Source organism: Gluconacetobacter tumulicola (genome assembly GCF_014174215.1).
Lineage (GTDB): Bacteria > Pseudomonadota > Alphaproteobacteria > Acetobacterales > Acetobacteraceae > Gluconacetobacter > Gluconacetobacter tumulicola.
Window position 1 is genome coordinate 1 of record NZ_JABEQL010000009.1, and the last position, 57671, is coordinate 57671.

Here is a 57671-nt window from a genome sequence, read left to right on the forward strand (position 1 = left end):
CATGGCAAAGGCCCAGTTCGCCATTCTCTTCGGTGAACGCTTCGCACGCGCCACCGTCTGATCAACAACGTGAACAACGCCTCGCACACGAAATTCCTGACAGTCCCCCGTCGCCCCGTCCACCCCAACCTCCGACAGAACCCGCATCTTCTGTTCATCGGACCAGCGTCGCCGACGCTCCACGCCAATCAGGATCTCCTGCCGCATCCTCACCTCCCAAACAACGTCAATAACGACGTCGTTAACGACGTGAACTTACCAATCACCCAATCCGATCATAAGGCGGCCATGAGCGGCCGGTTACGATCATCAGCCACGCGCAGGATAACGAGTTTGTTGCCTCGACATCCTTCGTAAGGCGGCGGCAGCGTCCGAGCCATGCAAAGCTGCGCTCCACGATCCAGCGTTTCGGCAGGACGACGAAGCCTTCAGCCCGATCGCAGCACCTGCGATCTCGATCGTCCATCGGCCGAGTTCAGCCAGTGCACCCCACAACTTCTCGCCAGCATATCCCCCGTCACCGATCAGATGGCGAAGCCAGGGGAACAGTGAGCGTATCTTGGTCGCTACCAGCGACGCGCCGTCTCGATCCTGAACGTCGGCGGGATGCACGACAGCCGCTACGACATGACTCGGCGTGTCGGTCGTGCTTTTGTTTTCAGCGGTTTTAACCGACTGGCTGTCGATAATGCCCACCGAGGGCGTGGCGTTTCGCCCGTCCTGTTCACGCGACAGGATCACGAGAATATGGTTCATGGCCTCCCATTGGCCCTCGCGGATCCAACGGTAGAAATAGCCCTGCACTGTCGTGAAGGCGGGAAAGTGACGCGGCAATTGCCGCCACTGGCAGCCCCCGTGTCGGAGGATCGCCTCCATGACCCGGCGCAAATCCGTACGTCGTGGCCTCCCCAGTCGTTTCCTCGCGGGCATCAGCAGCGCAATCAGCGCCCACTCCGCATCGCGAAGGTCACTTGCATACTCAAGGTCGTTCCGCGGGTGATTTCAGTCCAGGCCATCTTGATCTCATCAGGGTCTCGCAAAACCCATGAATCATAACCCGCTGAAATCACTCAACTCATTTTCGGTCCGACACTCACATAATCATGCTAAAAACCCAATCCGTATGACGGGTTTTGAAAATCTCCTACTACGCATCTCCGCAACCACTACTGGCGGGCAGAAGCCAAAACGGCCTCATCACAGATGACGATACTTTCACCGTATTTGATTTCTGCTCCAAAAATATGTTCATTTTCAGTCTGACCGCCTTCAATGTAATTCTTAAGAAAGCAACGCATTGCGTGGGAAACACCAATTGAATTTATCTCTCGAAAATCTTCTTCATAGTAATTTCCTGCACTATACCCGCCAGTAATAATTTCATATGACGGAAAATAGTCGACCCAATCAAATTTATGAGTCATCATTTCTGCCACTACACGCAAGACAGACTTACTGTATGTCGTTGACGTTAATACGTGTTTGTCCTCATAGGTGGCAATCAACGGGACAGGAGAGACTGTCAGAATACATTTAACGTTTGGATTGACACTCTTCAATTTACTTAGAAAGCTTTCCATGTCGAATGCCGTCTGCTCGACATTGAAATTGATAAATTTGAATTTTTCCGGGTCAAACGTACCGCCAACAACTCCAGGAGCCAAGGGGAAGACGGCATTATCCACAAGCGAAATCCACGCTTCCGTTAAGCCCAAGGTAAAGACAAAGACGTCACAATTTTCAAAAGCATCTTTGACGTAACGCAAATGTTCGACTCGTGAGGACACGACATCTTCTGCGGTCTCAAAAGCATCGGGTTCAATTTGCTGCCGATAGGGATCAATGAAGCGTCGATCAGGACGCATCCAGGCAGTATTAATATTTTTTCTTTCCGAATAAATTTCGTCAAAAAGCTGATTCAACTGCGCCGGCGTATAGATATTTCCATACCTCGCTGAAAAAACACCAAAATTTCGCCTTTTGCGTTCACTTTCCGGCAAATCAAGACCACTCTCCGGCACATAATAATTAAAACCTATTTCGGAAATTCTGCGTGAAATGTGTTGTGCAAAACAACTTCCGGAAGTTACAATCTTCATGTCGCGCGAGATTGTAAATCGCGTATTAATAACTGGATCAATCAGGTGCGCTGGCATCCGAGAAATCGAACGCCGCCAAAATTGATAATCTTTCAGATTGGCGTATGGATTACTCATGTCAGATCATCCTTTCGTCATCAAACTTGAGACCGCATTGTAACGAGGCAGAAATTCTTCAGTGACATTGATCAAACGATGATGGATCTTCTGTTCATCATAGGACGCATAAGAAGCCCGAACATAACTTTCCAAATTCATAAGTTCGTATTTGTTGAATATTTTGAATGTATAATCACCCTTTACGCCGTATCTTTCAGCAATTTCTGTATAAACCGGAAAAATAGCGCCTGTCGCAAGGTTGTCACTGGGCAAACATTGCGTTGAATACGCAGCAACGCATATCTTTTGAAGAAATTCACGCGCAATATCAAATAGACAGTTTATTTTTGGATGATTAATACTATACATAAATGCTGATGTTCTACTCCAATTTATGATTTGTCGGCCTATGTTAAATCCATATGCTTCGAATTCCTGGGCAATCCCACGCACACTTGGTCCCCACATATCAAAATATCCAGCCTTTTGATATGTATTTGCATTATAGAACCGAAGAGCATCCTGAACGCTGAGACCATTATTGTAAGCTGCAATGGCTATGATGGAATTATATGCATCAAGCGGTGAATTAAGTATGGTATTTTCCGCGCGAGCATAACAAAGATCAGGATGATATGCACCGAATACGATGCTTGGTATAATTTCCAGCCTTCGTGCGCAGTCCAGTTTGTTGTCTGGTATGGATATTATTTCTTGCGAAACGATGACGACGTCATATTTTTCTATGATATTAGCAGCATCGTGGATATTATTCCTGAATTCCCATATATCCATGGGAAAGACTTGGGCGTCGACACACAAAAGGCTTAAGCAATGAGCAAGCCCGTAGGTTTGACAATTTGAAATAACCAACCAACGCTGCTGCATCGATAAAATCCCTCAACTTCTCAGGATTTTTACCAATTTTCCTTATATTGTTCAAGATAATATAGGAAGCCGGCCGCCCGGCACCGGTTGATCTGCCCTGGGACTTTTATCCATTTCAAAATAGGACCTTGGGGGACGTGGCCCTCCCCCACGCGTTTCCTGCCCCCTGGGATGGCGTTCGAAGTCATCTTGTCGCTGACGATCTTCGATGGCCAGCCGCGATGCCCCGTAATCCGGTCGAGTTCCCGATCACGCCATGCACCTGACAACGAGGGGTTACAACCAGCGCCAGACATTCAGACGTGTTGTCATCCATCACCGTCAGCACGTGGAAACGCCGTCCACTGGCGCGCAGCAAGTCCCCTCAGGTCAGAAGCCGAATAGTCATCCCGTAGCTTCACCGCCCTCGTCATCACCCAGATCCTCCCCAAATCAAGAGAATCAGAACCAACGCCTTTCGTCACTTCACACACAAGTCAGTGGCTAGGTCCTTTGGTATAAGTCCAACACGAAATCGAGGCTACACCACTGATTGGCTCGCCGGGCAGCATGATCGGTGCGCGCCATCGCCCGTTTCCGGCCGTCACATTTGCGGACCGACAGACCTTCCTCGCGATGCCGTCACGTCAACCAAAAGGGAACTCATCAACGCAGACAGGACCTGATCATCTTTAACATGACGCGATCAGGCTCATGATTGACCTCATATCGATTATTGATGAGGCGTTTGTGCAGCCCACAGTAGCAATCCGACAGCGATAGATGGCATGTATGTCGATGGCGGTGACGCCATGATCCGTTCGGGAGGCATTGCCAAGGATATGGTATTCATGGCGGCAACGGGTGATGGCGTGCAGGCCGCCATATCGGCGACATAGCCCCGCACGCCCGCCGCGGCGACAGCTTCATCAAGCACCAAGCTGCCTACGCTGACGGAACTGCATTTGCGACCAAACAGATGAATGACCGCTTCCCCCATGGCCTGTGCGTAAAGGCTACCCACCTGTACCGTGCCATATCCCGCCATTTCAATCGCGCTGCCTTCCCGAAAGGCCGTAAAACTCGCTCGTGTACTATCCTGCCCCTGCTCGTCGAGAATCGAAACTTTAACCGTCGCTCCTGGTGCATTGTTCAGGATGCAATGCACTGAGCCATCACAGATCAAAATGCCGACGTTCACCTTCGTCGGGACGCCTCCGGCTAATGGTCCGGAGGCAGAATCCTGTTCGAGGTCGATGGTCGAGAAGGTGTTGATCGCAAAAATATCATCCAGTATCGGAGTGTCGGCACGATAGAGACGGATCAGATTTTCATTGTGCGTCTTGTAATGGAGCTTATCCAATTCACTGCCGTTGAAACCCCATTCGTGTATCCCGATGAAGCGATCCACGTCATAATCATGATGGACTTCAAAGCCGGTTGTATAGAAATCCGTCATCGCATTGCGCACCTGAAGGCGGCCAGCGTTATCCGAATAGACTCCTTTCGTAATACCACGCCACAATGTGTTGGTGATGAACACCTCTCCTTTCACATCTTGGATGCCAATTACGAACGGATAGGCCGCAGGCTTCCAAGAAGCGGTTACGCTACCGGCCGCAGGCTTACGCGATGCCGGCTGGATCTCGAAAAACGCGCACCCATCTATGGTCGCGCCGATAGCCGTTCCGCTTGAAATCGTGATCGGGCGGCTCGAGGAACCAATGAACCGCGCACCAATCTGAAACCACGTACCCCCATAACGCTGCGCTGGGTCGGCAGCCAGGCCACCGGTGGACATATGCCCCTGTACACATCGCCAGACTCCCTGATTGGTCTGCACGATCGGCGAGTTCAGTTTATATATTCTGGGAAGAAACACGATCTCGCCGCCCAATTGGCCATCGGAAGAGAGGATGTTCAGAACGCGCTGAATGGACGGCGCGTCGTCGTCGCCATCAGCGGCCACCTTCAGAGTGTCAGGAACGATGTGCCGATAGAGTGCCGTTAGCGCCGAGGCAGGATTTGCACCTCTGTACGGCACGGGCAGCGCCTCCATCCTACGAGTTTCCAGCGGCATCGTAGCCTGCCCAGAGTTCTTCAGGCCGCCTGTTTTGTCGTCTACCTGCGAAGTGAGCGTGCCGCCGGACATCGCATTTACGGCCGGCTTTCCTATTGTTCCGGATGCACCCAGTGCGCACCGTTGGCCAGCGTAAAACACGACCAATACAAATGCATACCTGAAAGCCTTTGTTTTCATTCTTTCACTCCGCAACCATATTGAACTGGCGTCGATCACCGGGCGTCCCCCCCCGTCAAAGACGAGAGATGCCCGGTAACTATATCGGAGATTAGGCCTGTACAGCCGGATACACCCGCGCCAGGGGTGTGCATGAACACATGTGATTACGGGCCTGATGCATGAGGCAGATACCTGCTGGGTCGGAGGGCGAGCAGTGTATTTCGTGAAAGGAGGACTTGATGGCAGCATCCAAGTCCCTCGCGATGAGCGTTGATAAACGTCGTCATCCTCTCTTGCCGGCCCCCTTCATCTCCCTACGTCACGCTTCCGGATCTCGGCTGAGACCTTCTTGACTGTGTCTCGCGGAAGATTCCTCAGCTCAGATAAAAAGCCTTCCCCAAATTGGCCACCTCACAACCCAAAGGATCCAGTATCAAACCCAGTGCTGTGTGTAGCTCTTCGCAAAGGCACCGACGTTCTCCAGCGTATTGTTTGCCGCAGCCTCAAGGAAATCCAGCCTGTCACGATGATCGTCTCTGTCAGAGGCACAGAAACCCAAGACAGAGATCCCGGCAGCATAGTGCTTCGGGCTGCCACCATGATCCATTACAATAGTTTCGTAGTCGGCGGAACGAATCTCGAAACATGCGCAGCCTTCCCTGTCGACCTCCACATCGAACACTGCCCACATACCCTGCCCCCCATTCATCGTGCTGGAGAAAACAAGACCCGATTGGGTATGGATCGAAAAAGTCGATGACTTTGAATCCAGTCCGCGCACATGCAGAAAGATACGCGCAATGGGGAATCCAAGATTCGGAATACAAAGCTGTGCCGAACCGGGCTTGATGCGACAGCCGCTCGGATCGGGCCAGAGCCACGCCTCGCCCACACGATACATCTCACCGCTGGCAATGCCGCGCCAGATACTGCGGTCACGATGCAATTTGAGTGGGACATAACGCCCACCAAGAGTCTTGGGGAAGCCCTCGTAAAGCGACCCTTTACTGGTCTTTACGCTATCCGAAAAAGCGACGATCTCATGCGTCATCGTCCGCCAGGTCGTCAGATGATAATGCTCGGTGATCTGCCGTTCCCGCTCTGCCCGGAATTTCGTATCGAAGAGCAACTTCTCTGCCTTCTCAACGAAATCGGTGACATTGCCGCTCTCAAATACCACGCCATACCCGGCGGCAGCCTCCACGAGGGAAGAGTTATCCGCGACCAGCGGCACGCGCCCATAAGAGAGAGATTCCGTAATCGGCAACCCCCACCCCTCGTAATGACTTGGATAGACGGTAAAAAGACTCAATCTATAAAGGCTTTTAAGCTCGAGATCGCTCGCCCGTTGAATAAAGACGATCTTGCTGCTGAGCGAAGGGTCAGCCGCAATGACGGACATAGCTCGGTCATTTAGCCAGCCGAACTTGCCGACACACACGAGCGGAGGAACCGCGTCCGCACCATTCTTTTGCAGAAGCGCCTGCCAGGCCAGGAATGCAGCTTCGTGGTTCTTACGCGCCTCGATCGTCGAGACGAATAGAACATAACCCTCAGCCTGCAGGCCCCACCTTCTGATAAGCGCCTCACTCGGAAGCACGCGCCCCTCATCATCCCCGGAAAAACTCGCGCTAAGAGGGATCGTCGCGACATTCCGCTCGTTCAATGGATGGCCCATGACACGCGCGGCATAAGTCAGATCGCGTGTCGTCGACGTTGAATTGGTAATAAAAGCGTCAGCATGAAAAAATACACCGACGAGCCACGTATTATAATCAATTGTGACGCCTTCTACGCAATATTGAGGTTTGATCGCGGGAATAAGATCATGAACATAGGGAACGAAAGTAATATCGCGCTCGCGCTTGAGATTGCGGATCGCAAGAAAATAATTGTACATCCACCACGATGTACCAAGATTCACTACTATTGCGCCATGTGGGGGCAAATAAGGCTGTGAAAATGGAATACGCGCAAAAAATCCGTCTCGTGCCGCCGTCCAAGCCTCCTGATCATCATTTTTGCATAGCGTTGCCAGCAAGGTGAATGTTGGGTGATCGAGATCAATGAAATGCTCGACGCCATCGACGAAGAAAAAAATCTCAACGCGATCGGTACAAGTCGCCACGGCTTCTGCCACGACCTCGATTTGAACACGCTGAATGCCGGTCGGAAACTTGTTATGTCGAAAATGCGCAATCAGATCACTGACGTCAAAACAGAGTGTCGCCTCCTCCGAGACAATTTTGTCTCGCCCTTCCACCGTGCTGGGACGAATATCAGCTGCGATCGCCTTTACTGTCTCTTTCTGCCGCAGGAATGCGGCAAAAGATGGACGTAGAGCGGTGATTTCCTGTTCTGCGGAAGCCGACACATCTTCAAACGGAAGGGCCGATTTATAGGCCTCTATCGCATTCTCGAAATCCCCATCCTCCGCCAGTCGGCGTCCAATGTGCAGGTAACATTCGCCCTTTGAAGGATCGAGCAAGAGGGCTGTTTGGTAAGCCTCAAGCCCCTGCTCATGATCGCCGAGTTCGCTCAACGCATGCCCGAGCTGAATCCAGATATGCGGGATCGTTCCATCGATCGCCACAGCTTCCCTGAAATGCCGAGCCGCAGCGTCCCAGTCCGCCTTATCCCGCGCAGCATTTCCCCCCTTCATTTTCCGAGATAGAGCCTTGGATACCCAGACACCGCCCGATTTGTAGAATTTCCCTGCCCGAAATCGCAACAAAGTACTTACGATCTCTTCGCGCCTAATCTCTTTCATGTCTCGCCAACCTTGTATCGATCCCACATTTACGTCCCTTCTATTTTTTTTCGTGAGACTTATTGGGTGCAAAGCAATTTTTTCATCTTTTTGTATTTCAGAAGATCGAAAAGCTTTGCCTCGATAAAATCGGTCCGTGCGTTGGCATTGGTCTTGTCAAAAAGGTACACACCACACACGCCTACCGAAATGACACGAGAATGACCTGTCTCTGGATTGGTAGTCGTTTCCACTTCACGAGAATAAACGTCTATGTTTAGCTTCTTCCCTGCAATATCCCCGTCAAAGTCGAGGAAACACCATGCTTCTTCATCTGGATTGAGGCGAAGCTTCGTGGAGGATCCAGCCAGATTGGCTGAAACCGTTACTTCGCAGTGAGACGATGGAATTCCCTTGAGTTGGATCGCAATCCGGTTGCATGGCTGCGCCACGGTGAAGGTCAGCCGCGCCCCTGTGCCCCGCGTCCAGCTGCCGAAATCCTCAAGACGATGCCAGCCCGAACCATCACGCAGCACTTCTGCGGAGGTGAGATCGCTTGAAATCTTTAACTGCCTGTTGCGATTGAGCGGATAATAGGCAGACTCAAGCACGGGCTCGATCTTCTTGGTCTGCTCCGCCCCTTCCTGGACGGCGTGGGCGAATGCCAAGACTTCCTGAGCGATCGTTTCCCAGTGACGAGCCTGGAAATTCTCCGCAATGTGTTGTTCCAACGCGGATAGATGGCCCCTGTCCTTGATCAAAGAAAGAAGCTTTTCTTCGAAATCGTGATTTGATCCGGTGCGATAAGTGACAGTCAATCCTTGCCCCGCTTCCGGTAGCGAGGAGTTGTCCGCAGTAACACAAACCTTCCCATAACCGAGCGATTCCGTGATTGGCAGCCCCCAACCCTCATAATAGCTCGGGTAGATCGTAAAGAGGCAGGATGAATAGAGCGCTGCAAGCTCCTCGTCACTGACACTCTCAATATAGACGATATGTTTTTCAGCCTCGATAAATGTGGCGAGTTTTTCCAGGAAAAAATGGCTCTCGAAACCGCGTTTGCCAACGATGACCAGTTTGGGAATAGGCAGCTTCGGGTTGTTACGAATCAGGTTTTGCCAGGCATCCAGTGCTCCGGCCTGATTCTTGCGCGATTCAACGGTCGAAATAAAGAAAACGAATTTCCCAGGTTCAATTCCCTCTCGCCTGAAAAGGCTCGTCGCCGCAGCGGTTGGCACGGAAACAGTTTTCTTTTCGGCGGCAAGATGCACGACGCGCACATCAGCGGAGGGAATGCCCGCATTCAATTCCGTTGCAAGCGCCAGAAAATCCTTTTTGCTTGCTTCCGAGACGGCGAAATATCGGTCCGAATGCTGTACGACGCCCATGAACCAATCAATGAATTCATGCACAAGTTCATGCGCACAAAAACGTGGCACAACAGCGGGAATTACGTCATGAATGAAAGGAATATAATAAATGTCGCTCTTCTTTTTTGCCTCACGGATATGCATGAAATAATTGGGAAGCCACCACGATGTACCGATATTGATCAGAACAGACCTCAGCGGAAAAGCGTCGATCCTTTCTGCCATCGCTTCCTGCCGTAGCGTCGATACCTCCCGGCGCCACACCAGATCCCGCGCATCTGAGCCCATCAAACTGAGCGTAGATACCTTCACAAAGCGGTCGGGATCGACCAAAAACCACCCATTCTCGTCCTCGAGAAATTGACAAAGCGCTATTTCCTCGCTTTCGCTTCCTGAAAGAATCGACTGGATAATGCTGATCTGAACCCGCTGGATCCCTGTAGGAGTCCGATTATCAGGAAAATAACCAAGAAGATCAGAGACATCGAACCAAATTTTTCTTTGAAATTTCTTCACGTCACTACCCACGATATCGTTTTCCACTCAATTCAATCTGCAGGAAAGATGATGGAGATGTCAGCGCCGAGGTAAACCTGGATCATAGCTTTCTCTCGTCCCTGCCACCGCCGATCCTGATCTCGATACCTGCCTCTCTGCTTTCCCCATTATCACGAATAAAAGATGGCACGTCCATGTCACTCCTGATTTTTTCACGTCACCGAAGCCCGCCATTGCAGACTACGATCTTGAAAAATGGAACAGACTGATAAGCTGCCCGGCTCGAAAGAGGCACGAATTTATCAGGAAGATTAAGAGGAAAGCGATGCGACGCGCATTTCCTGCGCCTCGGTAGCAATGGCCATCAGGGCCGCTGGGCTTCGGCATGCACACGACGGACGCGGCTCTCGCTGGTCGCCCTCGTTCACCACCCGACATTTCCAAACGGGCTCTGATGATCTTTAGGTCTCATGTTCGGACATGACCCTTGACCCGTCTCACGCTTCAAGCCCAAATATGGCAGGACTTCTCTGCACCTGACGGTCGACCGGATAGATAGCTATTTGCGAATATAAGGCCGCATAGTTACAACACTCAAGCAAGATAGACCTTTGAAAATCGGCATTCACACGATTTTATGCCTGTTCAAGGCAATCTCTTTTGATTAGGAGATCAAACAATTATGTCTAATCGGAGCACGTGCCCGCAAATGAAACCGTCTGATTATACACCTAATGCGGCAATAAACACTCGAACAGTCGTCCCGGTTATCCTGTCCGGCGGGTCTGGCAGCCGCCTTTGGCCGGTATCGCGTGGAAGTTTTCCGAAACAGTTTTGGCCGTTACTTTCAGATAAAACGCTATTGCAGGAAACGGCCCTTCGCGGCGAGCAGCCTGGATTTGGCCGCCCCGTCGTCGTCTGCAACGCCGATCATCGTTTTCTCATCGCGGAGCAGCTACGCGAAGTAGGCATCACCAATGCCCGCATCGTGCTGGAGCCGATGGGTCGAAATTCCGCCCCCGCGATCGCCGCTGCTGCGCTGCTGATCGCCGAGGAAAACCCCGATGCGGTCATGTGGGTCATGGCGGCCGATGCCGCGATCAAGGACCCGTCGGCCTTGAATGCGGCGCTCGCCGTGGCTGTCGACGCCGCCCGTCAGGATTATATCGTTACTTTCGGCATGAAGCCCACCAAACCGGAAACCGGTTACGGCTATATCGAGCGCGGTAGTGAATTCGCCGACGTGCCTGGCGCTTACCGTGTCGCGAAGTTCCTGGAAAAGCCGGATAGAGAACAGGCGGCGGAATTTATCCGTGACGAACGTTATCTGTGGAATTCCGGCATGTTCGTGGCCCGCGCCAGCACGCTGCTCAGCGAAATCGAGGCCTTCGAGCCCCTGGTTTATTCCTCGGTCAGGAATGCGGTCCAGGACCGTACATGCGATTCGGACTTCGAACGTCTTTCCGTGGAGCATTTTGCCCAATCTCCCGACATTTCAATTGACTATGCCGTCGCCGAACGCACCAAAAAGGCTGCGGTCGTGCCTGGGGATTTCGGCTGGTCGGATATTGGCAGCTGGGATGCGCTGTGGGAACTGACCCCGAAAGACGCTGACGGCAATGCGACTTCGGGAGATGTTTTTCTCGATGGCGCGAAGAATTGCTATGTCCGGTCCGACGGCATCGTCGCCACGGTCACGGGGGTCGAAGATCTGATCGTCGTGGTGACGAAGGACGCCGTCATGGTATCGCATCGCGACCGGGCCCAGGACGTCAAGAAAATGGTCGCCCGCCTGACGGCAGAAGGACGCCCCGAGGCACTCAGCCATAATCGGGTTTATCGGCCCTGGGGTTTCTATGAAAGCCTGATCCAGGGCGATCGTTTCCAGGTCAAACGCATCTCGGTCGATCCCGGCCAGAAGCTGTCGCTCCAAAAGCATTTCCACCGGGCCGAGCATTGGGTTGTGGTCGCCGGCACCGCCGTGGTTACACGTGACGCCGACCAGATTATGGTGCGCGAGAATGAAAGCGTCTATCTGCCGCTCGGTGCCGTCCATCGCCTGGAAAACCCGGGCCGGATTCCGTTGACACTGATCGAGGTTCAGTCCGGCCCCTATCTGGGTGAAGACGATATCGTGCGCATCGAAGATGTTTATGCCAGGGCATAACACCGTCTGACTGGATACGGGCCTATCGGCCGGGCCGCATCAACGATGCGGCATACGGCCGATTAGGTCCATTCCATGCACATAACGCCTGTTTCCAGAGAACAGACCGTAAAGATAGCCAAAGAGATGTATACAGTCGGTGCTTTGACACCGGTCGCATTCCATCGCCAGGCAATGCCAGAGCTGTCCACTCTATAGGCCGATCCGGCATGGATCACGGCCCCCGCCGGGCACAGGCGTCAGCGCCGGCTCTTTTTAAGAGAGAGGACAGATTGGTACATTTCCCGTAACCGGTCTTCGTATTTTCTCATATCAAAGCATGCGGCCTGTCTTGGCCCCAGTTCTCTCAGGCTGGCACAAAGCGCATCATTGCTGTCCAGTTCCTCGATCCCCGCGCTCATAGAGGACGGATCATACGCATCGACAAACAGGGCCGCCTCTCCGGCGACTTCCGGCAACGCGCCTTCACGCGAGGTCATCACCGGCGTACCCCAGGACAATGCTTCCAGCACGGGTAGCCCAAAGCCTTCAGAGAGCGACGGAAAAAGAACCGCGCGTGCCCCACGAATCAACGCAGCCAGAAGCGGGGCAGGCAGATATTCCAGCTTCTGAATGCGTCCGGCTGCAATGCCACGCTCCAAAAAGCGAAGCTCGTCATCCGTTTTCCAACTCATGGCTCCTACAATGACCAGCGTGCGGTCCGTCCGTGCCATGAGGAACGCTTCGATCAGGCGACCAATATTCTTTTTCGGTTCCAGCGAGCCAAAAAACAGAAAAAATCCCCCGGGCTGCAGACCGAACAATTCCCTGATTTCCTGATTGATGCCCTCTTCCCGCGAGACATCAATCGACGTATTCGGCTCGAATGACTGGTATGTATTGTGCAGTCGTTCCTCCACCTCTGGAAAAAACGATAGAATTTCCTTTCTGGAGGCTTCAGACACAGTGCAGATCGCGTCTGCACTCTGCACCACCTTGCTAATTAATTTGAAATGGAATTTTTTGTTGTCGAGTGTCGTCTGAGGCAGTCTCAGCGGCACAAGATCATGAATGGTATAGATATTTCGTGCGCCTTTGACCCTGATGGGCAAAGGATAGGTCCAATGCATGATTGCCGGTGGATCAGGGATGCAGATCGTCATGAAACGACCTGTAGAGCGAAAATGCCGCCCAGCGGCCTGATAGAGATTCTGCACGTTCAACACCCGGTCGAATGTCGGCAGCCTTTGGGCGAAACCACGTGCCTCGACCCGACCACTGATGGGCACCTCGACCGCCTTAGGCGCGCTCATAACCGTATCGGCAACAAAGTTCCGTAACCAACGCGGGAAGATGGATTTTGCAGCCTTCTTATCGGCGGTCTGCCCCAGGATGTCGAAAAACATGACTTCACGCAGCTCGGCTGACATAGCGGGGGAAATATCCATGCCGTAGACGACATCGACGGTACATCCCATCGCCTTGAGGCAATGCGTCAATGTGCGTGCGTAAGTTGCAATACCTGTTCCACGGGGGAGCGCCAGATTGAACCCATCTACACCGACATGAAGGGGGAAATCTCGAACCAATATTGCCTCACAAAATCTCATGAATGAGACGATTAAATCTACATAAAGTTGTTTATTGTCAAAAAATATTCAGACCGCTCTCTTTCTGCACACTATCATGTACAGATAATCTCTCTCGCCGCACCATAGATATGGTAGAGCGAACTGGCCGGCATATGATCCACCATCGGGGCGAGCCCTTCATCCAGCCGATCAATCCATCCGCCAGCAAGCCTGGCCGGCGCATAGCGCGTGAAAAACAGCGTGCTGATGGAAGACAGCAACGCGTCCCCCCCTTCCCCGGCATCCTTACGGCGCCGGCAGAGCAGGCGCAGAAGTTCGGTTTGCGGCCAGATGCGTGTTGAGTGCTCGAACACCACGCCATCCTCGGTCATGGCGTCATAGACAAGACCCGTATCCGGCGCGCACCCTTCTGTGCTTCCGAAGACGAACAGCCGTTCAGCCATGGCACACAGGTGCCCCCCCTTCTCTGCCTCAGGTGCCAGCCTGCGATATTCCCCCAGCAGCCACGCCCATTCGAACAGATGCCCAGGTTCGACGCGATTGTGCCCCGGTGGTGCCAATGGTACCCAGGCAGCATCGAATTCCTCAAGCAATGCTCCAGAACGGGGGCCCATAAACCGGCGAGATGCCAGGGCAACCAGCCGCTCCGCCTGGTCCAGATAAAAGGCCTCGTTTGTCGCCTCGAACAGGGCCAGACAGGCTTCCAGCAGATGCATGTGGGGGTTCTGGCGACGCACCGTATTCGCCTGAGGCACGCGGTCGCGGAACCCCTCGCCCTCCAGGGCGAATAATTGCCAGGTTTCCTCCGCCGTTTCGCGGGCAACACGCCGGTAGCGCGGGGCGCCGGTCAGGCGATAAGCCCAAGCATAGGCAAACAGGATGAAGGCATGGGCGTAAAGATCACGCACGGGGCTGGCAGGCGTTCCATCCGGCGCCAGCGAAAAGATCCAGCCCGCTCCATCATCAGCGCGCCAGTAAAGCCGCTCGACAGTTTCCAGACACCGCAAGCCCTTGGCAAGCTCCGGAGCCGACGTATCGTACAATCCATCCAACCCTGCCCGGCAATAGGTGGCAATCTGCCGCGCCTGGACCATCAACCGACGCTGCGGCAGAGAGACAGGCGTGCCATCCCATGTCAGCCGTTCATGATACAGCCCTTGCGCGGAATTGAACCCCTGTTCGCTCCACAATGGCAGCGCATGACGCATAAGCCATTCACGCCAGTGCGCGCCTGTACCCGCCAGGCTGGTCACGAAGAGCCATCGGATTCAACGGCCGGGGCCTGAGGCTGGCGCATCTTCGTGACAAGCGCGCTCGTCGAACGCCCCGCGACGAGATCGACCAGCGCGACCCTTCCGCCATAGGATTTGACGAAATCCCCGCCCACAACCTGGTGTTCCTGGTAATCCGCGCCCTTGACGACAACATCGGGACGCAGGGCCCGGATCGTGTCCAGCGGCGTGTCCTCATCGAAGAGAACAACCAGGTCGACATCCCGCAATGCACCGATCACGGTCGCACGCGCCTGTTCGTCCTGCACTGGACGACTCTCCCCCTTCAACCGTCGTACCGACGCGTCGCTGTTCAGCGCGACAATCAACTTGTCGCCCTGCTGAGCCGCAGCCTTGATCAGCATGATATGGCCCGGATGCACCAGATCGAAACATCCGTTGGTAAAAACGACGCGCGCACCGTGCCTCCGCCATTCTTCCACGATATCCCGCGCGCGCACGAGAGGCACGGTGGCGCCCTCTTCGCGGATTTCGGCCCTGAGCGCCGAGCTTAATTCGGCCCGCGAAACCGTGGCCGTACCCAATTTGCCGACCACGATCGAGGCAGCGCAATTGGCGATCACCACGGCTGTTTCCAGATCCTGGCCAGCGGAAACGACGCAGGCAATAGTCGCGACCACGGTATCTCCCGCGCCGCATACATCATACACCTCCGACTTGCGCGCGCGCGCATGCAGCACCGGGCCGTCCGTCCGAAAAAGGGTCATCCCCTCTTCCGAACGTGTCACCAGCACATGGCCGCCAAATTGTTCGGAGACGCTAGCTGCCGCATGTGCGATGTCATCGTCTGTACCCAGAGATAGGCCGGTAGCAGCAGCCAGTTCGCCACGATTGGGCGTCACCAGCCAGGCGCCGCGATAGGCACCGAACGTCCTGCGCTTGGGATCGACAATCACCGGAACGCCGCGCGCGGCGGCAAAGGCCATGATTGCCTCCAGCACCTCGTCCGACAGGACGCCCTTGGCATAATCCGAACAGACTACGACATCAGCCCGTGCGATCGCCGCACATGCGGCATCGATCAGGCGCGACCGTGTCTCTTCACTCACGACATCCAGCCGCTCGTCATCGATCCGTACGATCTGCTGACGGCCGCTCAACACGCGCGTCTTGGTGATCGTCGTCCATTTTGGGTCGACCACCAGACCCGACAGATCGATCATGGCGTGAGGCGCCAACGCGGCCCGCAACCTTTCCGCCGAGTTGTCCACCCCCAGAAGCCCTACCAACTCAACGCCACAACCCAGGGCCGCCGCGTTCATGGCGACGTTCGCTGCTCCCCCTGGCACCGCGCTGTGCATCGCACGCAACAGAACCGGCACCGGCGCTTCGGGCGAGATACGACTGACCGAACCTGAAATATAGCAATCAAGCAAAAGATCGCCAATAACGGCAATCCGTCCAAAATCGAAAGCTTCGATCATTTGCCTGAATACCTGCCCATGCCTAGAGTCAATCATCAAGCTGCTTCGGTTCAACGGGGTAGACCGGGATAAAAAGCCACTGCCAAACGCAACCCAAGCAGCACCAGATTTTCCTGCTGCCCGATACCACAGATAACAGGGCTACGGCGACACATCCCCTGCTCGCCCGATATCACTCAAAGCGATCAAGAGCAGGCCACCTCCGGCGCCTCATCCATTTTATAGGCATGGACCTGATCAAGGCAGCCAAGAGACGCAGATTCCAGGAAAATCTTCCGTCCCTCTTCCGTCTGATCGCATAGAAAGAAACCTTCCACAGCGATCAGGTCGGGCGTCTCTTCCAGCGACCCATCCTGCCGTGTGCCATGAACACGCAACTTCAGAACTCCTGCCCGACGCCAGGAATCGACATCGAGAGGAACCCAGCGCCGTTCCTGCGCCACCATGATGCCAGACAGGACCTGGGGATGAACGGCCGTATCGCCCAGATTGCTCACAGTCCAGTTCGTGGCATGTTTTCCGCTACGCACGGCAAGCCACAACCGCATTCCAGCCTGCGCCGGAGGGGTCATCAGCAGATCACCGCCCGGCGCGCGCGTCCAACATCCGCTGTCATCCGGCCACGCCCATCCCAGGCCAAGGCGATATATCTCAGCCGATGCCATGTTTTTCCAGATTTTGACCTCGTGGTTGGCTGTCAGCGGATACCAGGCCCCGGAGCGTACCGGAACGGCCACTTGCCCGTCCAACCTGGCCGAAACGGGGCGTACAGCGATTTGCCTGGCAGTCTCGTTGATTCTGTGCGCAATATCGCGCCAGGACATCGGCTTGAAGGCGCGTGCGATCCTCTCCTCGATCGCAGCGCGGGCAGATGCATCGAACGCCAGTTTCTCGACTGCGCTCTCCAGTTCTTCGACCGAGTCCGTCTTGAAATAGATAGCAAATACGCCGCCTGCTTCCGGCAGCGAGGAATTGTCCGACGTGATGACGGCCTTGCCGTAGCAGAGTGATTCCGTGATCGGCAGCCCCCATCCTTCATAACGGCTGGGATAAAGGGTAAACTGACAGTTCCTGTACAATAGCGACATTTCACTGTCGGAAATACCGTGGAGGATGAGAACGAAACGTTTCAGCGTCTCATCGCTCTCGATTTTTTGGAAGAAAGCCTCGTTCTTCCACCCCCTGTTCCCCACACACACCAGCTTCGGCGTTCGAGGACCATATTTCCTGTACAGCCGCTCCCACACCGCCAGGGCCAGATCATGTCCCTTGCGGCTTTCGATGGTGGAAACAAACAACACATAAGACTCCGGGGCGATGTGCCATTTTTCCAGATCGCCATGCGGCAGGCTATCTACCCCCGGCTTCCTGAAATCGGCCCCCAGCGGCACAACCGTTATCTGGTTTTCCCGTACGACATGCCCCAGTCGGGCGGCAACGAGGATCAAGTCTTTTTTCGTAGATTCCGAATTGACCAAAAATGCATCGGCATGTGCGAAAACGCCAATGATCCACTCTATGAAATCCTGGGTCAGTTTGCGAATACAGTGTTCCGGCGTCATGACCGGTATCAGGTCATGCACGAAGGGGACATATCGTATATTCGATCTATGCTTGGCTTCCCGAACATAGAGAAAATAATTCCTGAGCCACCAGGACGTACCGAGATTGATCAGAACGGCGCCATCAGGAAAAACGAACGGCTCGGAGAACATGAGCGTCAAATGCAAGGCATTGACCGCATCCAGCCAGTCCCGGCTTCTGGAATCGCCGCTGACGACCGCCAGTTCGCAAAGTTTGATGAACAGACGGTTTGGCACCGGCAACCATCTTTCGCGCCCTTCGATCGCACAGCAAATCCGGACGGCGGCCTCGTTATCCCGAATGGCACCAAGAATGGTCTCGATCTGCACGCGCTGGATGCCGGTCGGCAGGCGCGCATGACCGAAATAGCTGACCAAGTCCGAAATATCGAAAACGACCGTCCCATCTTGCGAAAGGACTGGCGTTTCGTCCGAAAAACCCTCGGGAATGGTCTTTTTCAGGAAGGAGAGAATGTCCCGACGTTGTGGAGCTGGCAGATGGGAAAACAGGCGATGCAGCCAGGCCAGGGCATCTGAATCGCCACCTCCGACCAAGACGGCCTCCGCATAGGCACAGCTTGCTCCGGTGAAGTCCCCCTGCTCCTTGCGCATATGTCCAAGCTGGACCCATATATGCGCAAGGTCAGGAGCCAATTGCAGCGCGTTGCCGTAATCATTCGCCGCCTCTTTCCAGTTCTGCTTATCACGCGCCTTGTTGGCACTCGAAATCAGTTTGAAAACGGGCAAAGAGACAGGAACACCGGCAGATTTTTTTATTTTAATACGGTATTTTATTTTCGAAATCATAGAAATTTAAAAATCTCCGCCTCATTTATTATAGAATTATTTTTCTCAATATTACATACAACCAAAAGCCAACATGAGTATAATCAGTTCCATAGGCATATGCCAACAAACAGCCTGCCGCACCGGATCGCATCACAGCCTGCCTCACCCCATGCTCATTTCCGCGTGAAGCCTCAGCCTCCTCGCCTCCGGGAAATCGAACGCGGTTCGACACCTGTCGCCGATCTGCCAATACCCCTTGTCCGCCTCGCGAGCGCGTTCAAGCGGCCACTCCGTGCCTGCACTTCAGACTTGCGAAGAGGTTCGGCGCTGGCAATCAGCCATAACATAGCATCGCCACATACCCGGGTGAAAAAGCTGATGAACTCAGCGCCTCGAAGATAATGTGCCGGTTGCCGATTCTCATCCATTAGACGGCAAAAGCGGATGGACCACGTAGTTCCCTAATCCGGATATGATTATCGAACCCACATTCCAAAAATCCGACAACCAACCATCCTGCCGGGCCGGCGGCCAGACGATCTCTCACCGTCTGGCTGCATCACCCCGCGACTGGATGGGCCACCCAATCGCGGAAGGATTCGCGCCACAGCACGCCCATAAACGGGGCTTCAGGACGCCCGCACGCCCCCTTCCGGATCGAGACGGTAACCGCCGCCCTCGGTCACCAGCAGCGAGGCATTGGTCGGATCGGGCTCGATCTTCTGCCGCAGGCGGTAGATATGGGTTTCCAGCGTATGGGTGGTGACGGCAGCGTTATAGCCCCACACCTCGTTCAGCAGCACCTGGCGCGGCACCGGCCGCGTCCCGGCCCGGTAGAGGAACTTCAGGATCGCCGCTTCCTTCTCCGTCAGGCGGATGCGGCGATTGCGCGCGGGTTCCTGCAACAGCTTGGCCGAAGGACGGAACACATACGGCCCGATCGAGAAGACGGCATCCTCGCTGTTCTCGAAGATGCGCATCTGGGCGCGCAGCCGCGCCAGCAGCTCGGCGATGCGGAAGGGCTTGGCGACATAGTCGTTCGCGCCGGCATCCAGCCCCCGCACCACGTCCGTCTCTTCGTCCGAACCGGTCAGGATGATGATCGGAATCCGCTTCCCCTGCCGCCGCAGTTCGGCGCAGAAATCCCGGCCGTCACCGTCGGGCAGCGTCACATCCAGGATGATCGCGTCGAACCGGGCGCCCGCCGCATTGAGCTTCTCCCAGGCATCGGCAACCGATTCGGCCTCGATCGCCTGGAACTCTCCTTCCAGCTGCAATTGTTCGACGAGCATATGACGTAACGTCTGATCGTCATCCACTATCAGAATGGGACGCGCACCTGCCATCGAACCCTCTTTATCTTGACCGGGCCCCATTCACGCGGGGTCGGCATCTTTATCCTATATCATTCCCGGGACGGAAACGGCAGCATCCGGGCCAGCCGACACGATACCTCACTCACCATCCCGGTCACGTTGCCCTATCCAGACCTCAGGCCCGACAGTTTAAAACCGATTCAGGGCAAAAAGCGATCCAGCTGGAGCGATTCATGATACGCGCGTTGCTAAAAACAAATACAGGGCCCGACGCACGCCTGCATTGCATGGGCGAGGAAATCCCGGCCATCATCGGCGCCGCCGGAGTCCGCGTCCATAAGCAGGAAGGCGACCATGCGACCCCGGCCGGCGTGCTGAAGCTGCGGCGGGTCCTGTATCGCGCGGATCGGGTCGGCGCGCCTGCCAGCCATCTTCCGATCGAACCGCTGGCACCGAATGACGGCTGGTGCGACGACCCCACCCATGCCGATTACAACCGCCCGGTCACGCTGCCACACCCCGCCCGCCACGAGCGCATGTGGCGCGATGATGATGTTTACAATATCGTGATCGTCCTGGGCTACAATGACTCCCCGCCGGTGCCCGACCGAGGGTCGGCAATCTTCCTGCACCTGCAATCCCCCGACCAGCGTCCCACCGAAGGCTGCATCGCCCTGCGCGAGTCGGACCTGCGCCGCCTGCTGTCGGCCGGCCTGTCGGAAATCGACGTCCCGCCGCCCGGCTGAGGCACAGAGCCCTCTAGCCCGCAGTCAAGTCAGGCGTTCAGGCCAGCCCGGTCTGTTCCGGCGGCGCCGGTGGTTCCATAACCACATCGATGTCGCCGGCCATCGGTTCCACCGGCGTCGCATCCTCGGCCGAACAGATCCAGATCGCAGTCCCCTTGCGAACAGTCAGGATCATCAGCCGGTTGCCGTCGGCTGAACCCGACGACATCGCCGGCGCCCCACCCGACGGGGCCGCTACCGGCGGCATGGCACGAAAACGCCATCCGCGTTCGAACAGCGTTTCGAACAGCGTGAAATTCCACGCCGGCTCCCCCAATACCCTTCCGCGCGAATCGCGGCTCAATCCACGATACAGATCCAGCCGGGCCACGCCCGGACTGACCTGAAACACGCGCTGGCGCCCGAAATCGGGGGCCAGCCGGGCACAGACCAGCCCGTTATAGATCGCGTCGGGCGTAGCGGCGATCAGATAGTCGGCCGGGCGTTCCTCCAGGCTCTCCATCCCCTCGTCGGACAGCAGTTCCGTCCGCAAAGTGGGAATGCCCGCACGCGTCGCCGCCGTCAGCGCGCCGGCATAGGTATCCACCAGCACGACCGGGCAGCCGAGCCGATGCACCACCCCCGCCAGATCGGTAGACCAGGCGCTGGCGCCGACGATCGCCAGCGCAGGGTCGTCCGACAGGGTCAGGCGCAGGGCCCGGGCGACCGGGCGAAGGGAAAAGCCATGCAGGATCATGGTCGTCGCGATCAGGGCGAATACGCCCGGCATCACCAGATCCGCGCTGGGATAACCGGCATCGCTCAGTTGCAGGCCCGCCGCCCCCGCCACGGCGGCGGCGACGATACCGCGCGGCGCGATCCACCCAACGAACAGCCGCTCCTGCCATGACAGGCCCGAGCGCACCGTAGACAGAAAGATGCCGACAGGGCGCACCACAAACAGCACCGTCAGCGTCATGGCCACGATCGGCAGGGACAGGCGGGCCAGTACCTCGCGATGCAGGTCGGCCGTCAGCATGACGAACAGGCAGGACACGACCAGAACGCCCAGCGATTCCTTGATGCGGCGCAGCTCGCTCATGCCCAGCACATGCAGGTTCGCCAGCGCCATGCCGAAGACGGTGGCCGCCATCAGACCCGCGCCCTCCATGAAGAAATTGCAGATGGCGAAAACGCTCATCGCCAAGGTCAGGATGATGGGGATCCGCAGAATTTCAGGGATGAGATCTCGGCGGGACAGGAATCGCACCAGCACCGCCGGGAAAATGCCGCAGCCCACCCCCATCATGGTGGCAAACAGCAGATGCGGCACGATTTCCGCCACGAACATACCCGAATGCCGGTTGCCCAGGATCATCAGGAATTCCAGGACCAGCGTCGCCAGAATGGCACCGACCGGGTCGTTCAGGATCGCCTCCCACCGCAGGAAGGCCGCCACCCTTGGGCGCAGCTTGGTATGACGCAGCAACGGCAGGACCACCGTGGGCCCGGTGACCACGATGATGGCGCCGAACAGCCAGGAGGCGCCCCAATGCAGATGCCCGACAAAATGGGCCGCAAGCGTCCCCAGGACCAGATTGATCGGCAGGGCCACCACCGTCAGGCGCAGCACCCCCTCGCCGGCGGCACGCCACTGGCGGAAATCCAGCCCCAGCCCCCCCTCGAACACGATGAAGGCCACAGCCAGCGAGACCATCGGGTGGAAATAACGCCCGATCGCGGCCGACGGATGCAGCAGATTCAGCCCAGGACCATAGATCAGACCTAACGCGAACAGCAGGACGATGGCAGGCAACCGAAAGCGCCAGGCAAGCCACTGGGCGCCAATGCCGCCGCCCAGCACACACAAGATCCCAATGGCCAGATTTTCCTGCATGCACCTATCCCGGACTGGTGGCTCGAAGAGCCGCAAGGTACCAGAATACGTCCAGCGATGTCAGGGCGATAGAACGCCGCCCCGACACCTGGCAGAAAATCAGTCCAACCGTTCCAGAACGGCCGCGAAGAAACCATCCGTGCCGTGGCGCAGCGGCGACAGCGCGATCATGCCATCCTGCATCAGATCGGCCGGCAGGCCGCAATCGGGCTCGGGCCCCGCGCGACGGAAGTGCGGCGACGCCGCCAGAAACGACGCAATCCGATCCTGATTTTCCTCGCGCAGCACCGAACAGGTGGCATAGATCAGCCGCCCGCCCGGCCGAACCAACGTTGCGGCCGTCGAGAGAATGTCAGCCTGCTTGGCCGTCAGTTCCTCCAGATCCCGTTCGGTCAGGCGCAGCCGCGCATCCGGATTGCGGCGCCATGTGCCAGTTCCGGTGCAGGGTGCATCGACTAGCACCCGGTCGAAACTTCCGGCCCGGCGCCGCGCCCAGCGGTCACCCGGCACCAGCAGATGCCGTTCCGCATTATGGACCCCTGCCCGGCGCAAGCGGCGCACCGCGCCCTCCAGTCGGGGCTCCGAAACATCGCAGGCAACGATATGGCCGCGATTCTGCATGGTCATGGCCATGCCCAGCGTCTTGCCGGCGGCACCCGCGCAGTAATCCAGCACGCGCATGCCCGGCCGTGCATCGGCCGCCGCCACCACGATCTGGCTGCCTTCGTCCTGGATTTCCACCAGGCCGGCCTTGAAGGCCGCCGTCGCCGTGATCGGCTGCCGCCCCGGCACACGCAGCCCCCAGGGGGAAAGGTCCGTCTCCTCGGCGTGGATGCCTTCTTCCGCCAGCAGCCGTGCCGCCTCCCCGCGTGTCGTCTTCAGCAGATTGACCCGCAGATCCAGCGTCGCTTCGCCCGCCAGCGCGGAGACCTCGGCCTCCAGCGCGGAACCGAACGTTTCGGCCAGCCGCGGCAGCAGCCAATCCGGCACTTCCAGCCGGACCGCCTGAGGCATCCCGGGGTCGGCCAGTGCCTGACCGCGCAGCCGGGCCGCCAGATCCTGCTCCGCAGGCGTCAGCGGTGCCGGCCCATACCGGTCGCCCGAAAACAGGGCCCCCGGCGCTTCGCCGGGCCGGGGGATCAACTGCATGGCGGCGATCAACCGTGTGCGCGGGGTGGCCGGCGCGCCTGCCTGTTCCAGCCACCAGCCGATATGGCGCCAGTGCCGCAGCACGGCCCAGACCCGCTCGGACACGGCACGGCGGTCCCCGCCGCCGATATAGCGGCGCTCCCGAAAGAAGGCGTTGGCAACGGCGTCGGCGGGGCGACGCGGCGTCGCCTCCATCTCCGACAGCAGATCGATGGCGGCAGCAAGCCGCGCGCTGGGCGTCATAGTCGTCCTGTCAGTCGAAGATGGCGATCGATGGGATCAGTCGCGCCGATAGTTCGGCGCTTCACGCGTGATCGCCACATCATGGACATGGCTCTCGCGCAGGCCCGCCCCGGTAATCCGGCGGAAGCGCGCACGCACCTGAAGGTCGGCCACCGTCGCCGAGCCGGTATAACCCATGCCGGCCCGCAGCCCCCCGACCAGCTGATGCACCACGGCATCCATGCCGCCCTTGAAGGCAACGCGCCCTTCAATCCCCTCGGGGACCATCTTGTGGGTTTCCTTGATTTCCTGCTGGAAATAACGGTCGGCCGAACCCCGCGCCATGGCGCCCAGGCTGCCCATGCCGCGATAGGATTTGTACGAGCGTCCTTCGTACAGAAACACCTCGCCCGGTGCCTCGGCAGTGCCGGCCAGCAGCGAACCGACCATCACGACATCGGCCCCGGCACCGATCGCCTTGACGATATCGCCCGAGGTGCGGATGCCGCCATCGGCGATCACCGGAATATCGCGCTCATGACAGGCCGCCGCCGTTTCCATTACCGCGGTGAACTGCGGCACGCCTACGCCGGCGACGACGCGGGTGGTGCAGATCGAACCCGGACCGATACCTACCTTCACGCAATCGGCGCCGGCCTCGATCAGGGCGATGGCAGCTTCCGGCGTCGCAACGTTACCGGCAACCACCTGAATCCGGTCGTCGAACGCCTTGACCCGCGCCACGGCCTCCATCACTCCGGCCGAGTGGCCATGGGCAGTGTCGACGACCACGACGTCCACCCCGGCCTCGATCAGCGCACGGGCACGCTTGAAGCCGTCCTCGCCCACACCGGTCGCGGCGGCGCAGCGCAGGCGTCCCATCTCGTCCTTGTTGGCCAGCGGGTAGAGAACCGCCTTTTCCATGTCCTTGACGGTGATCAGCCCGATGCAGCGATTTTCGTCATCGACCACCAGCAGCTTCTCGATCCGGCGACGGTGGAGAAGCTGGCGCGCCTCTTCCCGGCCGACATCGGCGCGCACAGTCACCAGATTGTCGCGCGTCATCAGCTCGTCGACGCGCTGGTTCGGGTCGGTGGCGAAGCGCACGTCGCGATTGGTCAGAACGCCCACCAGCCGCTTGGTGTCGCGCTCGATTACCGGCAGGCCGCTGATACCGTGGCGCGTCATGATGGCATTGACGTCAGCCAGGGTCTGGTCGGGCCATACCGTCACCGGATTGACCACCATGCCCGATTCGTAGCGCTTGACGCGCCGGACATGCTCAGCCTGCTCTTCGACCGAAAGATTCTTATGGATCACGCCCATGCCGCCCTGCTGGGCCATGGCGATGGCCATCGCGTCCTCGGTCACCGTGTCCATCGCCGCCGAGATCAGCGGAATGTTCAGGCCGATGCGGCGCGTCAGGCGGCTGGTGGTGGATGTCTGTCCGGGCAGCACCCGCGATTCCGCGGGAACAACCAGGACGTCGTCGAATGCCAGGGCCTCGCGAATGCGCTCCTCGACACGGGACACGGAAAGCGGATGGCTGGGGGAAGACATCGTGCTGGAACCTCATCTACCGTTGCAGGGGTCCCAGTGCCTCGGGTACCCGACCGTTGGCGCTTCCACATAAGATGCGAATCGGATCGTGGCAAGAAAAAGGAGAGCAGGAACGGCATGAGAGCGAACAGAACCGTCTATCTGGCCGGCGATCTGGTCTTTCGCCCCGGCGCGATCGCGATTTTCGACCGGCTGCGCGCGCTGTGCCGGCAGGTGGGGCTGGAGGGCCTCGCCCCTTTCGACGGCCAGGCCGGCATCGAATCGCTGCCTCCGGGGCTGGACACGATCCTGAAGATCGTGACCGCCGACCGCGACCTGATGGACCGATGCGCCGGCGGCATCTTCTGCCTCGATCCCTTCCGCCGTGCCGCGGACATGGACCCCGGCACGGCGGTGGAAATCGGCTACATGATGGCGCAGGGCAAACCCCTTGCCGGCTATACGACCGACGGCCGCCCCTACCCCGAGAAGGTCGCCGCCTACCGCAAGGCGGCGTGGAACGACACGCTGCGTCCGCGCACCACCCCGGACGCACCGGTCGGATCGGGTGCGATGGAGGATTCGGACGGCATCCTGGCCCATTCAGACGGCATGGTGCAGAACGGCATGACCGAGGGCTTCATCCGCCTGTCCGGCGGCATGGTCGCCGTGCATGACGATTTCTACCAGGCCTTCGCCCTCGCAGCCGCCGACATGGCGCGTCGCCTGCCCTGAATACGCGGACGGCGCGCCGTTACCGGCGATTTGTGGCGCAGGCGATGGCCCGCGCCCATACCTGGGCCCGCACGGCCGGCAGGTCGGTGGTGCTCAGCGCGTGGCCGCGCTGGGCATGGACCTCTTCCGCCGTGAAGGGCGTCGTACCCGGCGGGGCGCTGTGGCCGCCGAGATCGAACAGGACGAAATTCATCACCTGCGCCATCAGCGCGTCATCGCGGATCAGCGACATCGAAACACCGGGCACCGTCAGCAGATAGGCCCGCCCTTCCGGCGTACAGCTCAGCGTGCCGATCCGGTCGCGCAGGGTCGGAATATAGGTCTGCCCCGACTGCCCCTCGATCCCGTGGCAGCCACCGCATTTTTCCAGATAGGTGGTGCGTGTCCGGTCCAACGCCAGCGCGCCCTGCCCCGACATCATCACGCCGGCCATGACGCCAATCGCCACGGCCGCCCCGGTCGCGCGGGTGAAACGCGCGCCGGCTCGCCACCAGCGCGCATTTTCCGTCAGGTTCTCAGGGAAGAGGATGCGCTGCATTCAGGGCCTTCCGGGCCGCTGCGACACCCGAGGACGGCATCGGCGCGGCGCGCGCGGCCGCCACATCGGCCGGCGTGATGACCGGCGCCTGCTTGGTGCTGCCCAGCGACGAAAGATAGGTCAGGATCGCCGCCACATCGTCATCCGACAGGCTCTTGAAGCTGGGCATGAACCCGACATAGGTCGCGCCGGCAGCGTCGATCGAACCGGCCAGGCCGTTCATCAGTACGGCGGTGACATATTTCTTGCCTTCGGGGGTCGAGGCGATCTTGTCGATCCGGTTCGCCAGCGGCGGGAACTGGCCCGGCGCGCCGACGCCACCGCCCTGATGGCAGATGCCGCAATTGGCACCATAGAGCGCCTGGCCATCCGGCGCGGCAAAAGCCGGGGTCGCGGCGCCCAGACACAGGGCCAGGGTAAGGATCTTCTTCATTCGGCGGTTCCTACAATCACAGCGGTCGAACAATTATAGAGAAGCGAACCGGTCCCGAAACACCAGATGATGTCGTTGTTGGCCTGCGGACGATAGGTCGGCAGGTCACCATCGGAGCCCAGGCAGTTCTGCTCGTTGCAGGCATCCTGCCCGCAGCAATCGCGATAGGCGATCAGGTACGAGCGGCGGTCCTGCGGGTTGAAACATGTGCCGATCCACGAGGTCGGCGACGGATGCGTCCCCGGCGGGCAGCTATGAACGCCACCGCCACAGGTGGTGCACAGATTGCCGTCAATGGCGCAATAGCGCCAGTAATCGCACTTCGTGTCGTCCTTGGCCTGCGCCTTCGCTGCAAAGGGCGATGGCGCGGCAGGCGCAGCGGCCCGTGCGTCACCCCGCCAGACCGGCAGCAGCGGAAAGGTCGGAACGGCGGCAGCCCACCCGCCCAGCCGCGCGAGCGCACTGCGACGCGAGGAACGGCCGGCCAGATAGCGGGCAAGCCGTTCGGCCACGGTGTCGAGGCCGCTCCGCGTCGCGCCGACGGCCCCCCTGTCTTCAGGATTGGGCATATCGTTTCTCCGTCACGCGGGGATCATTCCGGGGGCTCATTCTCCGGGAGCGGCCGTAAAGATCAGCGCATCGCCCAGCGCCCCGATCTTGCGCACAGGCTTGCCGTCGGCGCCGTCCAGAACCATCAGGTCACCGGCTTCATCCGTCAGCATGATGCGCGACTGCGCATCCTGGGTCACGCCCACCATCATGCTGCGGGCCGCCAGCGGAATGCGCCGCACCAGCCGGTGCGTCTTCAGGTCCAGCTCCCACAGTTCGGAGCCGGCATCCTTATGCGTCCAGAAGGTGCCCTTGTGCATCAGCACGAACAGATGCGAATCGCGCGCCCGCAGCGCCGCGAGCTGCCATCCGCCCGGCCGCCACGTTACCTCGAACGGGGCACGGGCATCCGACGCCGCTTTCAGGCCGGCCGCTTCCTGGATCGACCAGGGCTTGGCGATGCTGGCTTGCGCGCCCAGCGTCGCCTCGTAGATCAGGCCGCTATAGGAAATGAACCAGACATGGCCGCTCGCCGCGATCTCCGGACTATGTTCGAAGACCGGATCGCGATCCGGCACGAAAAACGGCGGGGTCCGCGTCAGGGCCGGCGTGCCCTTGGCATCCATCTGCACATTGGCCAGCGACCCGTCGCCACAGATCGAGGAAAAACCGGCATTGCCCCAAGGGTAGATCAGCGCGCAGCCCGGCACGTCCACCGTCCGCACAACCGATTTCAGACCCGTGTCATAGACATGGACCGCATTGGTGGGGCTGGAATCGTAGACATAGACATAGTGCCCGTCGGCACCGATCGCCATGTCGGGCTTCTTCGGCGTGATCAGCGCGCGGCCCGGCAGGTCGATATCCGCTATCTGCTCCAGCGTGCGCGGATCATACGCCGCCAGCATATCGTGGCGCTTGCCGCGATTGCCCCGTTCCCACGTCGTCTCGGCGACATAGAACGCCTTGCCCGCCGGATCGGCCACCATGTTGGCGTTATAGGCGGCCTGCACCATGCCCAGCAGCCGGCCGGTGTCGAGGTCCACGACATAGACCCGCCCGTCCTTGCTGTGGCGATAGACCCCATCTTCGACCAGGACCCGGTGCGGGCCGCCGGGCGGCAGGGTGACGACGTCACTTTCCTCGGTCTGCAGGATCGGCTCGGCGGCGCGCGCGGGCCCCTGCACCGCGAGCGCCGTCACAACAGAAGCGGCCGCCAGGGCGCGCGAAACGCGCCGGGCCGCGCGAGACCGCCGATCAGCCAGCATGCGACCGTCGGACCCACGAAGGAAATATCATGTTCATCCAGCCAACCCTGTTGCTCGCCACACCACATCCGAACCGCGATTCGGAAGTCCGGCGGCGAAGCGGATACCGCCTGCCATCCAGTTTGATGTTCTTTCGATACAAATTTTCGGGCAGGAAGGCTAGCCTTCCGCTTTGGAAAAATCGCAAGTGAATTTCATGAATTTCGATACTGACAAAATAATATTATAGAAAAAGGCACAAATTGGACAGAAAATGCGCGCGGGACACACCCCCGCGCGCATTTCCACTCACCCGATAATCGACCATATCTTATTGCGACGGTCCCGCGCTGTGGGTCGCCAGCACGATGCCTGTCTGCGCATCCACCTCGTTCAGAATGACGCCATAGCCCCATAGCGAGGAAAGGTAATCCAGCGTCTGGCGCGCATCGCCGGCCTTGAGCAACTGGCCGGCCCGGGTGCGATGCTCCAGCTTCAGCGTGCGGTCGCCCAGCAGGTCCACATCGACGATCTCGATCTCGGTATAGAACGTACCGGGGTCATAGACGCGCGCCAGGCTGCGGCGGATATCGCGATACCCGGCCTCATCATGAATGGCGTCGACCAGCAGATAAGGCTGGGCGGTATCGTCGCTGAGGCGGAACATGCGGAAATCGCGGATCACCTTGGGCGAGAGGAATTGCTGGATGAAGCTCTCGTCCCGGTATTCGGCCCAGGCATGGCGCAGCGTGCCGATCGCATCCCCATTGCCCGCGATATCGGGAAACCATTCCCGGTCCTCGGCGGTCGGCTCGGTGCAGATCCGCACGATATCGGTCATCATGGCATAGCCCAGCGCATAGGGATTGAACGACGCCCCTCCCCCCGCGTCGAAGCCCGGCTGGTTGATCACGTTCGACGTCGAATGAATGACCTCCAGATAGGCCGCGTCGTCGATCCGCCCCAGTTCATGCAGGCGCCGCATGATGTAGACATGCACCCAGGTGGCGCAGCCCTCGTTCATCATCTTCACCTGGGGCTGCGGATAGAAATATTGCGCGATCATCCGCACGATGCGAATGATCTCCCGCTCCCATGGGGCCAGACGCGGCGCATTCTTCTCCAGGAAATACAGCAGGTTTTCCTCGGGCAGCCCCAGAAGCCGACGCGCGTGGGCCCCTTCCGCCGTCCCCGCCGCATCGCCGGCCTCAGTGGGCAGGGTGCGCCACAGATCGTTGAAGACGCTGTCCTCATACGCCCGCCGCTCTTTCGCGCGCTGCTGCTCGGCTTTTAGGTCCAGCTTGCGGGCACCCGAATGCCGGTTGACCCCCTGGTTCTGCAGGGCATGGGCCGCATCCAGCACGCGCTCCACAGCCTGCAATCCATGCCGTTCCTCGCATCGGGCGATGTAGCCACGGGCAAATTCCAGATAGTCCAGAATGTCCGACGGGTCCGTCCATTCCCGGAAGAGCCTGTTATTGCGGAAGAAATGGTTATGGCCGAACGCGGCATGCGCAATCACCAGCGCCTGCATCGTCGCCGAATTTTCTTCCATCAGATAGCTGATGCAGGGATCGGAATTGATGACGACCTCATAGGCCAGCCCCATCAGCCCACGCCGATAGGCGTTCTCATGCCCGATAAAGCGCTTGCCGAACGACCAGTGCTTGTAGCCCACCGGCATGCCATGCGCGGTGTAGACATCCAGCATCTGCTCGGAGGTGATGATCTCCACCCGGTTGGTGTAGATCTCCAGCCCCAGTTCGTGGCTCGCAATCTCTTCGATCGCGTCATAGCAATCACGGATGATCTGGAAATTCCAGTCATTGCCGGAATAGAGCAGCCCCCCGGACCGGGCCGGAGAGCCGCCCCCTGATACGATCTGGTCCATCAAGCCTCCGCCGAATGATGCTGACGGGAAAACAGGTCGCGGAAGACCGGGAAAATCTCCTTGCGGTCGCCGACCTGGCGGATCGCCAGATGATCGTTCTCATCGGCGATGGCGCGATAGCTGCGCCACAGATCCGTCTCGCCGCGGATCACCGCCCCCGATCCCGTGATTTCGATATAGGCATAATATTGCACCGCCGGCAGGATATCGTCCCGCAACAGGCTGGCGGTGCGCGCGGTGTCGGACGACGCGTTGTCGCCGTCCGATGCCTGGGCGACATAGATATTCCAGTTGGCCGACGGAAAACGCTCCCGCTGGATGGTATGCATCAGTTCCAGCGCCGACGAGACGATGGTGCCGCCCGTGCGCGGATCGTGGAAGAACGCATCCTCATCCACTTCCTCGGCGCTTTCGGCATGGCGGATGAAAACGATTTCGACCTTCTTGTACCGCCGCTCCAGAAACACATGCAGCAGCAGGAAGAACTGCTTCGCCAGATCCTTCATCCGCTCGGTCATCGAACCCGAGACATCCATGATGCAGAACATCACCGCCCGCGTCGCCGGCTGCGGCATGATGGTATAGCGCCGGAAGCGCAGATCGACCGGATCGACCCATGGAATCCGCGCCAGCCGCTGGCGCAGCGTGCCGCGCCGCTCGCGCAGCCCCTCCAGTTCCTCCAGATCCTCCGCCGAGGCCGGACGGAGGGCCTCCAGTTCGGCGATACGTTCCTCGACCTCCTGCAATTCCGCCGGCTTGGGCCGGCCCAGCCCCAGGCGCCGCGCGATCGAGCGCCGCATCGTCCGCCCCAGATCCAGATGCGACGGCGCACCCTCGTTGCTGAGGCCGGAACGGGCGGGCACCCCGTTTTCGGTGGTGGAGATCTCGCGCTTCAGCAGGTCCGGCAATTCCAGGTCGTCGAAGAACAGGTCCAGGAATTCGTCCCGGCTCAGCACGAAGCGAAAGGAATCCTCTCCCCCGCCACTCTCGCCGGCCTGCCCGGCCCCGGAGCCCTGCCCGCCAGCCCCAGCCGGCGGCCGTTGCAGCCGGTCTCCGCGCGAGAATTCGCGGTTACCGGTCAGCACGATCTCGCGCACGCCCTCGGAAAAGACGCGATGCAGCGAGGGTTCATGCAGCGAATCCGACGGGACCGAGACCGCGTTACCCTGCCCCACCTCCCGGATCCTGCCGCGCGCCACCGCGTCCCGTACCGCCGTCTGCACGGCCGAGCGGGCCCGCTGCAGCACGCGCCGCCGGTTTTCGAGGTTTTTCCCATGGGGATTGGGACGTCTGTCAATGATATCCACTGGCCGGCACCATTCCGTTCAGAGGCGGTTTCAAAACTGCTGATGCTGCGTCAGGAGCGGGCCGCCACAGATCGCGTCCGGAGAAGGTTTTCGCGCATCGAAGCGGAGCGGCCTTGCCGGCCGGTCACCGCGAGGCGCGAAAAACACGCCCAAGACTCGCCTGTAGCGGCGCCTTGGCAACAGCGCCTCAGGCGGATTGCTTCACCCGCATGTACCACTCAACGAGCCGGCGGACCTGGCGTTCCGTATAACCGCGCGAGACCATCCGCTCGACGAACTCGTCATGCTTGCGCTCGGTCTCGCCGTCCTTCTTGGAACCGAAGCTGATGACGGGCAGCAGATCCTCGACCTGGCTGAACATCCGCTTCTCGATCACGTCGCGGATCTTCTCATAGGACGTCCAGGACGGGTTGCGCCCGCCATTACCCGCCCTCGCGCGGAGCGAGAACTTCACCACCTCGTTGCGGAAATCCTTGGGGTTGGCGATCCCCGCGGGCTTCTCGATCTTGGTCAGTTCGGCGTTCAGCAACTCGCGATTGAGCATCTGCCCGGTGTCGGGGTCCTTGAAATCCTGGTCCTCGATCCAGGCGTCGGCATAGTCCAGATAGCGGTCGAACAGGTTCTGGCCGTAATCGTTATAGCTCTCCAGATAGGCCTTCTGGATCTCGTGCCCCAGGAATTCGGCATAGCGCCCGGCCAGTTCCGACTTCAGCGTCGCCAGATAGTTCGCCTCGACATCCGTCGGGAACTGCTCCCGCCGCACCGCCTGTTCCAGCACGTACATCAGATGCACCGGATCGGCGGAAATCTCGGAAGAATCATGGTTGAAGGTCGCAGACAGCACCTTGTACGCAAAGCGGGTGGAAATACCGTCCATCCCCTCATCCACCCCGGCGGCGTCGCGATATTCCTGCATCGTGCGGGCCTTGGGGTCGGTCTCGCGGATATTCTCGCCGTCATAGACGCGCATCTTGGCGAACTGGGTGGAGTTCGGATGCGGCTTCAACCGCGACAGGACCGCGAAACGGGCCAGCATTTCCAGCGTGTTGGGCGCGCAGGGCGCATTCGCCAGGCTGGAGGACTGCACCAGCTTCTCATAGATCTTGGTTTCCTCCGCCACCCGCAGGCAATAGGGCACCTTGATGACGCAGACGCGGTCCAGAAAAGCTTCGTTGGTGCGATTATTGCGGAAGGTCTGCCACTCGGCCTCGTTCGAATGGGCCAGGATCACGCCGGTGAACGGAATGCTGCCGATATTCTCGGTCCCGACATAGTTGCCCTCCTGCGTCGCCGTCAGCAGCGGGTGCAGCATCTTGATCGGCGCCTTGAACATCTCGACGAACTCCAGCAGCCCCTGGTTCGCGCGGTTCAGGCCGCCCGAGAAGCTGTAGGCATCGGGGTCGTTCTGGCTGAAATGCTCCAGCTGCCGGATATCGACCTTGCCCACCAGCGCCGATACGTCCTGGTTGTTGTCATCGCCGGGTTCGGTCTTCGCGATCGCGATCTGGCGCAGCCGGGACGGATGGACCTTGATGACGGAAAAGCGCGACAGGTCGCCGTCGAACTCCTCCAGCCGCTTCAGCGCCCACGGGCTGGCGACGCCGCCCAGCAGCCGGCCCGGAATGCCGTACCGCTCCTGCAGGGCATCGCCCATCCGGTCGGGGTCGAACAGGCCCAGCGGGCTTTCAAAGACGGGGCTGACATGCCGCCCGGCCTTCAGCACATAGATCGGCTCCTTCTCCATCAGGGCCTTCAGCCGTTCGCCCAGGGACGATTTGCCGCCGCCCACCGGGCCGAGCAGATAAAGGATCTGCTTGCGCTCCTCGAGCCCCTGGGCCGCATGCCGGAAGAAACCCACGATCTGCTCGATCGTCTCTTCCATGCCGTAGAAATCGGAGAAGGCCGGATAGATCCGCAGGGTACGGTTCATGAAGATGCGCGACAGGCGTGGATCGCGCGAGGTATCGACGCTCCTCGGTTCGCCTATCGCCTTCAGCATGCGCTCCGCCGCGGTTGCATAGCACGACGGATCGGTTCGGCAGGCTTCAAGATAGTCGGACAGGCTCATCTCGATTTCGCGACGCTGATCGCGCATCGCAGTGGCCAGAGAAAACACATTAAAATCAGAAACCATCCTGGGAAGTCTCCGAACCGGCGCCAGAATCCGTCATTCTTCTGGACGACCATGCACCATGGATACGCATCTCCTCCGGGGAGCGGCCCCCGGAGCCGGAAAAACCGTCAGTCCTGTCGACTCTGCAATCGGGTGTCCAATACACATTCCCCCTTGCTGTCTGGCCCAATTAGAGGCAGATAGGCACGCTACCGCCCCAGACAAGGGCGACTGGCATATGGTGGAATCGCAGTCAGGTATCGCGCTGCGAGATCCCGGGCCGTCAACGCCGAGGCTATCGCTCCCCGCGTTCGGGATTCAACCTAAATCGCGTGCGCTCCGGAAACACACACCCGGATAGCAGGGGTTTTCGGAACGACCGGGTGCCCTTCCCCGCAATCGCGGATCAGCGAAAAAGCACGCGCAGGCCGTCGAAGGCGGCTTCCACGCCCTCCGGCAGGTTGTCGCGCATCCAGGTCCAATCCATGTCGGTGCCCATATGCGTCAGGATCACCCGGCGCGGCATCAGGCGGGCGCGCCATTCCAGCACCCGGTCCAGCCACGCATGGGCATTATGGGGCGAGGACCGCTGGAAGCAATCCACCAGCCACGTCTCGACCCCCGCCAGGGCGGCGAACGCCTCCTCGGGCAGGTCGACGACGTCGGTGGAATAGGCAATCGTCCCGCATCGCACGCCCAGCGACAGCGTGCGGCCGTGGATCTGCTCGAACAGCGTCAGGCGCAACCCGGCGATGTCGACCGTCTGGCCGGCATGCACCTCCCGCGGCACCACGACGGGGCGATAGAAGCCGGGCGGCGACCACGGGCGGAAGGCATAGTTGAACCGCGCCTCCAGATCCGCCAGCACGGGCGGCGTGGCCAGCACCGGCAGGGGCCGGTCGATCACCCGGTTGATCGCCCGGACCTCGTCCAACCCCGCGATATGGTCGGAATGGGCGTGGGTGTAGAGAATCGCATCGAACCGGTCGATCCCCTGCGCCAGCAACTGCGCGCGCAGGTCCGGGCCGGTATCGATCAGCACCGCCTGCCCGTCATCGCCCCGCAGCAGAACTGATGCCCGAGTCCGGCAGTTGCGGGGTTCCGCCGGATCGCAGATCCCCCAGTCGCCCCGCCCATCCGGCCCGCCGATCATCGGCACACCGGCCGAGCCGCCGCATCCCAGGACGAGCAGTTCCATCGCTCAGGCCGCCCGGCTGAACAGACGGTGGAAATTGGCGGTGGTGAGGTCCGCCAATTGCTCCGGGCCCATGCCGCGCTCTTCGGCCAGGCGCAGCGCCGTATGGGCGACCAGCGCCGGCTCGTTGCGCTTGCCGCGCCGTGGCACGGGGGCCAAGTACGGCGAATCGGTTTCGACCAGCAGCCGGTCCCCGGAGATGTCCCGCGCGATCGCGCGCAGCGCGTCGGAGCGCGGAAAGGTCAGGATTCCCGAGAAGCTGATATATCCCCCCAGCTCCAGCCCCGCCCGCGCCAGATCAGGCCCGGATGCGAAGCAATGCAGCAGGAAACGGAACGGCCCGTTTGTCTCGACCTCGTCGCGCAGAATCGCGGCAACGTCCGAATCGGCCTCGCGCGCATGGATGACCAGCGGCAGGTCCATCCGTCGCGCCGCCGCGATATGGGCGCGGAAGCGCGCCTGCTGCAACGGGCGCACGGCTTCGGCGCCATGGAAATAATCCAACCCGCTCTCGCCGATCCCCACCACCCGCGCATCGTCAGCCAGGGCGATGATGCCCTCGGCATCGGCGATCTCGCATTCCTCGACATGATCGGGATGGGTGCCGACCGTACACCACACCCGCACCTCCGGCCGGTCGAAACGGGTCAGATCCTTCTGCTGCTGCGCGCGCGACAGGCGGGTGCCGATCGTCACCATGCCGCCGACCCCCGCCGCGCACGCCCGGTCCAGCAGGTCCGGGATCTCGTCGTCGGTGAAATGGTCGAGATGGCAGTGGGAGTCGATCAGCGCACTCATTGCGCCGCTTCCTCCACATAACGCGGAAAGATCCCCTGCGGCGCCGGCAGGGCGCGGCCCTCGGGCAGCGGGCGCTCCAGCGCGGCGAAATCGCGCTCCTCCTGCGACACGCCCAACTGGGTCAGCAGCGCGTCCATGCTGCCGGGCATGTAGGGCTGAAGCATGGTTCCGATCACACGCAGCGCATCCACCAGCACCCGCAGCACCACCGCCATCCGCTCGGGGTCGGTCTTGCGCAGCGCCCACGGGGCCTGATGGTCGATATAGGCGTTGCAGGCCCGTATCACGCGCCACACATCCTCCAGCGCGTCGGTCAGCGCATGGCGGTCGATATGCCCGTGCATCAGCGTGGGCAGCAGCGATGCCTGCGCCAGCAGGGCGTCATCGGCCTCGGTCCGCACGCCCTGCGCCGGCAGCACGCCGCCGCAATTGCGCGCCACCTGCGTCAGGGTACGCTGGGCGAGGTTGCCCAGATCGTTCGCCAGTTCGACATTCAGCCGGTTGATGATGGCCCGGCGGCTGAGGTCGCTGTCACCGCCGAACGGCATTTCACGCAGCAGGAAGAAGCGCAGCGGATCGACACCGAACTGCGCCACCAGGTCGCGCGGATCGACGACATTGCCCAGCGACTTGCTCATCTTCTCGCCCTCGATGGTCCACCACCCATGCGAGAACACGCATTCCGGCAGCTCCAGCCCGGCGGCCATCAGCAGCGCGGGCCAGTAGACGGCATGAAAGCGGACGATATCCTTGCCGACCAGATGCAGGTTGGCGGGCCAGAATCCGGCACGGGGATTGTCCGCATCGGGGAAGCCGGTGGCCGACAGGTAATTGGCCAGCGCATCCACCCACACATACATCACATGGTCCGGATCGCCCGGCACCGGGATGCCCCAGCGGAAGCTGGTGCGGCTGATCGACAGATCGCGCAGGCCCTGGCGCACGAAGCTGGCAACCTCGTTGCGCCGCGACGCGGGTTCGATGAAGCCGGGCCGGGTCTCGTACAGCTCCAGCAGCCGATCGGCGAAAGCCGACAGGCGGAAGAAATAGGACGGTTCGCGCACCCATTCGACCGGCGCGCCGGTCGGCGCCACCTTCGTGCCGTCGGGGCGGGTGACGAGTTCGTCTTCATTGTAGAAGCTCTCGTCACGCAGCGCGTACCAGCCCTCATACGCGCCCAGATAGATATGCCCGTTCGCCGCGATCCGTTCCCACAGCGCGGTCGCGCCGGCAATGTGCCGTGGCTCCGTCGTGCGGATGAAATCGTCGTACGAAACGTTCATCACGTCGTACATCGCGCGGAAATCGGCCGAAACCTGGTCGGCGAAGGCAATCGGCGCCACACCGGCGGCCTGGGCGGCCTGCTCGACCTTCTGCCCATGTTCGTCGGTGCCGGTCAGGAAGAAGACATCATGCCCCGCCAGCCGCTTGAAGCGCGCCATGACGTCGGCGGCGACGGAGGTGTAGGCATGACCGATATGCGGCGCCCCGTTCACATAATAGATCGGTGTCGTGACGTAATAGCGCCCTGTCATCTTCCACTCACCAAAGTCAGGCCACTCAGCAGGGCCTGTTGTTTATCCAGATTGAACCGCTCCGTCTCGACCCGAAGGTCGGTCAGGCGACGCCACAGTTCCGCCATGCGATGCGCCGACAACGATCCGTCCACGCTTTCTCGGCCTCGCCCGTCTTGCATGGCGAGGGCACGCGCGTGCTTCGATATGGCATCACACAACAGATCGAAGAAGACCGGGAAGCCATTTTCCCGCTTCAGCACGCTCTCGGCAATCTCGTACATCGCCCCCGCATCCGGCGGGTTCTCAAGCACGCGCGCCACCAGCGCGCCCAGTGCCGCGCCATCGCCCGCCAGCAGGGCCAGCGCGCGGCCGGGCGAACCATGGGCCAGCGGCGCCACCCGCGCGATATCCTCGGGGGACACATCCGCCGCCACCCGGGCCAGCACGTTCTGCATCTGCCCCGGCTGCAACGGCTCCAGCCGCAGCGTGCGGCACCGGCTGCGAATGGTCGGCAACAGGCGGCCAGGCGCGGCACAGGTCAGGATCAGGATCGCACGCGGCGGCGGCTCCTCCAGGATCTTGAGGATCGCGTTGGCGGCGCTGCGATTCATGAAATCCGCACCGTCCACAATCACGACGCGCCACCCATCCTCGGCCGCCGTCCGATGCAGGAACTGGCCGATCGGGCGTACATCGTCGGCCACGATCTCGGCCCGCATCCGCTGGCGCTTCTCGTCCATGCCGCGCGCGATATAGAGCAGATCGGCATGGCTGCCGGCCGCGATCCGCCGCGCGGCAGTGCTGTCGGGCGCGGTCGCCTTCAGCAGCACCCGCGCCATCCAGAAGGCAAAGCTCGCCTTGCCGATCCCCTCGGGGCCGGTCAGCAGCCAGGCATGATGCAGCCGCCCGGCACCCCATGCCTCCTCGAAGGCGCGGCGGGCATCGTCATGCCCCACCGGCTCCTGGCCGTCGCGCGGTGTGGTGCCCGCCATTCAGGCGGGTCCCGTCAGCCGCGCATCGACCCGTTGCGCGACATCCCGCGCGATCGCCTCGACCGGCTGGTCGGCGGATACGCGCACGCACCGCCCGGCATGGGTCCGGGCAATCGTCTCGAATCCCTCGGCCACCCGGGCATGGAACGCCTCGTCCGCCGCCTCGTAGCGATCCGACCGGCCACCGCGCGCATCCAGGCGCTGCCGGGCCCGCGCACGGTCCAGCGCCAGAACCAGCGTCAGGTCGGGCACCAGCCCGACCTGCGCGGTCAACGCGTCGATCAGCCCGATCGTCGCAGGATCGCCCTGCCCGATCCCGTAGCCCTGATAGGCCATGGTGGAATCGGCAAACCGGTCGCAGATCACCACCGCGCCGCGCGCCAGCGCCGGCCGGATCAGCCGGTCCACATGGTCGCACCGCGCGGCGAAATGGGCCAGGATCTCGGCCCGCAGCGACAGGTCATGTCCGCCGAACAGCAGAAAGTCGCGCAGCGCCTCCGCTCCGGGTGTCCCACCCGGCTCGCGCGTGCGCACCACGTCGTGCCCACCGGCACGCAGATGCGCCTCCAGCAGCGCGACCTGGGTGGATTTGCCGGCGCCCTCGCCGCCTTCGAAGGTGATGAACAGACCCGGCACCGGCTTCAGTGCCGGCCCAGTTTCTGGCCCAGCACCGTCGAGGCCCGCGCCAGCAGCCCCAGCCGCGGCACGGCCTGCCCCGCCACCAGCTGCATGCGGATATCGGGCAGACCCGGATTGGTCAGCACCAGATCACCCAGCGCCTGCCCCGCCGCCACCGGCGCCGCGACGGGCGCCTGATAATCCACCCCGATATGGACGCGCGTGCGCCATCCATGCGGCAGCGTCATCACCACGTCCCGTGTCGCAACTAGCGGCACCGTCGGCTGGGTGCCCAGCCAGACAGGCGCCTGATCCACCACATCACCCTTGTGGAACAGGGTCGCGTTCTCGAAATTCGCGAACGTCCATTCCAGAAGCCGCTCGCCCTCATGCGCGCGGGCATTGCTCGACGGCATGCCATTCAGCGCCAGCACCACGCGGTTGCCGCCCCGATCGGCGCTGGCACACAGCCCGAACCCGCCGGCATCGGTGTGGCCGGTCTTCAGCCCGTCGGCCAGCCCCTTGTCCACCAGGACGTTGCGGTTACCCTGCGAGATCTTGTTGAAGCGGAAATCCTTCTCCGAGAAGAAGTGATAATATTCCGGGAAATCGCGGATCAGGCGCACCGCCACGGTCGCCACGTCGCGGGCGCACATATAGTGGTTGTCGCCCGGCCAGCCGGTGGCATTCATGAAATGCGAATTGATCAGCCCGATCTTTCCGCCCACCTCGTTCATCTGGCCGACGAACTGCTCTTCGGACCCGGAAATGCCTTCGGCCAGCACGATGCACGCATCATTGCCGGACTGGATGACCATGCCCTGGATCAGGTCCTGCACCGGGATGCTCTCGCCCAAGGGCACGAACATCTTCGACCCCTGCATGCGCCACGCCTTCTCGCTGACCGGCAGCGCCTGGTCCAGCTTCAGGCGGCCCGATTTCAGCATGCTGAAGACGATATAGGCCGTCATCATCTTGGTCAGCGACGAGGGCGGCATGCGCTCATCCGCTGCTTTTTCCAACAGCACCGTGCCAGTCGTGACATCCACGATGCACGCCCAGCGGGCGAGCGTGTCGACCGGCCCGATCAGGCTGGCAGCCGGCGGCCCGGCCGGAGCCGGGGCCTGGTCCGCGCCGGATTCGTCATCCGATTGCGCGGCGGCCGGGGCGCTGGCGGCGCCATGGGCATGGCGCCGGCGCGGCGCGGCATCCGCCAGAGAACCGGTGGCGGCCAGCAAGGCCGTCCCGGCCAGAAGAAACCTTCGGGTTTGCACGTTCATCCCTATTCGACGACGATCCGGGCGCCGGTCATTCCGTCGCCCAAAAGCTGGTCCAGCGCCCGATCCGCCCCGGCGACATTCATAAAGGGCCCGACATGGACCCTCCAGGCCGCCCGGCCATGATCCTGCACCGGTATCACCCGGCCACCGGTCCGCGCGGCGGCCACCTGGGCATAGCGCAGGGTGGAAAACGTTCCCGCATCCACCCACAACATTCCGCCCTGGACATATCCCTGCCGCACCTCAGGCGGCAGGTCGCGCATCAGCGCCGAAACATCGGCCGCCCCGACCGTGCTGGCCGGCACCGAAACGATCGTCCCGCCGGTGCCCGGACGATCCAGCGATTCCGTGCGGATCTGGCCGACCGGCGCTGCCGAGACATCCAGATGCTGGCCGCCCGGCAGGGCCTCGGCCAGTTGCTCGTTCTCGGCCTCATGCCCGATGATCTCGACCTGCACCGGATTGGCGCCGATCCCCAGCAGGGCGGCCACACGGGGCGTCAGGCCGATCAGCCGTCCGCGCGCTTCCGGCCCCCGATCGTTCAGGCGGATGGTCAGCTCCCGCCCGTTCTCCAGATTGCGCACAGTCACGATCGCCGGCAGTTGCAGGGTGGCATGGCGGCCGGTCAGGGATTGCGGATCGTAATGCTCGCCGTCCGTGGTGACATAGGGCGTCTGGTCGGGGTCGGCGACTGCCAGCCCGGTCTGCCGATAGCCGAAATCCTCGCGCGGATACTGCCACACCCCGTCCATCTGGTAGGGTGCGCCCAGGACGTAATGCGGATCGGCTGGCGGCAATGGCGGTTCGGCCCGATGACAGCCCGCCAGCCCAAGCACGGCCAGCATCACCGGAAAGGCACGGCGCGTCACGTGACGTCGCGGCCCAGCAGGCCAACGGCCAGCGCGTAGAAATCCGACGGGTTGTAGCGGCGGATCACCGAAAAATTGCGATAGACCATAAAGGCCTCGCCCCCCGGCCCATCCGGGCGGATCACCGCCCCGCGAATATCGGTGCGCGAAAACGCGTGTCCATCCGCCCTGCGCACGCCCTGCGCCATCCATTCTTCCAGGGTGCGCACATTGCCGCGCCCCAGTTCGGCCTGCGCCACCGTCGCGGGCACCGTGACCTCCTGCCCCCAGGGCTCGCCCGCCACCCAGCCGCAACGGGCCAGATAATTGGCGATCGACGCCATGACGTCCGGTTCGCTGTTCCAGATGTCGCGGCGGCCGGTGCCGGTGAAATCGACCGCGTAACGCAGATAGGCACTGGGCATGAACTGGGGCTGCCCCATCGCGCCGGCATAGCTGCCCAGCATCGAATCGGGTTCGACATCCCCATGGTCCAGAATGCGCAGCGCATTCATCAGCTCTGACCGAAAGAACGACGCCCGCCGCCCGTCATAGGCCAGCGTGGCCAGCGCGTCCGCGACATGGAACGTCCCCATCCGCGTGCCGTAAGCCGATTCCAGTCCCCAGATCCCCACCAGCGGCTGGCGATCGACGCTGTACCGCCCGCTGACCTCCGCCAGCAATGTGGCCCGGCTACCCGCCGCCGCACGCCCATCGGCAATTTTCTTCGGTGTCAGCACCTTCTGGCGATACTGGGCCCAGGTCAGGGTGAATTCAGGTTGGTGGCGGTCCAGTTCCAGGACTCGCGCATTGGGCGCCTGCAAGGCCAGGGCCCGGTCGATGATCGCGGCCGACAATCCATGCCCCACCGCCTCGGCCCGTACGCCGGCCAGAAACGCGGCATAAGATTGCTCCGCCGCGCGCGCCGTGGGCACGCCGGCGGCGAAAGCGGCCGAGGCCGACAGCAGGAAATCACGGCGTCCGATCATGAGGAAAGCTGTGCCACAATCCGCCGGGGGCTTTCAATCCTCGCCGCTGTCGGCAGGCGATTTGTCGGTGGTGGCGAAGCATGCCACAAGGTCCCCAATCCGGGCACCGCCCCGGCCGGCCCGTCCGGCGGCCGCGCGGAACGGATTCCATGGGCAAGAGGTTCACGACGTGAGGATTCCGACCCGCTTCTTTCTGCCGTTCCGGGATTGAACGGCGGCGCCACGGTCATGTTTCCCTCACTCTCCGCCCTGTTCGCCAAAGCCGGTGCCGCGCCCGCAATCCAGGCGCTGGTCATCATCATCGGCACGTTCATCCTCGAAGACGCCGCGACCATCCTGACCGCCATGGAGGTCCAGACCGGCCAGGTCGCCCTGCCCGTTGCCTTACTCGCGCTTTATGTCGGGATCGTGGCCGGCGACCTGGGCCTGTACGGCTTGGGCAGGCTCGCGGCCCTGTGGCCGGCGGCCCGGCGGTGGGTCAAGGTCCCCCAGGACGAGAATGGCGGAAACTGGTTCGGCCGGAACGTGTTCCGCATCGTGTTCATCAGCCGCTTCATCCCCGGCGCCCGGTTGCCGCTCTATACGGCGTGCGGGTTTTTCGGCGCATCGGTGCGTCGCTTCGCCCTGGCGGCCATCCTGGCAACCCTGATCTGGACAACATTGCTCTTCGCGGTATCGCTACAGGTCGGCCATTTCCTGATCACGCATCTGGGTGCATGGAAATGGGCCGGAATGGGAGGATTCGCCCTGACCATCCTTCTCGTCGGCCGGATCGTGGCCAATGTGCGGAGTCCGTCCCGATGACCCATGCCTCCACCGCAGCCACGCCCCAGGCCGGCGCATCCCGGCCACCCTCTCCGCTGTCGATGTTCGAATTCTGGCCGGGCTGGGCCTTCTACACCCCCATCGTCCTCTACTGGATTCTGATGGGGCTGCGGCATGGCGACCTCAGCCTGCCCACCGCCGCAAATCCACGGATCGAAACCGGCGGGCTGTGCGGCGAAAGCAAGACCGACATTCTGGACATGGCCGGCGACGTCGCGCGCCAGTGGATCGCACCTTACACCACCGTCGCCACCGGCTCGACCGACGACGAGGCCGCGGCGACCGCGGCCCTGGCACGGGCCGGGCTGACGCTGCCGGTGGTCCTGAAGCCGGATATCGGATGCAACGGCACGGGCGTGAAGCTGGTCACGACTCCCCGGGAACTGGCCACGGCCCTGGCCCTGTTCCCCGCCGGAATCCGGCTGGTGATGCAGCGCCTGATCCCCTACGAGCACGAGGCCGGCATCTTCTACATCCGCCATCCGGACGAAGAGCGGGGCCGGATCACGTCGATGACCTACAAGGAAGCACCAGTTCTGGTCGGGGATGGCCGCTCGACCGTCCGCCAGCTGATCGACGCCGATGCCCGCACCCGCCTGGTGCCGCATCTCTACCTGCCCCGGCTCGGTACGCGGGTGCATGACATCCTGCCGGCGGGCGAGACGATGCGCCTGGTCTTCGCCGGCAATCATTGCAAGGGCTCGATCTTCCGCAACGGCGCCGACGACGTCACCCCGGCCCTGACGGAACAGATCGACCGGATCATGCGCGACATACCGGATTTCCATTTCGGGCGAATCGACCTGAAATTCGAATCGGTAGCCGCACTCCGACTCGGCCATGGGTTCGAGATCATCGAAATCAACGGTGTGGGATCCGAGGCAACCCATATCTGGGATTCGCGCACCACATTGCGCGAGGCCTATGCCGCGCAGTTCATGCATTACCGCGAAACGTTTCGCATCGGCGCAAAGAAGAAGAAGGCCGGCTGGCGATCGGCCGGGGCCTTCACGATGCTGCGTTACTGGCGTCGCCAGAAGAAACTCCTGGCCTCCTATCCGCTTAATGACTGAGAGCCGGTTCAGCAGCGCCGCACCGGGCAATCCGGCGCGCGCTACGGCGTCGAATCGGAGGACAGGCCGCCATTCCCGAAGATATAATTACTGACCTGCTGCTCCAGGCTGACAGCTTCCTGCGCGTTGGTAATCACCGCGCCGGGAGCCAGCCGCTCCTTCGCCGTGCCGGGCTGGATCATCAGCGAATCGTCGCTGGTCATGGTCGCGCTGCCGATCATCACCCCGCTGTCGGCCGGCAGGGACAGCGCCCGATCCACCGTAAAGCGCACATTCGCCACCGCCATCACAGGATCCAGGACAATGTCGGTCACACGCCCCACGGGCACGCCGGCCAACTGGACATCCGCCCCCACATGCAGCCCATTGGCCGAAATGAACCGCGCCGTCAGCGGATAGCGATCATGACTCAGGTCGGTCTGCGAGGCCCGGGCGTAGACGTAGAATACGGCCGCCACCAGCAGGACCAGGCTGCTGAAGACGATCGCGCTTCCTTTTTCCCGCACCAAATGCCCCTCTCCTCTTCCCGTTGACCCACAATTCGCCACACTCTCCGGCAAGTGCTTGCCGAACTGATAAAAAATGGGCACCACGCCAGTCTAAATCGCCATGGACAGCCGGACAATGACAGTTTTCCAAGCCATCATGATCGCGATCCTCCAGGGGGCGACCGAACTCTTTCCGGTCAGCAGCCTGGGCCACGCCGTCATTGTCCCCGCCCTGCTCGGCTGGGTGTTCGACCCGCAGGGGGAAATCTTCCTCCCCTTCCTGGTCATGCTGCATCTGGGGACGGCCGTCGCGCTGCTGTATTTCTTCCGTAGCGACTGGGTGGCCATCTTCCAGGGCATCACCGGCCGCAGCGGCAGCCAGCGACAGGCCGAGAGCATCCACATCCTCGCCCTGCTGATCGTGGCGACCATTCCCGCCGTCATCATCGGCGGGCTGCTGGAACATTGGCTGCGCGCACTGTTCGGGAGCGCCCGCTATGCCGCCATCTTCCTCGTCCTCAACGGCTTCCTGCTGCTGATCGCCGACCGGCTGCGCGGCAGCCGCGCCATCCAGCTCGGGCGCCCCATCGCATCGCTCACCTATGCCGATGCCCTGATCATCGGCCTGTGGCAGTGCCTCGCCTTCTTCCCCGGCATCTCCCGCTCGGGGGCCACCATGGTCGGCGGCCTGTTCCGCAGGCTCAACCATGAAGGCGCCGCGCATTTCTCGTTCCTGATGGCCCAGCCGGTCATCATCGGTGCCGCGGTACGCGAGGCCGCGCACATGCGCCACGTCACCCTCGCACCCGGACAGATGCAGTTGGCCACCGTGGCCGCGGTGGTGGCGGCCGTGACCGCCCTGGCCAGCACCGCCTTCCTGATGCGCTATTTCCGCCAGCACGAGCAGTGGGCGCTGCGCCCGTTCGGCTATTACTGCATCATTGCCGGTGCCATCGCCTATTTCGTCCTCGGCCATTAAGAGGCCGTTTGCAAAGTGCTGCCGCGCCGCCAATCCGACGCGCGTTTGTGGCACTTCGCTGCTTACCGCGCGTGCCGGCCCGCTCCTGCCCGGCATCGACACGTTTCAAACGGCCTCATAGCATTCCGGATATCATGACACGCTCCCTTCGCCCCCTGCTGGCGATCACCGCCCTGCTCGCCCTCGCCGCACCGGCCGCCGCGCCGGCCGCAACCGCCAATCTGGCCGTCGAACAGGTCTCGCGCATGGATACGCCGTGGTGGCACCAGCGCTTCGCCGACAAGCAGGCGGAAATCACCAGCGGCCGTTACGATCTGGTGTGGCTGGGGGATTCCATCACCCAGAACTGGGAGCGCAACGGGCCGGAACCCTGGCGCGATTTCGCACCGGTCTGGCAGCATTATTACGGCGACCGGCACGCCATCAATCTGGGCTTCAAGGGCGACAGCACCTGCCATGTCCTGTGGCGGCTGGCCCATGGCGAGCTGGATTTCCGCACCCCGCCACGCCTGTTCGTGGTCGTGATCGGCGCCAATAATTTCGGCCATGTCCATACCGACGCGGCCCATACCTATCCCGGCATCACCCGCATCGCCGATGCGATCCATGCCCGCTTCCCGACCACGCAAATCCTGCTGCTGGAGGTCCTGCCCTCGATCCGCTCGGCCTGGGTCAGCGCGAACACCCGGCAGCTGAACAGCATGCTGGCGGCGGATATCCGCCGGGGCCGCCCGTGGCTGCACCTGCAGGATGCCGGAGCGGCCGTGGAAGCAAACGGCGCGCCCGACCCGTCACGCTTCCTGGACCCGCACCTGACCCCGCCCGACCCGCCGCTCCACCCGACGGCGGCTGCACAACAGGACATCGCACGGATCATCGAGCCGACCGTGGCCACGATCCTGGGCGACCACCGCCACTAAGCGGCCTGGCTACACATGCGCGCCGGCGGCAATCCGGCGCGCGTTGCCTGCCATCTTGCACAGGAACAGCTTTTGCAACGATACAGGCTTTCCCCGATCTGATATTGTGAATTTTATGTCTCTCCCGCCAGCTTCTACCAGCCGCCTGCGGCTTCGCAAAACCATCCAGCAAATCGAATCCGAGAGCCAGAACCACGGGTTACGGCGCACCCTTGGTCCCATCCAGCTGATGATGCTGGGTATCGGCTCGACCATCGGCGCCGGAATTTACGTCATGACGGGCACCGCCGCCGCCAATTACGCGGGCCCGGCCATCCTGCTCTCGTTCCTCGTCGCCGGCCTGGCATGCCTGTTCACCGCGCTGTCGTACGGCGAACTGGCCTCCACGATGCCGGTTTCCGGTTCGGCCTACAGCTATGCCTATGTCTCGATGGGCGAGGGTGCGGCCTGGGCGGTCGGCTGGCTGCTGCTGCTGGAATATGGCGTGTCCTGCGCCGGCGTAGCGGCAGGCTTTTCCGGATACGCCACCAGCCTGCTCCACGATCTGGGCGTCCATGTGCCCACGTTCCTGAGTACCACCCTGGTCCAGACCTTGCCCACGGCCCACGGCGCCAGCCTGCTGGTGGCCCCCAGGCTCGATCTGGTGGGCGCCCTGTCGGTGGTCGTGGTCACGGGGCTGCTGGTTCTCGGCATCGAGGAATCGGCACGGATCAACACGCTGATCGTGTTCGTGAAGGTCGGCGTGCTGATGCTCTTCCTGGTCTTCGGCATCCGCTACGTCCATCCCCGCAACCTGCTGCCCTTCATTCCGCCCAGCGAAGGCGGGTTTCATTTCGGGGTGCCCGGCATCTTTCGCGCCGCCTCGGTGATCTTCTTCGCCTATGTGGGGTTCGAGACCGTGTCGACCGCCTCGGCCGAAGCCCGCAACCCGAAGCGGGACGTGCCGCTGGGCATCATCGGCTCGCTGGTGTTCTGCACGCTGGTCTATATGTGCGTTGCAACGGTGCTGATCGGGGTCGTTCCCTTCCGCCAGCTGGGCGTGGCCGACCCGCTGGCCATCGCCGTCGACGCGATCGGCCAGCCCTGGCTGGCGCTGATGATCAAGGTCGGCGCCGTGGTCGGCCTCTGCTCGGTGATCCTGGGCCTGCTCTATGGCCAGACCCGCGTCTTCTTCACCATCGCCCGCGACGGGCTGCTGCCGCCGATCTTCTGCCGCCTGCATCCCACCTTCCGCACGCCCTGGGTCGGGACCATGGTACTGGGCGCGATCGTGGCGGTCGCCACCGCAACACTGCCGATCGACATCATCAGCGACCTGGTCAGCCTGGGCACCGCCGCCGCCTTCGGCATCGTCTGCTTCACGGTCATCTGGCAGCGCAACGCACGGCCCGATCTTCCGCGTCCCTTCAGCGTGCCCCTCGGGGGCATCCGGATCGGCGGCGTGTGGATCGGCGTGGTGCCGGCGCTGGGCATCCTGTTCTGCCTGATCATGGCCGGTCCGCTGTTCGTGGACATGGTCCGCGCATTGTTCAACGGCAACCCGCTGCCGATGATCCTGCTGGGCACCTATGTGATACTGGGCATCCTCAGCTACATACTCTACGGCCACTCCCACTCGCGCCTGGGCCGGGAAGACAGCACGGCAATCGTTTAAAAGCCTGACCGGAAATGCGCGCTGGTGGCGATCCGACACGCGTTTCCTGTGCTTCGCGGCTCACGGCCAGCAAGGCCGCTCCGCTGCGATGCTCGGAAACACACGACGGGCGCGACCCTTCGGGCCGCTCTCGCTCACCAGCCCACATTTCCAGTCAGGCTTTGGATGAATAGCGGGCGGCCGATAAAGCCGCCCGCACTATGCATGGGCTGGCGCTTACGGGCCGGAGGGGCCGGTATAGGCCCCCGGCGGGGGCCGATCGATCAGGGGCGCCACCATCAGGGCCTCCTGCCCCGCCAGGGACGAGACATGGGCCAGCCGCTCGCGCGGCAGGGCCTCGGGGCACTCGTCCCGCAGAAAGACGATGATCTTTTCCCGAATCTCGCACCGCAGATCCCAGCTCACCATCGCCGAGCGCGCGCTGGCGATGATTCGCACGGTCATGACCTGGGCGCTGCAATCGGCCACCTGCACATCGAACACCTTGCCATCCCACAGCGGGCTGGCATGCACGATCTCACGCAGGCGCACGCGGATACGGTCCATGGGCGCATGGAAATCGACATACAGGAACACCACGCCGATCAGCGCCGCCGAATTATGGGTCCAGTTCTGGAACGGATTTTCCAGGAACCAGGAGATCGGCACGATATGCCGCCGCCAGTCCCAGACCCGCAGCACGACATAGGTGGCGGTGATTTCCTCCACCCACGCCCAGTCGCCATTGATGATGATCAGATCTTCCATGCGAATCGGCTGCGTCATGGCGATCTGCATGCCCGCGATCAGATTGGTCAGCAGCGGACGGGCCGCCAGGCCCACCACCACGGAGGCCGCGCCCGCCGACGCAAACAGGCTCAGCCCATATTCCCGCACCGATTCGAACGTCATCAGCGCCGATCCGACCGTCAGCAGCCCGACCAGAATATCCGCCATGCGCCGCAGCACGCGGACCTGGGTCATGTGAGTGCGCAGCAGGATATCGTCGCGGTCATCCTTGCCGGTGATCCGCGCCAGATAGGCATCGGACAGGATGCGCATGGCCACGATCGCGGCATAGCCCACCATCAGCACGAACAGCACCAGCAGCCCATGGCCGGCCCATTGCATCGTGCGATAGGAAAAGTCTGAAACCGGTAGCGCGGTCCCAACGAAGATAATCGCCAGCATCACCCGCGCCGGACGCTGCATCGCCGTCGTGAACGACCGGACGAACGCCCCCCTCTTCTGTCCCGGAATGCGCAGGACCAGCTTGGTCATGATCCGGCTACAGATCTCGGCCATCAGCACCGCCGCGCACAGCATCAGTACCGAGGCCATGGTGGCGGGGAGCCAGTCGAAGGACTCGCGAATCTGGGTCAGGAGGTCGATGAAGGCGCTTTTCACGAATCCGGGTTCACTCTTTCCGTAGGGGCAACGCGGAATGCCGACGGCATGAATGGCGTCATATCAATGGGGACGAGGCGCTTCTTTAACCATGATGAGAGCCCTCACTTCAAACACGATCCGTGGGTTGACTTTACCCGGACGGGGCGATATCTCCCACCTCACCGACATGATGGCGGCGTAGCTCAGCGGTAGAGCAGGGGAATCATAATCCCTTGGTCGGCGGTTCAAATCCGTCCGCCGCTACCATCGGTCGGTCTTTTCACTCTATACAGACAATCCGGTCAGGCCCGCACATGGCGGGCCCTGAGCCGTCATCGTGAGTTCGTCCCGCTCAGGATGGCGGGACGCCTGCCCGGGCGGCGGCGACGTCCTCGGCCGTCACATGGCCGACCCGATTCCCGAAATGACCGATGGCATAGTTCGCGATGTCGGCCAGATCCTGGTTGCGATATTCGGGCCCGAATGCCGGCATGATCATCGCCCCATGCGCGCTTTGCAGCGTTACGCCCTCAACCATGGTCCGGACCAGATTCCGCCCGTCGATCTCACCCAGGCTGCGCGCGCCCCACAGGGCCGCAAAATCGACCTGCCGGCCATGCCCGTCCGTCAGATGGCATCCGGCACAGGCACCGGCGAACAGCCGCCCGCCATTGCTATGATTCGGGCCCGCCTGGGCAAGGGTCTCCGGTGACACGACGCCAACGGTTTCCTCCGAGCGCCGCGCGGGCAGGCTGCGCAGATAGGTCACCATCGCCGCGATATCCTCCGGCGTCAGATAGCGCAGGCTGTGGCTGACCACCTCCGCCATCGGCCCCACGGCGGTACCGCGCCCGTCGGCGTGCCCGGTGGAGAGGTAGGCCGCCAGTTGCGGGTCGCTCCACGCGCCAATGCCGCTATCGACATCCGACGAGATATTATAGGCCAGCCAGCCATCGATCGGCGCCCCGGCATAGGATTTCGTCACCGACAGCGCCTGGAGCATGTTCCGGGGCGAATGGCATTCGCCGCAATGGCCCGCGGCATCGACCAGATAGCGCCCCCGGTTCCACGCCGCCGAGCGCCCCGGATCGTCCGCCAGAGGCCCCGACGGGCGATAAAGCAGGTTCCACCCGATCATCGCGAACCGGATATTATAGGGAAAGCGCACCTGATTGGCCGGTGCCGGCGCATGGACCGGCCGCAGGGTCATCAGATAGGCGCGAATGGCGCGAACATCCCCCTCCGTCATCCTGGCGTAGGACGCGTAGGGCATAACGGGATAGAGATGCCGCCAGCCGGGCGCCACGCCGCGACGAACAGCCGCATCGAACTGCGCATCGGTATAGCGCCCGATCCCGGTTTCACGATCCGGAGTGATATTGGGCGCATAGATGGTGCCGATCCCCGGCAGATCGAACGCGCGCCCCCCGGCGAAGGGGATACCACCCGGCTTCGTGTGGCAGACCTCGCAATCCGCCGCCTGTTCCAGATAGGCGCCGCGCCGCGCCAGATCGGCATCCTGCGCCCGCGCAGCAACGCAGGTCAGCACCATCCCGGCCAGAACGGCCATGCCGGCGGCCCGGCGCCCGAGGCGCATTATGGATGGGCGGCTCATGCCTGCACTCCCGTCAGAGGCAACCGGCGATAGCGCCGGCCTGTGGCGGCGGCCATCGCATTGGCCGCGGCGGCGGCGGCGGCGGCCGTCCCGGTCTCGCCGATGCCGCCCGGGTCCTCGGTGCTGTCGATCAGATGCACTTCGATGGCCGGGGATTCGTTCATGCGCAGGACCCTGTAGGTATTGAAATTCTTTTCCTGCACCCGCCCCTTCTCCAGCGTAACCTCGTTGAACAGGGCGGCGCTCAGGCCGAAGATCAGCCCCCCCTCGATCTGCGACACGACCTGGTCGGGATTGACCACCCGTCCGCAATCCACGGCCACGACGGCACGGCGGACGCGCACCGTCCCCATCTGGGAGAGCTCGACCTCCATCACGGTGGCGAGGTACGAGCCGAAGACATATTGCAGCGCCACGCCGCGCCCGACGCCCTCCGGCAGCTTGCTGCCCCACTCCGCCTTCTCGGCCGCCAGGTCCAGCACCGCACGGGCGCGGGGATGGTCGCCCGTCATGCGACGGCGGAACTCCACCGGATCGACCTTCGCGCTGGCCGCCAGCTCGTCGATAAAGCTCTCGATGACGAAGACCCCGCGCGTCCCGCCCACCCCTCGCCACCAGGCGGTCACGACCCCCGGCGCCTCGCGCCGCGCATAATCCAGGAACATCGCGGGGATCGCATAAGGCGTCTCGACCGTCGCGGCCAGCAGGTCGTCATCGACACCATTCGGCAGCAGCGCCTCGGGCGCCCAGCGCGCAACCACCGCCGGCCCGACGATGCGGTGCGACAACCCGACCAGCTTGCCATGCGCGTCCAGCCCGCCCACCAGATGGTCGACATAGGCTGGGCGGTACCGGTCCAGCGCCAGGTCCTCCTCGCGGCTCCAGACGATCTTGAGCGGATAGGCCACCTGGCGGGCAAACTGCACCGCCTGCGTGACATATTCATGCTCCAGCCGCCGTCCGAAGCCGCCGCCGATATACTGGTTGTGCAGAAAGACCTTGTCCTTCGGCAGGCCCGTCACCTCGGCCGCCGCATCGCGGGCCCGCATCGGCACTTGGGTGCCCACCCAGATATCGCATCGTTCGGCCGTCACATGCACGGTGCAGTTGATCGGCTCCATAGGCGCATGTGCCAGCAGCGGCTGCTGATAGACCGCCTCCACCCGCGTCGCGGCCCCGGCAATGGCCCCCTTGGCATCGCCCTTGGTGTGGGCGACGATGGCCGGCCCCTGCAGGGCCTCATGCAGTCCGCGATAGACCGTCTCCGTGGAGACGGTGGAATTGACCCCCTCGTCCCAGGTGATCTCCAGGGCTTCCAGCCCCTTGCGCGCGGCCCAGAAATGGTCACCCACCACACAGACCGCGTTGCCGATCGTCAGCACCTCCCGCACGCCGGGAATCTTCCGCGCGGCACTGTCATCGACATGCAGCAGCACGCCGCCCATCACCGGGCACGCCGCAACGGTGCCGAATTTCATGTCCGGTTGCCGGATGTCGATGCCGAAGGTCGCCGTGCCGGCGACCTTGGCCGGCCCGTCCAGCCGATGCTGGGCATGTCCGATCAGTCGGAAGGTCGACGGATCGCGCAAGGCGACCGGGCTGGTCGGAACCGGCAGGGCAGCGGCCTCGACCGCCAGCTCGCCATAGGTCAGGGTGCGCCCGGTGGGCCCATGGCGCACCATCCCGGCCTCGGTCTGGCACGATGCCGGATCGACCATCCAGCGGTTGGCCGCCGCGCGGACCAGCAAGGTGCGGGCCACGGCGCCGGCCTCGCGCAGGCTGGTCCAGGTCGCGATCGTCGAGGTCGATCCGCCGGTGGCCTCCGTCCCCAGCGCCTTGGTGATATAGGCATCGTCCGGCGGCGCCGCTTCGATCTGGATCTGGTCCAGCCCCACGTCCAGTTCCTCGGCGATCAGCATTGCCTCACCCGTATAGATCCCCTGCCCCATTTCGACATTCGGCAGGATCAGCGTGATGCTGCCATCCGGCGCGATCCGCACGAAGGCGTTGGGGGCGAACGGACCAGTCTGGTCCTCGACGATCCGCGTCGTCGCCCGCAACGACCCCTGCGGCACCATCGCCGCCATCAGCAGGCCGCCGGCCCCGAGCAAGGCGCGGCGGCGCGAAATCGCAATCGTTCCGACAGGCATCAGACCGCTCCGGCCACGTTACGGATAGCCGCGCGGATCCGGCGATAGGTGCCGCAACGACAGATATTGCCCGACATCGCCTGGTCGATTTCGTCATCCGAGGGATGCAGGTTGCTCTTCAGCAGCGCGATGGCCGCCATGATCTGGCCGGGCTGGCAATAGCCGCACTGCACCACATCGATATCCAGCCAGGCCTTCGTGACCTCCGTCGCCACCTCGTCCTCGGCCAGTCCCTCGATCGTCGTGACCGGCCGGTCGCCCACCAGCGAGGCCGGCAGCGAACAGGCCCGCACGGCCTTGCCATCGACATGGACGGTGCAGGCCCCGCATTCGCCGATACCGCAGCCGAATTTCGTGCCCGGCAGCCCCAGGACATCCCGCAGGACCCACAGCAGCGGCATGTCATCGGGAACATCCACCTGATGCGCCGCGCCGTTTACCTGCAATGTCAGCATACAAATCCTCCGGACCAGACAAATCGGGTCGCGGGCAGGCAGTCAACCGCCAGCCCACGGTACCGATATCAGAACAGTATCGAACCGACCATGCTCCGCCGCCAACCCCTTCGTTCAGGGTGGGGGCACCGGCCGGTGCTCCTGTTCGTCGGCCGATACGGGAAGCGCATCCGACAGATCGGCCGTCGCCAGCGCAATTGCCTCATCGGATGGCGTCAGAACCGCACTTTCGCCCGGCAACAGCGTCACCCCGGACCGTTCCGACATCTGCCGCACCCGGGTCAACTCATCGAGATTGGCCAGGATTTCCGGATAATCCGCCACCAGCCGGCGGAAACGCCGCGGGCTCATGCTCAGGAACTGGCCGAACTGCAACGACCGCGTGACCGCCCGCGCCGGCATGCGCGACAGGGCCTCCTCCGCACCGATCACGTCACCGGAACCGAACCGGACGTCATGTTCGGGGTAATGGGTCTCGGCCAGGCCCGCGCTGATGAAATAGACGGCCCGGACCCTATGCCCACGCCGGTACAGCCGCTCGCCCGGCGAGGTGAAATGGATCGACAATTGCGGGGCGAGCGTATGCAGAACCTCGTCCGACAGGCCCCGGAAGACCGGCAGCGCACGCATCCGCGCCTCGATCCCGGCCTTGATATTGAATGTCAGGGGAGCGCCCAGATGCCCGCGCCGCCGTTCGACATCGCGATGAAGTTCCCGATGCAGTTCGTCGCTGATCAGCGATTCCGACAGCAGGGAATCATATTCCTCGCCTTCCAGCCGCAGCGAGACCTGCTGCAGCAGGCGCATTTCCAGCGCCTCCGAATAGCCCTGGTAATGCAGCCGCAGCGTCTGCAGCGCCTCGTTCAGCAGCTTGCGCTGCCGTTCCAGCACCTCGCCGACGATCTCGCCGATGCGACTGCCCAGCGTCGGCTCCATGCGGGTGCGCATGAAGCGGATCAGTGACAGCGAGACGAAATAGCTGATCATCAGCATCTCGAACCGCTCGCTCATGCAGGACATCAGCGGCTGGTCGAAATGAAAGCGATGATGGATCCCCTGCGCCAGCCGGAAACGCAGCGACGGCCGCAGCCGCCGGCGCAGGGCGCGCACATAGCCGAAGCGGCCTTCCAGCCGGGCACCGTCAACCATCGCCTCGGCCGAACGCAGCAGCGTCTCCATCACCGGCCGCGACAGGCCCTGGATGCGGAACAGGTCCAGCAGGATCGATCGTTCGCGGTTCGCGATCACGATCAGCGCCAGCGTCACCCTCTGCCGGTCGCCCAGCGCGGTGTCGAAGGTATTGGCCTGCTCCTCCTCCTCTACCTGCCGGCCCAGCTGGCTGATGACGGTGTCCGACACGGCACGGGAGAAACCCAGTTCCTCGGCCACCTCGCTGGTGCGGTCGCGCACCTCGCCCAGCCCGATGCCCAGCACCTGGTGCCGCAGGGCCTGATCGATCGGCGAAAGCTGGTCGAGCTTCAGGAACAGCACCAGATAACGCAGCGTGGTGCCGTTGACGAACAGCGTGATCAGAACGAACCCGGTGGCAATGATGCCGATGAAATGCGCCACCGGGGTCGAGACATGCTGGTTCTCGGTCACTGCCAGCGCCAGCGCCAGCGTGATCGCCCCCCGCAGTCCGCCCCAGACCATCGTCACCTTGAAGGGCGTGGGCACCGGCGGCGACAGGCGCGTGGCCGCCAGCAGCGGCAGCAGGCCGAACACGACCGCGCCGCGCGCCAGCAACCCCGCCCCCGTCGCCAGCAGGATCAGAACGCAATCCCAGCGCGTCATGCCCACCAGCAGCCGCGGCACCAGCATCGACGCCAGCACGAACACCAGCGACCCGGCCCAGAACACCAGTTGCTGCCACAATTCATTGAGAAAGCGCCACGTCTGGGGCCGGAAGGTCGACGGCCCGTAGACCGACATGGTCAGCCCCGCCGACGCGGCGGCAACCACGCCGGAGAAGCCCAGGAATTCATCACACAGGATATAGACGATATAGGGCAGCGCCACGGTCAGCGTGATCTCGGCCGCCGGTGCCGCACCGATGGTGGTGATCATCAGCAGCGTCAGCCGCCCGAACAGTACCCCCATGACGATGGCACCGGTGAACGAGACCAGGAACTCCAGCAGCGCGCTGCCCGGCGCAATGCGGTGATGCGATGTCACCGCCGCCAGCAGCAGCGAGAAGATCGAGATCGCCGCCGCATCGTTCAGCAGCGCCTCGCCCTCGACCAGGCGGGTCAGCCGGCTGCTGGCCCCGATATCGCGGAAGATTCCCGCCACTGCCGACGGATCGGTGGTCGCCACGATCGCCCCCAGCAGCAGGCAGACCGACAGCGGCAGGCCGGCGAAGGGAAACAGGGCAAGCCCGATGGTCGCGGTCGAGACCACCACCGCAACCACCGCCAGCAGCAGCACGGTCGCCGTCTCATGCGCCAGGCGGCGGACATCGATGGCCAGCGCCCCCTGGAACACCAGCGCCGGCAGAAAGATCAGCAGAAAGGCTTCGCTGTTCAGCGGAAAGTCCAGCAGGGTCTCGGCGGCGCCGTTGAACAGTTCGGTATAGGACGAGCGCAGCACCAGGTCGGCACTGCCGCCCAGCACGATTCCCGCCAGCGCCAGCAGCACCGTCTCCGAGATCTCCAGGCGTCGGGCGACCGGCTGCACCGCGCTGACGACCACCAGAAGTGCGGCGATCGCCAGAAGAACCGCTGCCAGACCTGTCACCGCCATCCGTCAACACCTCTCTGTCATCCCATGCCGGGCATGGCATGAGAGTATGACCTTCCGATGGCCGTGGCCCCGCGACGCGGCAACTCTCCCCCGCCCGTGCCACTGTCCCGAAAAAGCATACCGGCTGGCTAGCGGCAACGGCTCCGGCTGGTCACGTTATGCTGCCGTTCTGAAACACGGCACCATCCGCGGTGGCCGCCAGCCATGCCCGGACCCGGCCTTCCGGGTCCGGCTGGGCGATGAAGTCGGACACGGCGGAAACGCAGTCCGCCCCCGCCGCGATACAGGACGCGGCGCGCGCCAGCGTGATCCCGCCGATGGCCACCAGGGGCACCGACCCGACCAGCCGCTTCCATTCCCCCAGCCGCTCGACGCCCTGCGGCACCCAGGGCATCTGCTTCAGCTTCGTCGGCCAGACCGGGCCAAGGGCGACATAATCGGGTCCGACCGACAGGGCCCGGTCGAGTTCTCCGGTAGAATGGGTACTCACCCCCAGCCGCAACCCACCGGCCCGGATAGCCGCCAGATCGGCGTCATCCAGATCCTCCTGGCCCAGATGGATGAAACCGATCCCCTCATCCAGCGCCAGCCGCCAGTAATCGTTCAGCACCAGGCACACGCCGTGGCGCGTGGCATATGCTCGGGCGGTGCGGATTTCGGCCAGCAGGGCAGCGCCCTCCAGGTCCTTGACCCGCAGCTGGATCAGCCGTGCCCCGGCCCCACCCAGCCGATCGACCCATTCCGCCCGGTCGAC

44 protein-coding genes, 1 tRNA gene and 1 pseudogene (1 of these 46 running past the window's edge) are annotated in these 57671 nt (G+C 62.0%); 9 read left to right on the forward strand and 37 right to left on the reverse strand.

Annotated elements, in window-relative coordinates; genetic code table 11:
• The 7 genes and pseudogenes from HLH29_RS19450 to HLH29_RS08345 form a co-directional block, all read right to left on the reverse strand.
• A partial coding sequence (locus HLH29_RS19450) for a hypothetical protein (RefSeq protein ID WP_220791440.1) occupies nt 1–207 on the reverse strand: 207 nt, incomplete at its 3' end.
• A gap of 55 nt (nt 208–262) precedes the next feature.
• Nucleotides 263–1016 (reverse strand): annotated as a pseudogene (locus HLH29_RS08315) (IS5 family transposase); the annotation flags it as partial.
• Nucleotides 1017–1166: 150 nt separating this feature from the next.
• On the reverse strand, nt 1167–2216 hold the full coding sequence (locus tag HLH29_RS08320; RefSeq protein ID WP_182965708.1) for a GSCFA domain-containing protein: 1050 nt from the start codon (nt 2214–2216) through the stop codon (nt 1167–1169).
• 6 nt (nt 2217–2222) lie between these two features.
• Nucleotides 2223–3086 (reverse strand): WcbI family polysaccharide biosynthesis putative acetyltransferase, encoded by an 864-nt coding sequence (locus HLH29_RS08325; protein ID WP_182965710.1) that lies wholly within the window; start codon nt 3084–3086, stop codon nt 2223–2225.
• Between the two features lie 712 nt (nt 3087–3798).
• Entirely contained in the window at nt 3799–5325 is a 1527-nt protein-coding gene (locus tag HLH29_RS08335) for a hypothetical protein (protein ID WP_182965712.1), read from the reverse strand.
• Between the two features lie 415 nt (nt 5326–5740).
• Nucleotides 5741–8077, reverse strand: coding sequence for a glycosyltransferase (locus HLH29_RS08340; protein ID WP_182965714.1), 2337 nt, complete (start codon nt 8075–8077; stop codon nt 5741–5743).
• Nucleotides 8078–8136: 59 nt separating this feature from the next.
• Nucleotides 8137–9969: a glycosyltransferase gene (locus tag HLH29_RS08345; protein WP_182965716.1), complete on the reverse strand. Its 1833-nt coding sequence runs from the start codon at nt 9967–9969 to the stop codon at nt 8137–8139.
• 664 nt (nt 9970–10633) lie between these two features.
• Here HLH29_RS08345 and HLH29_RS08350 point away from each other — a divergent pair.
• On the forward strand, nt 10634–12091 hold the full coding sequence (locus tag HLH29_RS08350; protein WP_182965718.1) for a mannose-1-phosphate guanylyltransferase/mannose-6-phosphate isomerase: 1458 nt from the start codon (nt 10634–10636) through the stop codon (nt 12089–12091).
• Between the two features lie 239 nt (nt 12092–12330).
• Here HLH29_RS08350 and HLH29_RS08355 read toward each other — a convergent pair whose 3' ends face one another.
• The 5 genes from HLH29_RS08355 to HLH29_RS08375 form a co-directional block, all read right to left on the reverse strand.
• A complete protein-coding gene (locus HLH29_RS08355; RefSeq protein WP_246374021.1) occupies nt 12331–13659 on the reverse strand; it encodes a glycosyltransferase family 4 protein in 1329 nt (442 codons plus the stop codon).
• A gap of 95 nt (nt 13660–13754) precedes the next feature.
• Entirely contained in the window at nt 13755–14915 is a 1161-nt protein-coding gene (locus HLH29_RS08360) for an AGE family epimerase/isomerase (protein ID WP_338030204.1), read from the reverse strand.
• Nucleotides 14912–16378, reverse strand: a complete 1467-nt coding sequence (gene rfaE1, locus HLH29_RS08365) for a D-glycero-beta-D-manno-heptose-7-phosphate kinase (RefSeq protein WP_182965722.1) — start codon at nt 16376–16378, stop codon at nt 14912–14914. Before rfaE1 ends, HLH29_RS08360 begins: the two co-directional genes overlap by 4 nt.
• Before the next feature lie 185 nt (nt 16379–16563).
• Nucleotides 16564–18768 (reverse strand): glycosyltransferase, encoded by a 2205-nt coding sequence (locus HLH29_RS08370; RefSeq protein WP_182965724.1) that lies wholly within the window; start codon nt 18766–18768, stop codon nt 16564–16566.
• A gap of 611 nt (nt 18769–19379) precedes the next feature.
• A complete protein-coding gene (locus HLH29_RS08375; RefSeq protein WP_182965727.1) occupies nt 19380–20096 on the reverse strand; it encodes a response regulator transcription factor in 717 nt (238 codons plus the stop codon).
• A 257-nt stretch (nt 20097–20353) separates the two neighbouring features.
• Here HLH29_RS08375 and HLH29_RS08380 point away from each other — a divergent pair, with 257 nt between their 5' ends.
• The gene (locus HLH29_RS08380; RefSeq protein ID WP_182965729.1) at nt 20354–20812 is read left to right on the forward strand and encodes a L,D-transpeptidase family protein; all 459 of its coding nucleotides are present in this window, start codon (nt 20354–20356) and stop codon (nt 20810–20812) included.
• A 37-nt stretch (nt 20813–20849) separates the two neighbouring features.
• On the opposite strand, the gene HLH29_RS08385 is transcribed toward HLH29_RS08380, so the two are convergent.
• The 3 genes from HLH29_RS08385 to guaB all read right to left on the reverse strand — a co-directional run bounded on the left by HLH29_RS08385 (nt 20850) and on the right by guaB (nt 25619).
• A complete protein-coding gene (locus tag HLH29_RS08385) occupies nt 20850–22688 on the reverse strand; it encodes a cation:proton antiporter (RefSeq protein WP_182965731.1) in 1839 nt (612 codons plus the stop codon).
• A 99-nt stretch (nt 22689–22787) separates the two neighbouring features.
• Nucleotides 22788–24080: an RsmB/NOP family class I SAM-dependent RNA methyltransferase gene (locus tag HLH29_RS08390; protein WP_182965733.1), complete on the reverse strand. Its 1293-nt coding sequence runs from the start codon at nt 24078–24080 to the stop codon at nt 22788–22790.
• A 36-nt stretch (nt 24081–24116) separates the two neighbouring features.
• A complete protein-coding gene (gene guaB / locus HLH29_RS08395; protein ID WP_182965735.1) occupies nt 24117–25619 on the reverse strand; it encodes an IMP dehydrogenase in 1503 nt (500 codons plus the stop codon).
• Nucleotides 25620–25736: 117 nt separating this feature from the next.
• On the opposite strand from guaB, the gene HLH29_RS08400 reads away from it, so the two are divergent.
• Nucleotides 25737–26333 carry a nucleoside 2-deoxyribosyltransferase gene (locus HLH29_RS08400; protein ID WP_182965737.1) on the forward strand — a complete coding sequence of 199 codons (597 nt, stop codon included), beginning with the start codon at nt 25737–25739 and terminating at the stop codon, nt 26331–26333.
• Between the two features lie 19 nt (nt 26334–26352).
• Here HLH29_RS08400 and HLH29_RS08405 read toward each other — a convergent pair whose 3' ends face one another.
• The 15 genes from HLH29_RS08405 to HLH29_RS08475 all read right to left on the reverse strand — a co-directional run bounded on the left by HLH29_RS08405 (nt 26353) and on the right by HLH29_RS08475 (nt 42648).
• Nucleotides 26353–26871 carry a cystathionine beta-lyase gene (locus HLH29_RS08405; RefSeq protein WP_246374023.1) on the reverse strand — a complete coding sequence of 173 codons (519 nt, stop codon included), beginning with the start codon at nt 26869–26871 and terminating at the stop codon, nt 26353–26355.
• On the reverse strand, nt 26849–27304 hold the full coding sequence (locus tag HLH29_RS08410) for a cytochrome c (protein WP_182965739.1): 456 nt from the start codon (nt 27302–27304) through the stop codon (nt 26849–26851). The genes HLH29_RS08405 and HLH29_RS08410 overlap by 23 nt, the downstream gene beginning before the upstream one ends.
• Nucleotides 27301–27873, reverse strand: a complete 573-nt coding sequence (locus tag HLH29_RS08415; RefSeq protein WP_182965741.1) for a methylamine dehydrogenase light chain — start codon at nt 27871–27873, stop codon at nt 27301–27303. Before HLH29_RS08415 ends, HLH29_RS08410 begins: the two co-directional genes overlap by 4 nt.
• Nucleotides 27874–27909: 36 nt before the next feature.
• A complete protein-coding gene (locus HLH29_RS08420) occupies nt 27910–29121 on the reverse strand; it encodes an amine dehydrogenase large subunit (RefSeq protein ID WP_182965743.1) in 1212 nt (403 codons plus the stop codon).
• A gap of 310 nt (nt 29122–29431) precedes the next feature.
• Nucleotides 29432–30991: a SpoVR family protein gene (locus HLH29_RS08425; RefSeq protein ID WP_182965745.1), complete on the reverse strand. Its 1560-nt coding sequence runs from the start codon at nt 30989–30991 to the stop codon at nt 29432–29434.
• On the reverse strand, nt 30991–32298 hold the full coding sequence (locus HLH29_RS08430) for a DUF444 family protein (RefSeq protein ID WP_182965747.1): 1308 nt from the start codon (nt 32296–32298) through the stop codon (nt 30991–30993). The genes HLH29_RS08425 and HLH29_RS08430 overlap by 1 nt, the downstream gene beginning before the upstream one ends.
• Nucleotides 32299–32485: 187 nt before the next feature.
• Nucleotides 32486–34432 carry a PrkA family serine protein kinase gene (locus tag HLH29_RS08435; protein ID WP_182965749.1) on the reverse strand — a complete coding sequence of 649 codons (1947 nt, stop codon included), beginning with the start codon at nt 34430–34432 and terminating at the stop codon, nt 32486–32488.
• 385 nt (nt 34433–34817) lie between these two features.
• Nucleotides 34818–35609: an MBL fold metallo-hydrolase gene (locus HLH29_RS08440; RefSeq protein WP_182965751.1), complete on the reverse strand. Its 792-nt coding sequence runs from the start codon at nt 35607–35609 to the stop codon at nt 34818–34820.
• A 3-nt stretch (nt 35610–35612) separates the two neighbouring features.
• Complete coding sequence (locus tag HLH29_RS08445; RefSeq protein WP_182965753.1) at nt 35613–36404, reverse strand: TatD family hydrolase; 792 nt, start codon at nt 36402–36404, stop codon at nt 35613–35615.
• Nucleotides 36401–37939 (reverse strand): methionine--tRNA ligase, encoded by a 1539-nt coding sequence (metG, locus tag HLH29_RS08450; RefSeq protein WP_182965755.1) that lies wholly within the window; start codon nt 37937–37939, stop codon nt 36401–36403. Before metG ends, HLH29_RS08445 begins: the two co-directional genes overlap by 4 nt.
• Nucleotides 37936–38913 carry a DNA polymerase III subunit delta' gene (locus HLH29_RS08455; protein ID WP_182965757.1) on the reverse strand — a complete coding sequence of 326 codons (978 nt, stop codon included), beginning with the start codon at nt 38911–38913 and terminating at the stop codon, nt 37936–37938. The genes metG and HLH29_RS08455 overlap by 4 nt, the downstream gene beginning before the upstream one ends.
• Complete coding sequence (tmk, locus tag HLH29_RS08460; protein WP_182965759.1) at nt 38914–39549, reverse strand: dTMP kinase; 636 nt, start codon at nt 39547–39549, stop codon at nt 38914–38916.
• 5 nt (nt 39550–39554) lie between these two features.
• Nucleotides 39555–40811 carry a D-alanyl-D-alanine carboxypeptidase family protein gene (locus tag HLH29_RS08465; RefSeq protein ID WP_182965761.1) on the reverse strand — a complete coding sequence of 419 codons (1257 nt, stop codon included), beginning with the start codon at nt 40809–40811 and terminating at the stop codon, nt 39555–39557.
• Nucleotides 40812–40813: 2 nt separating this feature from the next.
• Entirely contained in the window at nt 40814–41680 is an 867-nt protein-coding gene (locus HLH29_RS08470; protein WP_338030205.1) for an RlpA-like double-psi beta-barrel domain-containing protein, read from the reverse strand.
• Nucleotides 41677–42648, reverse strand: a complete 972-nt coding sequence (locus tag HLH29_RS08475; RefSeq protein ID WP_182965763.1) for a lytic murein transglycosylase — start codon at nt 42646–42648, stop codon at nt 41677–41679. Before HLH29_RS08475 ends, HLH29_RS08470 begins: the two co-directional genes overlap by 4 nt.
• A gap of 228 nt (nt 42649–42876) precedes the next feature.
• Here HLH29_RS08475 and HLH29_RS08480 point away from each other — a divergent pair, with 228 nt between their 5' ends.
• A complete protein-coding gene (locus tag HLH29_RS08480; RefSeq protein ID WP_182965765.1) occupies nt 42877–43452 on the forward strand; it encodes a DedA family protein in 576 nt (191 codons plus the stop codon).
• Complete coding sequence (locus HLH29_RS08485) at nt 43449–44546, forward strand: D-alanine--D-alanine ligase (RefSeq protein WP_182965767.1); 1098 nt, start codon at nt 43449–43451, stop codon at nt 44544–44546. Before HLH29_RS08480 ends, HLH29_RS08485 begins: the two co-directional genes overlap by 4 nt.
• A gap of 41 nt (nt 44547–44587) precedes the next feature.
• Here HLH29_RS08485 and HLH29_RS08490 read toward each other — a convergent pair whose 3' ends face one another.
• Nucleotides 44588–45055, reverse strand: coding sequence for an MlaD family protein (locus HLH29_RS08490; protein ID WP_182965769.1), 468 nt, complete (start codon nt 45053–45055; stop codon nt 44588–44590).
• Nucleotides 45056–45170: 115 nt separating this feature from the next.
• On the opposite strand from HLH29_RS08490, the gene HLH29_RS08495 reads away from it, so the two are divergent.
• The 3 genes from HLH29_RS08495 (at nt 45171) to HLH29_RS08505 (ending at nt 48587) form a co-directional block, all read left to right on the forward strand.
• Nucleotides 45171–46013, forward strand: coding sequence for an undecaprenyl-diphosphate phosphatase (locus HLH29_RS08495; RefSeq protein ID WP_182965771.1), 843 nt, complete (start codon nt 45171–45173; stop codon nt 46011–46013).
• A gap of 134 nt (nt 46014–46147) precedes the next feature.
• Nucleotides 46148–46933, forward strand: coding sequence for a GDSL-type esterase/lipase family protein (locus HLH29_RS08500; protein WP_182965773.1), 786 nt, complete (start codon nt 46148–46150; stop codon nt 46931–46933).
• A 115-nt stretch (nt 46934–47048) separates the two neighbouring features.
• A complete protein-coding gene (locus HLH29_RS08505; protein ID WP_182965775.1) occupies nt 47049–48587 on the forward strand; it encodes an APC family permease in 1539 nt (512 codons plus the stop codon).
• A gap of 216 nt (nt 48588–48803) precedes the next feature.
• On the opposite strand, the gene HLH29_RS08510 is transcribed toward HLH29_RS08505, so the two are convergent.
• A complete protein-coding gene (locus HLH29_RS08510) occupies nt 48804–49973 on the reverse strand; it encodes a mechanosensitive ion channel domain-containing protein (protein ID WP_182965777.1) in 1170 nt (389 codons plus the stop codon).
• A gap of 174 nt (nt 49974–50147) precedes the next feature.
• On the opposite strand from HLH29_RS08510, the gene HLH29_RS08515 reads away from it, so the two are divergent.
• Nucleotides 50148–50222 (forward strand) — tRNA-Met (locus tag HLH29_RS08515).
• An 85-nt stretch (nt 50223–50307) separates the two neighbouring features.
• Here HLH29_RS08515 and HLH29_RS08520 read toward each other — a convergent pair.
• The 5 genes from HLH29_RS08520 to HLH29_RS08540 form a co-directional block, all read right to left on the reverse strand.
• Entirely contained in the window at nt 50308–51570 is a 1263-nt protein-coding gene (locus HLH29_RS08520; RefSeq protein WP_182965779.1) for a c-type cytochrome, read from the reverse strand.
• Nucleotides 51567–53720: a xanthine dehydrogenase family protein molybdopterin-binding subunit gene (locus tag HLH29_RS08525; protein ID WP_182965781.1), complete on the reverse strand. Its 2154-nt coding sequence runs from the start codon at nt 53718–53720 to the stop codon at nt 51567–51569. Before HLH29_RS08525 ends, HLH29_RS08520 begins: the two co-directional genes overlap by 4 nt.
• Nucleotides 53720–54175, reverse strand: coding sequence for a (2Fe-2S)-binding protein (locus tag HLH29_RS08530; RefSeq protein ID WP_182965783.1), 456 nt, complete (start codon nt 54173–54175; stop codon nt 53720–53722). The genes HLH29_RS08525 and HLH29_RS08530 overlap by 1 nt, the downstream gene beginning before the upstream one ends.
• A 114-nt stretch (nt 54176–54289) precedes the next feature.
• Nucleotides 54290–56917, reverse strand: a complete 2628-nt coding sequence (locus tag HLH29_RS08535; protein WP_182965785.1) for a cation:proton antiporter domain-containing protein — start codon at nt 56915–56917, stop codon at nt 54290–54292.
• A gap of 151 nt (nt 56918–57068) precedes the next feature.
• A protein-coding gene (locus HLH29_RS08540) for a thiamine phosphate synthase (RefSeq protein ID WP_182965787.1) crosses the window boundary here: on the reverse strand, nt 57069–57671 show its 3' portion. The gene runs 30 nt beyond the window's last position; only the last 603 of its 633 coding nucleotides appear in the window; the start codon falls outside the window, past its right edge; its stop codon occupies nt 57069–57071.

What these genes read in the sequence shown, in the direction of transcription:
- HLH29_RS08320 (WP_182965708.1), bottom strand. Translation starts at nt 2,216, where the DNA reads ATGAGTAATCCATACGCCAATCTGAAAGATTATCAATTTTGGCGGCGT.
- HLH29_RS08325 (WP_182965710.1), bottom strand. Translation starts at nt 3,086, where the DNA reads ATGCAGCAGCGTTGGTTGGTTATTTCAAATTGTCAAACCTACGGGCTT.
- HLH29_RS08335 (WP_182965712.1), bottom strand. Translation starts at nt 5,325, where the DNA reads ATGAAAACAAAGGCTTTCAGGTATGCATTTGTATTGGTCGTGTTTTAC.
- HLH29_RS08340 (WP_182965714.1), bottom strand. Translation starts at nt 8,077, where the DNA reads ATGAAAGAGATTAGGCGCGAAGAGATCGTAAGTACTTTGTTGCGATTT.
- HLH29_RS08350 (WP_182965718.1), top strand. Translation starts at nt 10,634, where the DNA reads ATGAAACCGTCTGATTATACACCTAATGCGGCAATAAACACTCGAACA.
- rfaE1 (WP_182965722.1), bottom strand. Translation starts at nt 16,378, where the DNA reads ATGATCGAAGCTTTCGATTTTGGACGGATTGCCGTTATTGGCGATCTT.
- HLH29_RS08370 (WP_182965724.1), bottom strand. Translation starts at nt 18,768, where the DNA reads ATGATTTCGAAAATAAAATACCGTATTAAAATAAAAAAATCTGCCGGT.
- HLH29_RS08375 (WP_182965727.1), bottom strand. Translation starts at nt 20,096, where the DNA reads ATGGCAGGTGCGCGTCCCATTCTGATAGTGGATGACGATCAGACGTTA.
- HLH29_RS08380 (WP_182965729.1), top strand. Translation starts at nt 20,354, where the DNA reads ATGGGCGAGGAAATCCCGGCCATCATCGGCGCCGCCGGAGTCCGCGTC.
- HLH29_RS08385 (WP_182965731.1), bottom strand. Translation starts at nt 22,688, where the DNA reads ATGCAGGAAAATCTGGCCATTGGGATCTTGTGTGTGCTGGGCGGCGGC.
- HLH29_RS08390 (WP_182965733.1), bottom strand. Translation starts at nt 24,080, where the DNA reads ATGACGCCCAGCGCGCGGCTTGCTGCCGCCATCGATCTGCTGTCGGAG.
- guaB (WP_182965735.1), bottom strand. Translation starts at nt 25,619, where the DNA reads ATGTCTTCCCCCAGCCATCCGCTTTCCGTGTCCCGTGTCGAGGAGCGC.
- HLH29_RS08400 (WP_182965737.1), top strand. Translation starts at nt 25,737, where the DNA reads ATGAGAGCGAACAGAACCGTCTATCTGGCCGGCGATCTGGTCTTTCGC.
- HLH29_RS08405 (WP_246374023.1), bottom strand. Translation starts at nt 26,871, where the DNA reads ATGCAGCGCATCCTCTTCCCTGAGAACCTGACGGAAAATGCGCGCTGG.
- HLH29_RS08410 (WP_182965739.1), bottom strand. Translation starts at nt 27,304, where the DNA reads ATGAAGAAGATCCTTACCCTGGCCCTGTGTCTGGGCGCCGCGACCCCG.
- HLH29_RS08415 (WP_182965741.1), bottom strand. Translation starts at nt 27,873, where the DNA reads ATGCCCAATCCTGAAGACAGGGGGGCCGTCGGCGCGACGCGGAGCGGC.
- HLH29_RS08420 (WP_182965743.1), bottom strand. Translation starts at nt 29,121, where the DNA reads ATGCTGGCTGATCGGCGGTCTCGCGCGGCCCGGCGCGTTTCGCGCGCC.
- HLH29_RS08425 (WP_182965745.1), bottom strand. Translation starts at nt 30,991, where the DNA reads ATGGACCAGATCGTATCAGGGGGCGGCTCTCCGGCCCGGTCCGGGGGG.
- HLH29_RS08435 (WP_182965749.1), bottom strand. Translation starts at nt 34,432, where the DNA reads ATGGTTTCTGATTTTAATGTGTTTTCTCTGGCCACTGCGATGCGCGAT.
- HLH29_RS08440 (WP_182965751.1), bottom strand. Translation starts at nt 35,609, where the DNA reads ATGGAACTGCTCGTCCTGGGATGCGGCGGCTCGGCCGGTGTGCCGATG.
- HLH29_RS08445 (WP_182965753.1), bottom strand. Translation starts at nt 36,404, where the DNA reads ATGAGTGCGCTGATCGACTCCCACTGCCATCTCGACCATTTCACCGAC.
- metG (WP_182965755.1), bottom strand. Translation starts at nt 37,939, where the DNA reads ATGACAGGGCGCTATTACGTCACGACACCGATCTATTATGTGAACGGG.
- HLH29_RS08455 (WP_182965757.1), bottom strand. Translation starts at nt 38,913, where the DNA reads ATGGCGGGCACCACACCGCGCGACGGCCAGGAGCCGGTGGGGCATGAC.
- HLH29_RS08465 (WP_182965761.1), bottom strand. Translation starts at nt 40,811, where the DNA reads ATGAACGTGCAAACCCGAAGGTTTCTTCTGGCCGGGACGGCCTTGCTG.
- HLH29_RS08475 (WP_182965763.1), bottom strand. Translation starts at nt 42,648, where the DNA reads ATGATCGGACGCCGTGATTTCCTGCTGTCGGCCTCGGCCGCTTTCGCC.
- HLH29_RS08480 (WP_182965765.1), top strand. Translation starts at nt 42,877, where the DNA reads ATGTTTCCCTCACTCTCCGCCCTGTTCGCCAAAGCCGGTGCCGCGCCC.
- HLH29_RS08485 (WP_182965767.1), top strand. Translation starts at nt 43,449, where the DNA reads ATGACCCATGCCTCCACCGCAGCCACGCCCCAGGCCGGCGCATCCCGG.
- HLH29_RS08495 (WP_182965771.1), top strand. Translation starts at nt 45,171, where the DNA reads ATGACAGTTTTCCAAGCCATCATGATCGCGATCCTCCAGGGGGCGACC.
- HLH29_RS08500 (WP_182965773.1), top strand. Translation starts at nt 46,148, where the DNA reads ATGACACGCTCCCTTCGCCCCCTGCTGGCGATCACCGCCCTGCTCGCC.
- HLH29_RS08505 (WP_182965775.1), top strand. Translation starts at nt 47,049, where the DNA reads ATGTCTCTCCCGCCAGCTTCTACCAGCCGCCTGCGGCTTCGCAAAACC.
- HLH29_RS08520 (WP_182965779.1), bottom strand. Translation starts at nt 51,570, where the DNA reads ATGAGCCGCCCATCCATAATGCGCCTCGGGCGCCGGGCCGCCGGCATG.
- HLH29_RS08525 (WP_182965781.1), bottom strand. Translation starts at nt 53,720, where the DNA reads ATGCCTGTCGGAACGATTGCGATTTCGCGCCGCCGCGCCTTGCTCGGG.
- HLH29_RS08530 (WP_182965783.1), bottom strand. Translation starts at nt 54,175, where the DNA reads ATGCTGACATTGCAGGTAAACGGCGCGGCGCATCAGGTGGATGTTCCC.
- HLH29_RS08535 (WP_182965785.1), bottom strand. Translation starts at nt 56,917, where the DNA reads ATGGCGGTGACAGGTCTGGCAGCGGTTCTTCTGGCGATCGCCGCACTT.